73 protein-coding genes and 1 tRNA gene (2 of these 74 only partly in view) are annotated in these 51,803 nt (G+C 65.5%); 49 read left to right on the top strand and 25 right to left on the bottom strand.

What is annotated here, in order from left to right; all coding sequences use genetic code 11:
* On the bottom strand, window positions 1–2,285 hold the 5' portion of the coding sequence (gene cphA / locus J5T34_RS03975; RefSeq protein ID WP_208578703.1) for a cyanophycin synthetase. 364 nt of this gene lie to the left of the window's left edge; only the first 2,285 of its 2,649 coding nucleotides appear in the window; it begins with the start codon at window positions 2,283–2,285; its stop codon lies beyond the left edge, outside the window.
* 396 nt (window positions 2,286–2,681) lie between these two features.
* On the opposite strand from cphA, the gene J5T34_RS03970 reads away from it, so the two are divergent.
* From J5T34_RS03970 to J5T34_RS03960, 3 genes are all read left to right on the top strand, one after another.
* The gene (locus tag J5T34_RS03970; protein WP_244258693.1) at window positions 2,682–4,931 is read left to right on the top strand and encodes an ABC transporter ATP-binding protein; all 2,250 of its coding nucleotides are present in this window, start codon (window positions 2,682–2,684) and stop codon (window positions 4,929–4,931) included.
* Window positions 4,932–4,943: 12 nt separating this feature from the next.
* Window positions 4,944–5,438, top strand: a complete 495-nt coding sequence (locus tag J5T34_RS03965; RefSeq protein ID WP_208578701.1) for a DUF1854 domain-containing protein — start codon at window positions 4,944–4,946, stop codon at window positions 5,436–5,438.
* A 143-nt stretch (window positions 5,439–5,581) separates the two neighbouring features.
* Entirely contained in the window at window positions 5,582–6,109 is a 528-nt protein-coding gene (locus J5T34_RS03960; RefSeq protein WP_244258685.1) for an RcnB family protein, read from the top strand.
* Between the two features lie 173 nt (window positions 6,110–6,282).
* Here the strand turns inward: J5T34_RS03960 and J5T34_RS03955 are convergent, their stop codons facing one another.
* Window positions 6,283–8,097 carry a DEAD/DEAH box helicase gene (locus tag J5T34_RS03955; protein WP_208578732.1) on the bottom strand — a complete coding sequence of 605 codons (1,815 nt, stop codon included), beginning with the start codon at window positions 8,095–8,097 and terminating at the stop codon, window positions 6,283–6,285.
* A 978-nt stretch (window positions 8,098–9,075) separates the two neighbouring features.
* On the opposite strand from J5T34_RS03955, the gene J5T34_RS03950 reads away from it, so the two are divergent.
* The 3 genes from J5T34_RS03950 (at window position 9,076) to J5T34_RS03940 (ending at window position 10,916) form a co-directional block, all read left to right on the top strand.
* Window positions 9,076–9,150 (top strand) — tRNA-Arg (locus J5T34_RS03950).
* A gap of 219 nt (window positions 9,151–9,369) precedes the next feature.
* On the top strand, window positions 9,370–10,323 hold the full coding sequence (locus J5T34_RS03945; RefSeq protein WP_244258684.1) for a tyrosine-type recombinase/integrase: 954 nt from the start codon (window positions 9,370–9,372) through the stop codon (window positions 10,321–10,323).
* Between the two features lie 17 nt (window positions 10,324–10,340).
* On the top strand, window positions 10,341–10,916 hold the full coding sequence (locus J5T34_RS03940; RefSeq protein WP_208578700.1) for a hypothetical protein: 576 nt from the start codon (window positions 10,341–10,343) through the stop codon (window positions 10,914–10,916).
* Between the two features lie 24 nt (window positions 10,917–10,940).
* On the opposite strand, the gene J5T34_RS03935 is transcribed toward J5T34_RS03940, so the two are convergent.
* The 20 genes from J5T34_RS03935 to J5T34_RS03840 all read right to left on the bottom strand — a co-directional run bounded on the left by J5T34_RS03935 (window position 10,941) and on the right by J5T34_RS03840 (window position 21,977).
* A complete protein-coding gene (locus tag J5T34_RS03935) occupies window positions 10,941–11,234 on the bottom strand; it encodes a hypothetical protein (protein WP_208578699.1) in 294 nt (97 codons plus the stop codon).
* Between the two features lie 57 nt (window positions 11,235–11,291).
* Window positions 11,292–12,341, bottom strand: a complete 1,050-nt coding sequence (locus tag J5T34_RS03930) for a DNA-methyltransferase (RefSeq protein WP_208578698.1) — start codon at window positions 12,339–12,341, stop codon at window positions 11,292–11,294.
* Entirely contained in the window at window positions 12,334–13,278 is a 945-nt protein-coding gene (locus J5T34_RS03925) for a phage Gp37/Gp68 family protein (protein ID WP_208578697.1), read from the bottom strand. Before J5T34_RS03925 ends, J5T34_RS03930 begins: the two co-directional genes overlap by 8 nt.
* Window positions 13,271–13,552, bottom strand: a complete 282-nt coding sequence (locus J5T34_RS03920) for a hypothetical protein (protein ID WP_208578696.1) — start codon at window positions 13,550–13,552, stop codon at window positions 13,271–13,273. Before J5T34_RS03920 ends, J5T34_RS03925 begins: the two co-directional genes overlap by 8 nt.
* Window positions 13,552–14,811, bottom strand: a complete 1,260-nt coding sequence (locus J5T34_RS03915; RefSeq protein ID WP_208578695.1) for a hypothetical protein — start codon at window positions 14,809–14,811, stop codon at window positions 13,552–13,554. Before J5T34_RS03915 ends, J5T34_RS03920 begins: the two co-directional genes overlap by 1 nt.
* A 1-nt stretch (window position 14,812) precedes the next feature.
* Window positions 14,813–15,124 carry a hypothetical protein gene (locus tag J5T34_RS03910; RefSeq protein WP_208578694.1) on the bottom strand — a complete coding sequence of 104 codons (312 nt, stop codon included), beginning with the start codon at window positions 15,122–15,124 and terminating at the stop codon, window positions 14,813–14,815.
* A gap of 8 nt (window positions 15,125–15,132) precedes the next feature.
* Window positions 15,133–15,543: a hypothetical protein gene (locus J5T34_RS03905; protein WP_208578693.1), complete on the bottom strand. Its 411-nt coding sequence runs from the start codon at window positions 15,541–15,543 to the stop codon at window positions 15,133–15,135.
* A gap of 195 nt (window positions 15,544–15,738) precedes the next feature.
* A complete protein-coding gene (locus J5T34_RS03900; protein WP_208578692.1) occupies window positions 15,739–16,242 on the bottom strand; it encodes a hypothetical protein in 504 nt (167 codons plus the stop codon).
* Between the two features lie 58 nt (window positions 16,243–16,300).
* The gene (locus J5T34_RS03895; protein ID WP_208578691.1) at window positions 16,301–17,119 is read right to left on the bottom strand and encodes a hypothetical protein; all 819 of its coding nucleotides are present in this window, start codon (window positions 17,117–17,119) and stop codon (window positions 16,301–16,303) included.
* 22 nt (window positions 17,120–17,141) lie between these two features.
* Window positions 17,142–17,726: a PD-(D/E)XK nuclease family protein gene (locus tag J5T34_RS03890; protein ID WP_208578690.1), complete on the bottom strand. Its 585-nt coding sequence runs from the start codon at window positions 17,724–17,726 to the stop codon at window positions 17,142–17,144.
* Entirely contained in the window at window positions 17,726–18,694 is a 969-nt protein-coding gene (gene bet / locus J5T34_RS03885; protein WP_208578689.1) for a phage recombination protein Bet, read from the bottom strand. Before bet ends, J5T34_RS03890 begins: the two co-directional genes overlap by 1 nt.
* A gap of 35 nt (window positions 18,695–18,729) precedes the next feature.
* Window positions 18,730–18,993 (bottom strand): KTSC domain-containing protein, encoded by a 264-nt coding sequence (locus J5T34_RS03880; protein ID WP_208578688.1) that lies wholly within the window; start codon window positions 18,991–18,993, stop codon window positions 18,730–18,732.
* 21 nt (window positions 18,994–19,014) lie between these two features.
* On the bottom strand, window positions 19,015–19,197 hold the full coding sequence (locus J5T34_RS03875; RefSeq protein ID WP_208578687.1) for a hypothetical protein: 183 nt from the start codon (window positions 19,195–19,197) through the stop codon (window positions 19,015–19,017).
* Window positions 19,194–19,343 carry a hypothetical protein gene (locus tag J5T34_RS03870; protein ID WP_208578686.1) on the bottom strand — a complete coding sequence of 50 codons (150 nt, stop codon included), beginning with the start codon at window positions 19,341–19,343 and terminating at the stop codon, window positions 19,194–19,196. Before J5T34_RS03870 ends, J5T34_RS03875 begins: the two co-directional genes overlap by 4 nt.
* A 112-nt stretch (window positions 19,344–19,455) precedes the next feature.
* The gene (locus tag J5T34_RS03865; RefSeq protein ID WP_208578685.1) at window positions 19,456–19,674 is read right to left on the bottom strand and encodes a hypothetical protein; all 219 of its coding nucleotides are present in this window, start codon (window positions 19,672–19,674) and stop codon (window positions 19,456–19,458) included.
* Between the two features lie 24 nt (window positions 19,675–19,698).
* Window positions 19,699–20,034: a hypothetical protein gene (locus J5T34_RS03860; RefSeq protein ID WP_208578684.1), complete on the bottom strand. Its 336-nt coding sequence runs from the start codon at window positions 20,032–20,034 to the stop codon at window positions 19,699–19,701.
* 177 nt (window positions 20,035–20,211) lie between these two features.
* Window positions 20,212–20,391 (bottom strand): hypothetical protein, encoded by a 180-nt coding sequence (locus J5T34_RS03855; protein WP_208578683.1) that lies wholly within the window; start codon window positions 20,389–20,391, stop codon window positions 20,212–20,214.
* Window positions 20,392–20,567: 176 nt separating this feature from the next.
* The gene (locus tag J5T34_RS03850; RefSeq protein ID WP_208578682.1) at window positions 20,568–20,771 is read right to left on the bottom strand and encodes a hypothetical protein; all 204 of its coding nucleotides are present in this window, start codon (window positions 20,769–20,771) and stop codon (window positions 20,568–20,570) included.
* Window positions 20,768–21,136: a hypothetical protein gene (locus J5T34_RS03845; RefSeq protein ID WP_208578681.1), complete on the bottom strand. Its 369-nt coding sequence runs from the start codon at window positions 21,134–21,136 to the stop codon at window positions 20,768–20,770. The genes J5T34_RS03850 and J5T34_RS03845 overlap by 4 nt, the downstream gene beginning before the upstream one ends.
* A gap of 64 nt (window positions 21,137–21,200) precedes the next feature.
* On the bottom strand, window positions 21,201–21,977 hold the full coding sequence (locus tag J5T34_RS03840) for a S24 family peptidase (RefSeq protein WP_208578680.1): 777 nt from the start codon (window positions 21,975–21,977) through the stop codon (window positions 21,201–21,203).
* A 60-nt stretch (window positions 21,978–22,037) separates the two neighbouring features.
* Here J5T34_RS03840 and J5T34_RS03835 point away from each other — a divergent pair, with 60 nt between their 5' ends.
* Window positions 22,038–22,241, top strand: a complete 204-nt coding sequence (locus tag J5T34_RS03835; RefSeq protein WP_208578679.1) for a hypothetical protein — start codon at window positions 22,038–22,040, stop codon at window positions 22,239–22,241.
* Between the two features lie 11 nt (window positions 22,242–22,252).
* On the top strand, window positions 22,253–22,525 hold the full coding sequence (locus tag J5T34_RS03830) for a YdaS family helix-turn-helix protein (protein ID WP_208578678.1): 273 nt from the start codon (window positions 22,253–22,255) through the stop codon (window positions 22,523–22,525).
* A gap of 149 nt (window positions 22,526–22,674) precedes the next feature.
* Here the strand turns inward: J5T34_RS03830 and J5T34_RS03825 are convergent, their stop codons facing one another.
* Window positions 22,675–22,932 carry a hypothetical protein gene (locus tag J5T34_RS03825; protein WP_208578677.1) on the bottom strand — a complete coding sequence of 86 codons (258 nt, stop codon included), beginning with the start codon at window positions 22,930–22,932 and terminating at the stop codon, window positions 22,675–22,677.
* Between the two features lie 175 nt (window positions 22,933–23,107).
* Here J5T34_RS03825 and J5T34_RS03820 point away from each other — a divergent pair, with 175 nt between their 5' ends.
* From J5T34_RS03820 to J5T34_RS03770, 11 genes are all read left to right on the top strand, one after another.
* The gene (locus J5T34_RS03820; RefSeq protein ID WP_208578676.1) at window positions 23,108–23,494 is read left to right on the top strand and encodes an XRE family transcriptional regulator; all 387 of its coding nucleotides are present in this window, start codon (window positions 23,108–23,110) and stop codon (window positions 23,492–23,494) included.
* Window positions 23,491–23,676, top strand: a complete 186-nt coding sequence (locus J5T34_RS03815; protein WP_208578675.1) for a hypothetical protein — start codon at window positions 23,491–23,493, stop codon at window positions 23,674–23,676. Before J5T34_RS03820 ends, J5T34_RS03815 begins: the two co-directional genes overlap by 4 nt.
* The gene (locus J5T34_RS03810) at window positions 23,676–23,849 is read left to right on the top strand and encodes a hypothetical protein (protein ID WP_208578674.1); all 174 of its coding nucleotides are present in this window, start codon (window positions 23,676–23,678) and stop codon (window positions 23,847–23,849) included. Before J5T34_RS03815 ends, J5T34_RS03810 begins: the two co-directional genes overlap by 1 nt.
* 120 nt (window positions 23,850–23,969) lie before the next feature.
* Window positions 23,970–24,209, top strand: coding sequence for a hypothetical protein (locus J5T34_RS03805; protein WP_208578673.1), 240 nt, complete (start codon window positions 23,970–23,972; stop codon window positions 24,207–24,209).
* A 48-nt stretch (window positions 24,210–24,257) separates the two neighbouring features.
* Window positions 24,258–25,286, top strand: coding sequence for a hypothetical protein (locus J5T34_RS23885; RefSeq protein ID WP_244258683.1), 1,029 nt, complete (start codon window positions 24,258–24,260; stop codon window positions 25,284–25,286).
* The gene (dnaB, locus tag J5T34_RS03795; RefSeq protein WP_208578672.1) at window positions 25,283–26,653 is read left to right on the top strand and encodes a replicative DNA helicase; all 1,371 of its coding nucleotides are present in this window, start codon (window positions 25,283–25,285) and stop codon (window positions 26,651–26,653) included. The genes J5T34_RS23885 and dnaB overlap by 4 nt, the downstream gene beginning before the upstream one ends.
* Before the next feature lie 8 nt (window positions 26,654–26,661).
* On the top strand, window positions 26,662–27,126 hold the full coding sequence (locus tag J5T34_RS03790) for a RusA family crossover junction endodeoxyribonuclease (protein ID WP_208578671.1): 465 nt from the start codon (window positions 26,662–26,664) through the stop codon (window positions 27,124–27,126).
* A complete protein-coding gene (locus J5T34_RS03785) occupies window positions 27,126–27,596 on the top strand; it encodes a hypothetical protein (protein WP_208578670.1) in 471 nt (156 codons plus the stop codon). Before J5T34_RS03790 ends, J5T34_RS03785 begins: the two co-directional genes overlap by 1 nt.
* On the top strand, window positions 27,596–28,126 hold the full coding sequence (locus J5T34_RS03780) for an HNH endonuclease signature motif containing protein (protein ID WP_208578669.1): 531 nt from the start codon (window positions 27,596–27,598) through the stop codon (window positions 28,124–28,126). The genes J5T34_RS03785 and J5T34_RS03780 overlap by 1 nt, the downstream gene beginning before the upstream one ends.
* A gap of 3 nt (window positions 28,127–28,129) precedes the next feature.
* On the top strand, window positions 28,130–28,552 hold the full coding sequence (locus J5T34_RS03775) for a recombination protein NinB (RefSeq protein WP_208578668.1): 423 nt from the start codon (window positions 28,130–28,132) through the stop codon (window positions 28,550–28,552).
* The gene (locus tag J5T34_RS03770; RefSeq protein ID WP_208578667.1) at window positions 28,549–29,538 is read left to right on the top strand and encodes a phosphoadenosine phosphosulfate reductase family protein; all 990 of its coding nucleotides are present in this window, start codon (window positions 28,549–28,551) and stop codon (window positions 29,536–29,538) included. Before J5T34_RS03775 ends, J5T34_RS03770 begins: the two co-directional genes overlap by 4 nt.
* 83 nt (window positions 29,539–29,621) lie before the next feature.
* Here J5T34_RS03770 and J5T34_RS03765 read toward each other — a convergent pair whose 3' ends face one another.
* Complete coding sequence (locus tag J5T34_RS03765; protein WP_208578666.1) at window positions 29,622–29,876, bottom strand: hypothetical protein; 255 nt, start codon at window positions 29,874–29,876, stop codon at window positions 29,622–29,624.
* Between the two features lie 123 nt (window positions 29,877–29,999).
* Here J5T34_RS03765 and J5T34_RS03760 point away from each other — a divergent pair, with 123 nt between their 5' ends.
* The 30 genes from J5T34_RS03760 (at window position 30,000) to J5T34_RS03615 (ending at window position 51,689) form a co-directional block, all read left to right on the top strand.
* Complete coding sequence (locus tag J5T34_RS03760) at window positions 30,000–30,206, top strand: hypothetical protein (RefSeq protein ID WP_208578665.1); 207 nt, start codon at window positions 30,000–30,002, stop codon at window positions 30,204–30,206.
* Entirely contained in the window at window positions 30,203–30,832 is a 630-nt protein-coding gene (locus tag J5T34_RS03755; protein ID WP_208578664.1) for a hypothetical protein, read from the top strand. Before J5T34_RS03760 ends, J5T34_RS03755 begins: the two co-directional genes overlap by 4 nt.
* A gap of 157 nt (window positions 30,833–30,989) precedes the next feature.
* On the top strand, window positions 30,990–31,301 hold the full coding sequence (locus J5T34_RS03750; RefSeq protein WP_208578663.1) for a hypothetical protein: 312 nt from the start codon (window positions 30,990–30,992) through the stop codon (window positions 31,299–31,301).
* A 312-nt stretch (window positions 31,302–31,613) separates the two neighbouring features.
* A complete protein-coding gene (locus J5T34_RS03745) occupies window positions 31,614–32,033 on the top strand; it encodes a PH domain-containing protein (protein WP_208578662.1) in 420 nt (139 codons plus the stop codon).
* 139 nt (window positions 32,034–32,172) lie between these two features.
* Window positions 32,173–32,706 (top strand): hypothetical protein, encoded by a 534-nt coding sequence (locus J5T34_RS03740; protein WP_208578661.1) that lies wholly within the window; start codon window positions 32,173–32,175, stop codon window positions 32,704–32,706.
* Window positions 32,636–34,177, top strand: coding sequence for a terminase (locus J5T34_RS03735; protein ID WP_244258682.1), 1,542 nt, complete (start codon window positions 32,636–32,638; stop codon window positions 34,175–34,177). The genes J5T34_RS03740 and J5T34_RS03735 overlap by 71 nt, the downstream gene beginning before the upstream one ends.
* 5 nt (window positions 34,178–34,182) lie before the next feature.
* On the top strand, window positions 34,183–35,457 hold the full coding sequence (locus J5T34_RS03730) for a phage portal protein (RefSeq protein ID WP_208578660.1): 1,275 nt from the start codon (window positions 34,183–34,185) through the stop codon (window positions 35,455–35,457).
* A complete protein-coding gene (locus tag J5T34_RS03725; protein ID WP_208578659.1) occupies window positions 35,396–36,232 on the top strand; it encodes a phage minor head protein in 837 nt (278 codons plus the stop codon). The genes J5T34_RS03730 and J5T34_RS03725 overlap by 62 nt, the downstream gene beginning before the upstream one ends.
* A 12-nt stretch (window positions 36,233–36,244) precedes the next feature.
* Window positions 36,245–37,306: a DUF2213 domain-containing protein gene (locus J5T34_RS03720; RefSeq protein ID WP_208578658.1), complete on the top strand. Its 1,062-nt coding sequence runs from the start codon at window positions 36,245–36,247 to the stop codon at window positions 37,304–37,306.
* 2 nt (window positions 37,307–37,308) lie between these two features.
* A complete protein-coding gene (locus J5T34_RS03715) occupies window positions 37,309–37,752 on the top strand; it encodes a structural cement protein Gp24 (protein ID WP_208578657.1) in 444 nt (147 codons plus the stop codon).
* A 64-nt stretch (window positions 37,753–37,816) separates the two neighbouring features.
* Entirely contained in the window at window positions 37,817–38,776 is a 960-nt protein-coding gene (locus J5T34_RS03710) for a DUF2184 domain-containing protein (protein ID WP_208578656.1), read from the top strand.
* Between the two features lies 1 nt (window position 38,777).
* Entirely contained in the window at window positions 38,778–39,095 is a 318-nt protein-coding gene (locus J5T34_RS03705; protein WP_208578655.1) for a hypothetical protein, read from the top strand.
* Window positions 39,096–39,097: 2 nt separating this feature from the next.
* A complete protein-coding gene (locus J5T34_RS03700) occupies window positions 39,098–39,490 on the top strand; it encodes a DUF4054 domain-containing protein (protein ID WP_208578654.1) in 393 nt (130 codons plus the stop codon).
* Complete coding sequence (locus tag J5T34_RS03695; RefSeq protein WP_208578653.1) at window positions 39,465–39,920, top strand: hypothetical protein; 456 nt, start codon at window positions 39,465–39,467, stop codon at window positions 39,918–39,920. Before J5T34_RS03700 ends, J5T34_RS03695 begins: the two co-directional genes overlap by 26 nt.
* A 98-nt stretch (window positions 39,921–40,018) precedes the next feature.
* The gene (locus tag J5T34_RS03690) at window positions 40,019–40,279 is read left to right on the top strand and encodes a hypothetical protein (RefSeq protein ID WP_244258681.1); all 261 of its coding nucleotides are present in this window, start codon (window positions 40,019–40,021) and stop codon (window positions 40,277–40,279) included.
* Window positions 40,276–40,788 carry a phage neck terminator protein gene (locus J5T34_RS03685; RefSeq protein WP_208578651.1) on the top strand — a complete coding sequence of 171 codons (513 nt, stop codon included), beginning with the start codon at window positions 40,276–40,278 and terminating at the stop codon, window positions 40,786–40,788. The genes J5T34_RS03690 and J5T34_RS03685 overlap by 4 nt, the downstream gene beginning before the upstream one ends.
* Window positions 40,789–40,833: 45 nt before the next feature.
* Window positions 40,834–42,195 carry a DUF3383 family protein gene (locus J5T34_RS03680; RefSeq protein WP_208578650.1) on the top strand — a complete coding sequence of 454 codons (1,362 nt, stop codon included), beginning with the start codon at window positions 40,834–40,836 and terminating at the stop codon, window positions 42,193–42,195.
* Window positions 42,196–42,207: 12 nt separating this feature from the next.
* Entirely contained in the window at window positions 42,208–42,636 is a 429-nt protein-coding gene (locus tag J5T34_RS03675; protein WP_208578649.1) for a phage structural protein, read from the top strand.
* Window positions 42,636–43,139 (top strand): phage tail assembly chaperone, encoded by a 504-nt coding sequence (locus tag J5T34_RS03670; RefSeq protein ID WP_208578648.1) that lies wholly within the window; start codon window positions 42,636–42,638, stop codon window positions 43,137–43,139. The genes J5T34_RS03675 and J5T34_RS03670 overlap by 1 nt, the downstream gene beginning before the upstream one ends.
* Before the next feature lie 14 nt (window positions 43,140–43,153).
* Entirely contained in the window at window positions 43,154–43,291 is a 138-nt protein-coding gene (locus J5T34_RS03665; protein WP_208578647.1) for a hypothetical protein, read from the top strand.
* Window positions 43,288–45,390, top strand: coding sequence for a tape measure protein (locus J5T34_RS03660; RefSeq protein ID WP_208578646.1), 2,103 nt, complete (start codon window positions 43,288–43,290; stop codon window positions 45,388–45,390). The genes J5T34_RS03665 and J5T34_RS03660 overlap by 4 nt, the downstream gene beginning before the upstream one ends.
* Window positions 45,387–45,968, top strand: coding sequence for a phage baseplate protein (locus J5T34_RS03655; RefSeq protein ID WP_208578645.1), 582 nt, complete (start codon window positions 45,387–45,389; stop codon window positions 45,966–45,968). The genes J5T34_RS03660 and J5T34_RS03655 overlap by 4 nt, the downstream gene beginning before the upstream one ends.
* Window positions 45,968–46,303: a phage baseplate plug family protein gene (locus tag J5T34_RS03650; protein WP_208578644.1), complete on the top strand. Its 336-nt coding sequence runs from the start codon at window positions 45,968–45,970 to the stop codon at window positions 46,301–46,303. The genes J5T34_RS03655 and J5T34_RS03650 overlap by 1 nt, the downstream gene beginning before the upstream one ends.
* Window positions 46,287–47,201 carry a phage protein gene (locus J5T34_RS03645; RefSeq protein WP_208578643.1) on the top strand — a complete coding sequence of 305 codons (915 nt, stop codon included), beginning with the start codon at window positions 46,287–46,289 and terminating at the stop codon, window positions 47,199–47,201. The genes J5T34_RS03650 and J5T34_RS03645 overlap by 17 nt, the downstream gene beginning before the upstream one ends.
* Window positions 47,201–47,887, top strand: coding sequence for a Gp138 family membrane-puncturing spike protein (locus J5T34_RS03640; protein ID WP_244258680.1), 687 nt, complete (start codon window positions 47,201–47,203; stop codon window positions 47,885–47,887). The genes J5T34_RS03645 and J5T34_RS03640 overlap by 1 nt, the downstream gene beginning before the upstream one ends.
* The gene (locus tag J5T34_RS03635; RefSeq protein WP_208578641.1) at window positions 47,887–48,246 is read left to right on the top strand and encodes a hypothetical protein; all 360 of its coding nucleotides are present in this window, start codon (window positions 47,887–47,889) and stop codon (window positions 48,244–48,246) included. Before J5T34_RS03640 ends, J5T34_RS03635 begins: the two co-directional genes overlap by 1 nt.
* Before the next feature lie 48 nt (window positions 48,247–48,294).
* On the top strand, window positions 48,295–49,716 hold the full coding sequence (locus tag J5T34_RS03630; protein ID WP_347880632.1) for a baseplate J/gp47 family protein: 1,422 nt from the start codon (window positions 48,295–48,297) through the stop codon (window positions 49,714–49,716).
* Window positions 49,716–50,378, top strand: a complete 663-nt coding sequence (locus J5T34_RS03625; RefSeq protein WP_208578639.1) for a DUF2612 domain-containing protein — start codon at window positions 49,716–49,718, stop codon at window positions 50,376–50,378. The genes J5T34_RS03630 and J5T34_RS03625 overlap by 1 nt, the downstream gene beginning before the upstream one ends.
* The gene (locus tag J5T34_RS03620) at window positions 50,378–51,280 is read left to right on the top strand and encodes a gp53-like domain-containing protein (protein WP_208578638.1); all 903 of its coding nucleotides are present in this window, start codon (window positions 50,378–50,380) and stop codon (window positions 51,278–51,280) included. The genes J5T34_RS03625 and J5T34_RS03620 overlap by 1 nt, the downstream gene beginning before the upstream one ends.
* A gap of 16 nt (window positions 51,281–51,296) precedes the next feature.
* Entirely contained in the window at window positions 51,297–51,689 is a 393-nt protein-coding gene (locus J5T34_RS03615) for a tail fiber assembly protein (RefSeq protein WP_208578637.1), read from the top strand.
* Between the two features lie 4 nt (window positions 51,690–51,693).
* Here J5T34_RS03615 and J5T34_RS03610 read toward each other — a convergent pair whose 3' ends face one another.
* On the bottom strand, window positions 51,694–51,803 hold the 3' portion of the coding sequence (locus tag J5T34_RS03610) for an acyltransferase family protein (protein ID WP_208578636.1). It continues 1,006 nt past the right edge of the window; 110 of the gene's 1,116 nt are visible here — the last part of the coding sequence; its start codon lies off the right edge, out of view — the gene reads right to left on this strand; its stop codon occupies window positions 51,694–51,696.

The raw sequence follows: 51,803 nt of genomic DNA, 5'->3' as shown, positions 1-51,803 counted from the left end.
TCCAGCGCCTTTGCCAGTGCCTCCAGCGCCGGCGCGTTGTGCGCGTCGTCGACGATCACGGTGGCGCCGTTGCGCTCGAACAAGGTGAAGCGGCCCGGCACGTCGAGCTGGCCGACATCGAAGGTCATCACGCCGGCGCGGATCAGCTCGTGCGAGATGCCGAGCGCCCACGCCGTGGCGACCGCCGCCAGCACGTTTTCGATCTGAAAGCCGACGCGGCCGGCATAGGTCAGCGGGATCGCCGTGACGTCGGCCAGCGGCATCTCGCTGTTGCCGGTGGCCAGCACGATGCGGCCGTCGCGTACGTAGACCGCGCGCTTGCCGGCGGCACGGTGCTGCGCGATCGCCGGCAGCTCGGCGTTGCCGCCGAAGAAGATCACGTCGCCGTCGCACAGCTCGGCCATTTCGACCACCAGCGGGTCGCGGGCGTTGAGCACCGCGGCGCCGTGCTTGAGCACGACGTCGACCTGGGTGCGCAACACGCTGTACATCTTGTCGGCGTCTTCGATGTAGTACTGGCCGAGGTGGTCGGGGGTATCGATATTCGTGACCACGCCGACCAGGCAGCGGTCGTAGGCCAGGCCCTCGGACAGCATCGTGCCGCTGTCGTTCTCGAACACGGCGGCCTCGACCGCACGGTTCTTCAGGACGCGAGTGGCGGCCTCCCAGTTGGCGCAGTCGCCGCCTTCCACCAGCCGCCGATCCAGATAGAGGCCGTCGCTGCAGGCAAGGCCCGTATGGCGTCCGGACAGCTGCAGCAGGCGCGCGACCAGCTTGGCCACCACGGTCTTGCCGTTGGTGCCGGTGATGCCGACCACGGGAATGCGGCCGTCGTCGGCCGGTGCGTCGCCGTCCGCCGCGGGCGGGAACAGATGATCGACGATGGCGCGGCCCACCGGACGCGGTTTGCCGGCGGCCGGCTTCAGGTGCATCAGCAGGCCGGGACCGGCATTGACCTCGACGATCGCGCCGCCTTGTTCGGCCAGTGGGCGCGAGATGTCTTCGGCCACGAGGTCGATGCCGGCGATATCGAGCCCGACCACGCGCGCCGCCAGCGCGGCATGCGCGGCGACGCTCGGATGGACGCGATCGGTGACGTCGAACGCCACGTTGCCGTTGCGCTGGATCAGCACATGGCGGCCCTCGGGCGGCACCGACTCCGCGGTGAAACCCTGGCGCTTCAGTTCGAGGCGGGCGGCCGAGTCCAGCCGCACCTTGTTCAGCGGATGGTCCTCGGTGTTGCCGCGGCGTGGGTCGCAGTTGATCTGCAGGTCGATCAGTTCGTCGATGGTCGACTTGCCGTCGCCCACCACGCTCGCCGATTCGCCCATCGCCGCCGCCACCAGCCGGCCGCCGACCACCAGCAGGCGGTGCTCGTTGCCGGGCACGAAGCGCTCGACGATCACGCCGCTGCCTTCCTCGATCGCAACGCCATAGGCGGTCTGCACTTCCTCGCGGCTGATCAGGTTGGTAAAGACGCCACGGCCGTGGTTGCCGTCGTAGGGCTTGACCACCACCGGCACGCCGATTTCCTCGGCGGCCTCCCAGGCGTCGTCGGCGCTGGTCACCAGCCGGCCCTCGGGCACCGGCACGCCGCACGATTCGAGCAGCGACTTGGTCAGGTCCTTGTCGCGCGAAATGCTTTCGGCGATGGCGCTGGTGCGGTCGGTCTCGGCGGTCCAGATGCGGCGCTGACGGGCGCCGTGGCCCAGCTGCACCAGATTGCTGTCGGACAGACGCAGCGCCGGAATGCGGCGGTCGTCGGCGGCATAGACGATGCACGCCGTGCTCGGGCCGAGCCAGTGGCGATCGATCAGACGGCGCAGTTCGTCGACCGCCTCGTCGACGTCGAACGGGCGGTCCTCGATCGCGGCCATCACCAGATCGCGCGCCAGGAACAGCGCGGCACGCGCCACCCGTTCATCCCAGGCGGTGACCACCACCTTGTAGACGCCCCGCACCGGCGTCTCGCGCGCCTTGCCGAAGCCGCCGGGCAGGCCGGCCAGGCTTTGCAGCTCCAGCGTCACGTGCTCCATGATGTGCGCGGGCCAGGTGCCTTCCTTCAGCCGCTGCAGGAAGCCGCCGCGCTCGCCGATGCTGCACCGGTGCTCGATCAGCGACGGCAGCCAGGCCGAGAGGCGCTCATAGAAGCCCGGAATCTTGTTGGAGGGGTATTCCTCCAGTTCTCCGATATCGACCCACGCCTCCAGCACCGGCCCATATGTCCACATATTGGGGCCGCGCAGCGACATGACATCGAATATCTCAATGTCCTTTTTCTTCATTGAATTAGCTTGAGGCATGGGCGATGCGCCCGTGGGGCGGAAGTCTAACCTTTCAGTAACGTTACAGCGTAGACCTGGTTGACTTCCCGACGAAAAAGCGTTTGTGCGCCGCGACAGACGCGTTGGCTTCGATGTGGCTTATGTATACTTGCGCCGCGCTTGCGCCGATCCATCCTGTGACATATCGGCATCCCGGCAGCGCCCGCCATTTTTATTTGTATCAAGACATGTCGTTTCGACCGTCTGCCGACTGCTTGCGCCATGCTCGCGCAGCCCGACAAAACGACGCCCGCTGTGCCGACCATGACCCTAGCCGCTACCTCCGTATCATCGACCTCCACGCTGCCTGACCCCTGGCGCGTCTCGCTGGAGGCCGAACTCGGCCCCCGCCAGGGCATGCCCGGTGAAACGGTGCTGGCCTGGCTGGAGGTCGATCTCGACCGGCGGCTGCATTTTACAGAAGGCGTGGTGGTTGTCACCGACCGCCGCGTGCTGGCCAGAGAGGGCGGGCAGGACGGGCAGGGCGGCTGGCGGCAATGGCCGATCGGCGCCGACCTGACGCTGCACCATGGCGATCATGCCGGGGTCGGCACGCTGGAACTGCAGGACCGCAGCGGCCGGCTGGCGGCCTGGCACTACACGCTCGGCAACAATCCCGCCGCGCTGCGCCTGCTGGATACGTTCAACGCCCAGCGCGACCGGCTCGCCGCCGGCGGGGCCGCGCGAGAGGCGATCGAGGTGGAGGGCGTCTGCCCGACCTGCCGCGCGCCGCTGCCGCCGGGCGAGGACGAATGCCCGCAATGCAGCCGCGAACTGGAGACGCCGCCGTCGACCTGGGCGCTGCTGCGGCTGTGGCGCTTCGCGCGGCCGTACCGGCTTCAGCTGCTCGCCGGCTTCGTGCTGACGCTGCTGTCCACCGGCGCCACGCTGGTGCCGCCGTACCTGACGATGCCGCTGATGGACAAGGTGCTGATCCCCTACCAGAACGGCGTACCGATCGACTACGGCCTGGTGCGGCTCTATCTGGGCGGACTGCTGGGCGCGGCGCTGGTCGCATGGAGCCTGGGCTGGGCGCGCACCTATCTGCTGGCGCGGGTGTCCGAGCGGATCGGCGCGGACCTGCGCACGACCACCTATGAGCACCTGCTGAAGCTGTCGCTCGAGTATTTCGGCGGCAAGCGCACCGGCGACCTGATGGCGCGCATCGGCAACGAGAGCGACCGCATCTGCGTCTTCCTGTCGCTGCACCTGCTGGACTTCTTCACCGATGTGCTGATGATCGTGATGACCGCAGTCATCCTGATCTCGATCAACCCCTGGCTCGCGCTGGTCACGCTGGTGCCGCTGCCGTTCATTGCCTGGATGATCCATCAGGTCCGCGACCGGCTGCGTCATGGGTTCGAGAAGATCGACCGCAACTGGTCGGAGATCACCAACGTGCTGGCCGACACCATTCCGGGCATCCGCGTGGTCAAGGCCTTCGCGCAGGAGCGCCGCGAGGTCGAACGCTTCCGCGAGGCCAACCGCCACAATCTGGCGATCAACGATCGGGTCAATGCGGTGTGGTCGCTGTTTACGCCGACCGTGACGCTGCTGACCGAAGTGGGCCTGCTGGTGGTCTGGATCTTCGGCATCTGGCAGGTCTCGCGCAATGCCATCACGGTCGGCGTGCTGGTTGCCTTCCTGACCTACATCAGCCGCTTCTACACGCGGCTCGACTCGATGAGCCGGATCGTCTCGGTCACGCAGAAGGCCGCGGCCGGCGCCAAGCGGATCTTCGACATCCTCGACCACGTATCGAGCGTGCCGGAACCGGCGCGGCCGACGGCGCTGCCGCAGGTCAGCGGCGCCATCGAGCTGCGCGATATCGGCTTTCGCTACGGCAGCCGCGCGGTGATCCGCGGCCTGGACCTGCAGATCCGTCCCGGCGAGATGATCGGCCTGGTCGGCCATAGCGGCTCGGGCAAGAGCACGCTGGTCAATCTGATCTGCCGCTTCTATGACGTGTCGGAAGGCGCGATCCGCGTCGACGGCGTCGATATCCGTTCGCTGGCGGTGGCCGACTACCGCCGCCACATCGGCCTGGTGCTGCAGGAACCGTTCCTGTTCTTCGGCACCATCGCCGAGAACATCGCCTATGGGCGCCCCAATGCGACCCGCGCCGAGATCATCGCCGCGGCGCGCGCCGCGCATGCGCACGAGTTCATCCTGCGGCTGCCGCACGGCTACGACTCGCTGGTCGGCGAACGCGGCCAGGCACTGTCGGGCGGCGAGCGCCAGCGCATCTCGATCGCGCGGGCGCTGCTGATCGATCCGCGCATCCTGATCCTCGACGAAGCGACCTCGTCGGTCGATACCGCCACCGAGAAGGAAATCCAGAAGGCGCTCGACAACCTGGTGCAGGGCCGCACCACGATCGCGATCGCGCACCGGCTGTCGACGCTGCGCAAGGCCGACCGTCTGGTGGTGATGGACCGCGGCCGCATCGTCGAGGTGGGCCCGCACGACGAGCTGATGGCACGCGAAGGCGCCTACTACAGGCTGTACCAGGCGCAGGCGCGCAATGTCGATACGGATCCGGACGATCCGGTCGAGGTCACCACCGTCGCTCCCCATGTCACGGCCAGCGCCGTCGTCGCGCAATAAGGAAGTCCGATCATGCAAGCAAGCGAATCGACGACTGCAGTCACCTTTCCGTTCACGCTGTCGCGCAATCCATTCGGCCGTCTCGTGATGACGACCGCGGACGGCGGCGTGCATGAAGGCGTGGTGGCCGTGCGCGCGTTCCCGATCACCGCGCCGGACGATGGCATCGCACTGGTCAGCGCCGATGGCCACGAGCTGGCCTGGATCGAACGGCTGGAGGATCTGCCGGCCGACACCCGCGCGATCGTCGAGGAAGAGCTGGCCGGGCGCGAGTTCATGCCCGAGATCCGCCGCATCGTCAGCGTGTCGACCTTTGCCACGCCGAGCACCTGGGAGGTCGAGACCGATCGCGGCCCGACGCGCCTCGTGCTGCGCGGCGAGGAGGATATCCGCCGGCTCGCGGGCAGCACGCTGCTGATCTCCGACAGTCACGGCATCCACTATCTGATCCGCAGCCTGCAGTCGCTCGACAAGGCCAGCCGCAAGCTGATCGACCGCTTCCTGTAGCGGCGCGGGCGATGTCGGCGTCGCCTTGCACCGCTGCGGCTCTTGCGCCGCACAAGCGAAATATCCAGATACAAAGCTGCGTTGCCGCCTCGCGCCGCCGGGTGTAACTTGCCATCGCTGTCCCAACCAACAAGGAGATCTCGATGAAGAGGAACCACATGTTGATGGGTTTGCTGGTGGCCGCAGGCGTGCTCGGTTCATCGGTCGGCCTGGCGCAATCCAGCTCCGGCGGCGGCTCGGCCGGTGCCGGCGGGTACGGCGCAGGAGCGGGGGACCAGCCCGGGTCCCAGCGGGGCGGCTCCCAGATGGGTGGGCCGCAGACGGGCGGCCCGGACACGGGTAGCTCGCAGATGGGCGGCTCGCAGCGGGGTGGCTCGCAGATGGGCGGTCCATCGGGACGGACCGCTCAACCGGGCGAGCGCGCCACGCCGTCGGCTATGCCCGGCGGTCCGGGGCCTTCGGCTTCGCCGTATGCCTATGCACCGGGGCAATGGAAAAAGGGCGATCGCTTGCCGACTGCCTATCGCGACCGTCAGTACGTGATCGACGACTGGCGCTCGTTCCAGCTGGAACGCCCGCCGAAGGGGCACCAATGGGTCGGTATCGGCAATGAGTTCCTGCTGGTTTCGACTCGCAACGGCACCATCGCCCGCGTCGTGACGGGGCAATAACGCGCAATCGGCGCGACACGCCTCCGTTGCAATACACGACCCGCGCAGCGTGAGGACGCTGACGCGGGTTTTTGTCTGGGTCTTGGCCAACGAAAAAAAGGACGTCCGAAGACGTCCTTTCTTTTTTGGTCCGGGGCTCAGCCCCGGACCGGCTTATACCGGCTTACACCGGCTTAACGCGAGAAGCGCGACCGAGCCTGGCCCGGGCGCTGGCCGCCGTAGCCGCCGCCACCGTTGCCGCCATGGCGATTGCCGAAGCCGCCGCGGTTGCCGTCGCCGAAGCTGCGGGCACCGTCGCGATTGCCGCCACGATTGCCATCGCGATCGCCGAAGCTGCGCTCGGCAGGCTTGCGGTCGCCGAAGGGGCGGTCGCCATATTGACGGTCGCCGAAGCTGCGCTCGCCGAACGGGCGATTGCCGTTGCCGCCGCCGTTACCGCCGGCGTTGCCGTAGCTGCGGGTTTCGCCGCCGAAGCTGCGCGGGGCCTGCTCGCGGTCGCCGCGATAGCCGCCGCTGTTGCCGCCGCCGTTGCCGTAGCCACGCGATTCGCCGCCGCCGAACTTGCGCTCGCCGCCGCGATAGCCGCCGCCGCTACCCGGGCGACCGCCGCCGCCCGGCTTGCCGCCGAAACCGGCGCGCGGCTTGGGCGTACGGCGCGGTTCCAGACCCTCGATCACCGACGCGGTGATGCGATTGTTGGTGAAGCGCTCGATCCGCTTCCACTGGAAGGCATCGTTGTGGTTGACCAGGTTGATCGCCACGCCCGAGCGGCCCGCGCGGCCGGTACGGCCGATACGGTGCACATAGTCCTCGGCCTGCTTGGGCAGATCGAAGTTCACCACGTGGGTGATATCGGGCACGTCGATGCCGCGGGCCGCCACGTCGGTGGCCACCAGCACGCGCAGATTGCCGCGGCGCAGGGCCGTCAGCGTGCGATTGCGCGCGCCCTGGGTCATGTCGCCGTGCAGTGCGCCGGCGGCAAAACCGGTGTCGGACAGGCGCTCGGCCAGCGAATCGGCATCGCGCTTGGTCGCGGTGAACACGATCGCCTGCTTGAGCGACGCGTCGCGCAGCAGATGGTCGAGCAGACGCTCCTTGTGCGACATGTCGTCGGTGAAGTGCAGGCGCTGCTCGATATTGCTCTGATCGGCGCGCGCGGCGGCGATCTCGATGCGCTGCGGGTCACGCAGCTGGCGCGCGGCCAGTTGCGCGATGCGGCCGTCCACCGTGGCCGAGAACATCAGCGTCTGGCGGGTGGCCGGCGTCGCCGCGACGATCGCGTCGATGTCGTCGGAGAAGCCCATGTCCAGCATGCGGTCGGCTTCGTCGAACACCAGCATGTCCAGCTGCGACAGGTCGATGCGGCCGGCGTCGATATGGTCGAGCAGACGGCCCGGCGTTGCCACCAGGATGTCCGGCATCTTCGACAGCATCGCCAGCTGCTTCGGATAGGGCATGCCGCCCAGAATGCTCGCGCAGATGATGCGGCGCAGATGGCGGCCGTACTTGGCGGCGGCCTCGGTCACCTGCAGCGCCAGTTCGCGGGTCGGCGTCAGCACCAGCAGCGACGGCTGGGCCGCTGCCGGGCGGGGACGCTTGCCCTTCATGCGCTTGACGGGCTCGTCGGCGCGCGGGCGGTTCGGCGCCGGACGCTCGGAAATGCGCTGGATCGCCGGCAGCATGAAGGCTGCGGTCTTGCCCGAGCCGGTCTGGCTGGATACCAGCAGGTCGCGGCCGGCCAGGAAGGCCGGGATCGCTTGTGCCTGCACCGGCGTCGGCACGGTGTAGTTCGCTTCGGCGAGGGCGCGCAGGATCGCGGCGTCCAGGCCGAGCGCGGCGAAGCCGTCGGCTGCCGAGGGGGCGGCTTCCGGGGCTTCCCGCGGGTCGAGGATCGCCTGCAGGCGGTCCAGCGGGCTCGCTACGTTGGTGTTGGAAATATCGTTGGCGGAGGCAATAGGCTGCTCCGCACGGAATTCGTGCTGGGTCATGTCGTAAGGGTCTTGATGCATGGCACCCCCGCCGTCAGGCAGAAGGGTGGGCGCAGTGCAAAGTCTTAAAAAGGCTTCGGCGCCAATCGGAAGGCCGTGACGACAGACTCAGCTGGCAGTACGGCGGCAGGCAGGGGGCAACCGGTGCAAGACCGGAAGCCGGGTCCCTGGCAGGCAAACAGCGACGAGGCTGTTCAACAGGATCGGAGACGAGGCGGCGTCAAGTGAGATGGCGTTCTGGCAAGCGGCGGGTGGTCGAAACCTTGATACGAACGACCGGAAAACCGAGCGACAGAGCTTGGGAGCGGAAGCGGCATCGCCTCTGGCCCATGGGGCTGGTCGGCGCATGACACTCGCATTGCGAACTCACGGGGCGCATTCTAGCAGAACCCGCAAAATCTTGCTGCACTGCGAAAACATGATCCGCAAGCGCCTTCGGCCGGACATCGGCAGCGGCGCCCGCGGCGCCCGGGCGGTCGTGTCTTGCATCCCGAAACCCCCGCCCTATACTCGCAGTGTCGACACCACGTGCCGGCACGGATGCGGACAACCTCCCACCCGATGGCCGTCTTCAGCGAGTGCCTCGCTGTTCGCCCTCGGCATCTCCGCAATGCACGCCAGCGCCTTCTTCCTCCGACTGTCCGGGTGGTCCGGATGGGCGGCCGCGACATCGGCGGAACCATGAGGAAGAGGACCTGTACCGTGGCTTGTGGCGATGCCGTCAGCGTCGACCCAGACTGCCCGGCCCGTCCGCAGCCAGCCCGCCAGGACATTGGCGGGCTTTTCATTTGGGCGGCGGCTGGCGCCGCGACACGGCCGCTCGCGCGAAATCGCACATTTGCGGATGCCGCCGCGATGCTCGGCGCCAAGTGACTTTGCTATACTCCGCCCCTGCCTCGGCCGCTGGCCGGGCGCGCGGTTTCACCGGCTCAGCGGTGGCCGCATCCCAGGGCGTCCCGAGCGATGCCCGGCTATCCGCTCGCCGTAGTTCAATGGATAGAACGAGCGCCTCCTAAGCGCTAGATACAGGTTCGATTCCTGTCGGCGGGACCACCCCTACCTTTAGCATCCCCGAGCCTAGCCGGACTTTCCCCTGCAAGCCTTGTAGAATCACGCTCTGCGGGCGATTCGTGCGTGAGCGTTCCTGAACCTTTCCGGGCATGTTTTAACGCGCCGTCACGCCAGAATCACGCCATTGGCGTGAAGCCAAGAAACGGGGATGGGATGGCAAGTTATCGGAAGCGCGGCGCTAGTTGGCGCGCTGAGATTATGATGAGGGGCGTCAGGGCGTCGGAAACCTTCAAGACGAAGGCCGAGGCGGTGGCCTGGGCGACCGCTGAAGAGGCGAAGATCATGGCCGGCAAGGTGACCGCGGATCATACAGTGGCCGACCTGCTGCGCCGGTACGTCACCTTGGTCTCGCCGAAAAAGTCCCCTCGCGCCGCACGCTGGGAGCACAACCGCGTCGAGGCGCTGATCCGGGACGAGCCGAAGCTGGCTGAAAAGAAGCTGATCGACGTGCGCACTGCCGACTGGGCAGCGTGGCGCGACAAGCGGCTCAAGGAGGTGGCCGGGAGCACCGTCGCGCGCGACCTTAATCTGTTCTCGGCCTGCTTCATGACGGCGAAGCGGGAATGGGGCTGGATTCACGAGAGCCCAATCAGCGGCGTCTCGCGGCCGAAGGAAGAGCAGCCACGCTCGCGTCGGCCCGAGCAGGCAGAGATCGATCGCATCTGCCACGCGCTGGGTTACGACGAGAACGAGACGCCGGCGACGGCCACGGCGCGCTGCGGAGCTGCATACCTGTTCGCCATCGAGACCGCCATGCGCGCCGGCGAGATCGTCGGCATGCGGCCCGAGCACGTGTACAGGGACAAGCGCTATGTCCACTTGCCTAAGACGAAGAACGGCACGGCGAGGTCGGTGCCGCTGTCATCGCGCGCGCTGCGCATCATCGATCAGCTGCAACCGCTGTGGGATCAGTTCGAGGGGACGGTGTTCGGGCTAACGAGCGCGCAGCTCGACGCGCTGTTCCGGAAGGCGAGGGACAAGGCGGGGGTGGTGGGCCTGACTTTCCACGACTCGCGGCGGGAGGGCCTGACCCGGCTGGCCAAGAAGTTCAACGTGATGGAGCTCGCGAAGATCAGCGGCCACCGCGATCTCCGCATTCTGCAGAACGTGTACTACGCGCCAACGGCCGAGGATCTGGCCGCCAAGCTGGATTAGGCGCGGGGGGAATGCAAATGAAGGTTCTCTGGACGTCGTGTGTGTTGTTGTTCTTGGTCGCGCTGCTCCGATACCCGCCGGGAAGCAGCGAGGCCATGGCGGCTTGGGCTCAAGCAGTGGCTTCCGTGGCCGCGATCTACTGGGCGGGACGATTGGCGCGCGAGGAAATGGCGAAGCAGGAGGCGGCGCAACGCGAAGCCGAGCGCAGCGCGCGCGTGCAGCGAACTAGATCGTTCATCGCGCTTGCTGAAGTCGCTCTTGAGGAGTTGGGGAACGCGAGGAAATCGACGATGACCTCAGAGGACTATTTCGCCGAATACGCGGCAGACATATACGAGCCTCGCGTTTTCCGCAGCCTGGCCAATGCATTGGAAGCCTATCCCGCTCACGAGCTACCCGACCCAAAATCCGTCGGCACTGCGCAGAGATTGCGTGACGCGTTCATGCAGGCGGAGAAGACCGTACAGCTGTGGGTCGACAGTGTCTTGAAGAACCACCCCGAGGAAGATCGGTATCGATACCTGATCCAAGAACTTCATGAGTACATCGAGAAGCAGGTAAAAGCCCTTAGGAAGCAAGCTGACGCGCTTTGACCGCGCAGCACATTGGCATGCCAGTCAAGCAGCAGCACGGCGCCGGCGTGGCGCGGCTTCCTTGTGCGACTCGACCCATTCGATGACCTCGCATGCCTTCCACATCGGCTTGCCAACGCCAGTCTCACCGGCCGGCAGTCGGATCGCCGGCGGGAAGCTCGGCAGGCTCACCACGCGCTGGCGCACCACGTCGGGATTGCGGTTCAGGTACGTGGCAATCATCTCAATATTCCACAGTCTGATAGACAGCGGTACGGCAGGCTGCATGCGCTCCTTGAGGGCATCGGCGAGTTGGTCGATCAATTCAGCGGTTTCCATGGTCTTCGAATTTCCAATGCTTGCGGGTCAATTTGATGTTGTGTGCTGCGGCGTTTGTTATGCCGCTGTCAGTTCAAGCCCGGGCTGGCGCGTGCGCTCCGTCTGCAGGGCGATGTAGTCGGGATTGAGTTCGGCACCAATCCAGCGACGGCCGAGGCGCTGCGCAACGCTGGCCACCGTGCCCGAACCCATGAACGGATCGAACACGATGTCGCCTGGTCGACTGCCGGCCAGGATGCAGGGCTCGACCAGCGCTTCGGGAAAGGTGGCGAAGTGAGCAGCAGCGTAGGCCTGCGTTGAAATCGTCCACACCGATCGACGATTGGCACCTGCCTTCGGCTCGTAGTCACCGGAAGCAGCCTTTCCCTTCTCGCGGCCAGCAGGATGGAAGGGGCCGTGCGCACCTGGCCCGGTGTTCCAGCCGTCGGGAGCCTTGTATCGGTCCCGGCGCTTGTACTCCATCGTGTCGAAGCTCTGCGCCTTGGTCTCGGCGCTGTACGGCGTCCGGATCGCGTCCTGGTCGAAGAAGTACCGCTCGCTCTTCGTCATGAGAAACAGGTACTCGTGCGCCTTCGTGCACCGATCGCGTACGCTCTCCGGCATCGGATTGGGCTTGTGCCAGATGATGTCCTGGCGCAGCCACCAGCCGGCGTCCTGAAGCGCGAAGGCCAGGCGCCAAGGTTGGCCGACCAGGTCCTTAGGCTTGAGTCCTTCGACACGCACGTCGCTGCGTGGGATCGGTGCGTCGTCACGGCGACGGCTGGCCGTCATTGCTTTGGAGGCCTCTGCCTGATTGTGCCGCGTGCCGCGGAGCGAGCCCGTCTCGGGGCCGGCGCGGCTACCCGCATAGCTGTCCCCCATGTTCAGCCAAAGTGTGCCGTCGTCGGCCAGCAGCTTGCGGCACAGGTCGAAGACCTCCACCATGTTGTCGAGGAATTCCCGCAAGGTGCCCTCTAGGCCGAGCTGACCGTCGACGCCATAGTCGCGTAGCCCCCAGTATGGCGGGCTGGTGACGATGCACTGGACGCGCACGCCGGCCGCGATTAGGGCGCGCATGACGGAGCGGCAGTCGCCCTGATAGCAGTGGTCGACGTTCGCATTAGCCATGGTGCTCAACCTCCGGGAATCCGTCGTGCTGCGTACCGTCGAGTCGTCGGCCGCTGGCTTTCTTGCCGAAGCGCTCCATAAGCTGCGACGATGGGCCACGTTGCGCGGCGACCCACGCTTCGTGGCCGAAGACCGTTCGGCTGGCGACTAACGTGCCAACAGGCCAATCCGGAACCGTCTCGCGCGTAGCTCCAGGCGCCCATTCACCCCATTGCTTGAACAGGAACGGCACGCCGGCGGCCGCGCATTGATCGCGCAGCGACCGGGCCCAATCGGGGTGCATCGGTCGCGCGCCCGGGCCGCTCTCGCCGCCGACGATTACCCAGTCGATGAAACGCCGGCCGTGTTGCGACGTGCCTTCGATGGGCTCTACCAGACGCTGGTCGAGCGTCACTGGCCCAAGCAGCGGCTCCATGCTCAGGAAGCGCACCCGCGCCGGCACGGCCAGCAGCTTGGGTATGTCCCGGTCGGCTTCTTCCTGGTTGACGATGGTGGCGCCCAGCCAGACGTTGGTCGGCAGGCCTCCGCCCGTGACGTGTTCAGGCAGCAGGGCGCGCACGTTGCCAATTCGCTTCGTAAGCAGCAGCCAGTCCAGGGCCGGTGTGGCTTGGATCAACGAGAACAGGTCCGCGCGCCACTGCGGATCTACCGCGTTGTCGAACACGTCAGCCAGGCTGGCGCAGAACACACGCTGACGGCGGCCGTGCTCGGCCATAAAAGCGCCTGCGTTGTCGTTCCAGGCCAGCGGCTTGCGCCAGTTGCTGGGGCTGGTGCGGCGCCGTGGTGCGCCCGGTCCCCAGTTGATGGCCGTGCCGCCGGCGAAGCGCGCGTTGCGCGTCTCCGCGTAGCAGTGGTCGCAGCCCGGCCCGACCTTCTGGCAGCCTTCCCAGGGATTAAAGGTGTGGTCGGTCCATTCGATCGAGCTGTTCTCAGCCATGGTTGCGCTCCCCCTCTGCCGCTTGCGAGGCGACACGTCTGGCGCGGTATTGCGGCACCGATTCACCGGTCACCGTGAACGTCTGCTCTTGGCCGTCCTCGCCGCGCACGATGACGGTTTTTTCGCCCCCGCCGACGATGGTGTATTCCGCGCTCCATGCATCCTCCCCAGCGGCCCATTCCTCCGCAGCCATTTCGGCATCGACGGCCTCAAACTGCCGCCCGTCCTCGAAGCTACTGCCGTGTTCCGGGCACCAGACTGTGAACTTTTCCATCACTCCCCCTCCTTCGACGCGGCGAGGGCGGCATCAATTCGTTGCAACAGGTCGTGGTCCGCTGCCGTGTTGCTTTCCTCCCATCGCTGCTCCACGGCGTCGCGGGCTTCACGCAGCAGCGCGATCAGCCCCTGCGCCCCGGTAGCGGCTTGCGGCGGCTCTACACCACCGCTTGCCGCCAGCCCTTCCATTTCTGCGAACCGATCTTCGTCCAGTAGGTCAGTGAGGCGCGCCATCATCTTCTGGATTGTGCGGCGCAGACGGTGGTTCTCCACGTCAAGACATTCGACCTGCTCACGGGCATCCTGCCCCGTCCCTGCGGCGGGCGCGGCGAGTAGGGTGCGGATGTCCATGAGGAACCGCTTGGACACTTCGACATGGTTCGACCACATTGGGTCGGCGATCATGTCTTCGAGGCGGCCCAGAACGTGGGCACGATCCACCCCGCGCGCTTCCTCGGAGGGCTGCTCGGCCAGTTGCTTGCCGATCTGCCAGTACTCGGTCAGCCAATGCCCTTGCGGCGGCTCCTTGATGCCCATGCGGCCGAATGCGATCGCACCGTCGATGGCGAAACGCGCATCCTGGTGCGCAACTTCATCCACCCCGCGCGCTTCCTCGGCGGGCTCCTCGAAACTGACATTGCCGGCCAATCCGCCGCCGTAGTGGATCATCGTTTCGGCCTGCTGCGCGCTCGGCTGCGGGGCAGCACCGACGGTCGTTTCGCAGAGAAGGCGATACACGCTGCCGCACTTCGGGCAGGCCGCGCGCATGGTCCCGGTTTGCGCGCACCCGGGGCAAACATCCTCCTTCGGAGCCGGACCAGTCCAGTCACAATTCGAGCAGCATTCGTCCTGCGAGTGCGCGTCGTTGATGCCGGTGTGACCGCAGCGACCACATTCGCGGCACTCGACATACGCCACCGGCTCCCCGCTCGGCGCGGCGCGGGATAGCAGGGCCTCGCGGGCCGCAATAGCGAAGTCACCGAGGCGAACGAGATTGGATTCGGTCAATGCGCCATTAGCGCCAGAGCCGACGATGCCGGCGAGGCTCGCCCACGCCTCTATCTGCTCCCGTGTGACCTCATCCGTCAGCCCCGCCGCCTGCGCTGGCGGCTGCTGCGCGAGGGCGGTGAGCAGATGGGCCCGGCCAGCCTCCCATCCGTCGAGGGCATCCTGATAGCCCATCGTCCGGTGCTGCGATTCTTCGTAGAACCACCTCCGGAACGCTTCACGCTCGGCTTGCTGCTGCTGTTCTTCCATGTCACTCATCCTTGATCGAGGCGAGAAAGGCCGCCATCGGCCCGAACTTCACCCACCGCGAAATCGGCCAGTGCGGGTTCTTCACCGCGGCGCGCTTCACCTCGCGTGCCAGCTTCTCAAGCTGCGCGAGCTGCAGCGCCTGGACGGCGTGCGCCTGGTTCGCGATCTCGGCGCGTTCCTCTGCCGCCTGCAGCCGCTGGCGTAGCTCCGCGTTCTCGCGCTTGAGCGCTGTCGAGTCGCGCGCGAGGTCGACGATATCGGCCTGCAGTCGCATCTGCGCGCGCGAGAGTGGGGTACCGATGGGCCAGTTCATGGTCCGGCCTACTTCGTCGTATCGATGTGAATCTGGACGGACCAGCTCGACTTCAGGCTGCCGATCAGACCGTCAACCACGGCCTGGGCGAGCTTGCCGTGCTGGTTCTTCAGCTGCTTCTCGATCTGCTCGCGGATCTTCGGCCGCATCTGCTCCGCCATCTCGGCAATGGTCTCGCGCGCGATTTTCTGGATAGCGTTCCGCGACACCACTTCGGCGAGCAGATGGGTGTTCTCGTAGCTGCTGTTGCTTGTGAAGCCGCTCGCATTCACCTTCGCGGTGAGGGCTTGGTGCACTGCCTTCTCTACCAACGCCGTACCGTCGCCCAACGACGCGGTGATGGCCGTTGCGACTGCTGCTTTGATGTACGGCTCGAGGATCGAGTTGGGAATGGGGAACTGCATGTTCTCGTTGGACATGGTGGTCTCGCTCTGTCGGGTGGGCCGCCTGCGACTTCCTGCCAATCAGTTGGAGTCGTCGCACGCTGTTTTTCGGGACTCGGCGTTGTCCCGCCGCAGGTGGCCCGTTGAAGGGTGGGGTACTCGCTGCGTCCGCGTCCCTGATACTCGCCGGTGCGTGCGCGCTACGCGGCATCCGCTTTCCCCCGTTGATCGTTACGCTGCCTCCTGCAGAGGCTCGGGCTCGTCGTGCCGCAGGCTCATGTGCACTTCCTGGCCGAGCAGGGACAGCAGCTTCGCAGCGGTCTTCTCGTCGGGATGGACCTGTGCGCGGAAGTTGACGAACACGGTGCCGCCTTCCTGGAAGTCGAACTGCAGCTTGTTGATGCGCGCTTCGTCGAGCACGATGTCGTCGGCCGCGCGCACGCCGTTGTGAACGGTCAGCACGTGGTGCTCCCAGTCGCCGGCCCACTTCACGGGGCCGATGCTCGGGTGCTTGAGGTTCGGCAGGTAGCCGGGGTCGGTCACCAGGTCGCCCTGCACGGACTCGTCCTTGTGGTAGAAGCTCGCCTTCAACATGGGCGAGAACAGCGACAGGACGTCGTTGGACAGCCGCGCTTGCAGCTTCAGGTCGACGGCCAGCACTGGCTCGTCGCCGTGCTTCTCGTTGCGCGTGTTGATGTGGGTGATCTTCACCAGTTCTTGTTCGAGTTCGAGCATGGGCGGCTCCTGTGGAATAGAAAGGGCCGGGGTGCTGCGCCGGCCAAGGGGGATTCGGTCAGGCGGCGCGGGCGGACATCACCGCGTCGGGGTAGGCCTCGACGCCCGGGATGCGCATGGCTTCCTTCTGCGCCTTGGCGAGCTGGTTCAGCGCCGACTGGTTGATGTCGACCAGGTGCTGGTGCTCCGGGTGCTCGGCGATGAAGCGGATCAGCGCCATCTTGTCGACACAGCGCGCCTTCCAGTTCTGGCGGGTCGACAGGCCGGTCACCTTCGGCGCCGCAGTGGCCACCGGTACCGGCGCAGCAGTCACGAGCTCAGCGGCGGTGGCGATCTGCTGCGCCTGCTCGGCGCCGGCGGCTGCGGTGCGCTCCGCTTCGGCCTTCAGTTCTTCGGCCTTCTGTTGGTCGCCCGCGGCGGCAGCCGCTGCTGCCTCGCGGGCAATGCGCTCGGCTTCCTCGCGCGCGGCGCGCTCGGCTTCCCGTGCTTCGGCCTCGATGCGCTCGCGTTCCTTCCGGGCGGCTTCGTCGGCGGCGCGCCTGGCCTCGTCAGCCTTGCGCTGCTGCTCGCGGTCGTAGGCGAGCAGGGCGCCCTTGAGCGTCGCCTCGGCCGACTCGAGGTATTCCTTCGGCGCGCGGAACAGGTCGTTCACGGCCCGCAGCGCCTGATTCAGCGGGCCGGTGATCGACGTGCGCTGATCTTCGACCTGCTTCATCAGCGCCTTGACGCCCTTCAGATCGTCGCTGGCGAGCTGGTACATGGTAGGGCTGTCGATGACGTAGCCCTGCGCGCTCTGCAGCGCCTTCTGCGCCTTGCCGGCCAGCACGACGGCGGCGCTGGCGTCATAGGCGATCGTGCCTTGGGTATTGGTGGTCATGGTGGTGTTCTCCAGGCCGCGATCAGGCGGCGTGCTTGTTGCGGTAGCGGTGCAGGGTCAGGCAGGACAGGAAGACGGCCCAGTCCTCGGAACCGGTCATCGGGTGCAGGCGGTAGGTGCCGTCGTCGCGCAGCTCGACCGCATAGCGGCCCTGCACGCGCCGGCCGGTCCCGTGCTCGACGGCGTTTTTGTAGGCGGCCAGCTGCGGGCCGTAGCTCGGGTACATCGCGCCGGTCTTGATGTCGAGCACGCAGAGCTTGCCGTCCATCACCACCAGGCGGTCGTAGGTGCCGGCGTAACGGTGCACCGGGTGAAAGACGCGGTGCTCGAGGCCAACGATCTCGAACGGCTTCTCCGCGCGCAGGCGAATCCACGCGTCGAGGTAGGGCTGCACCACCGCGGCCACGGTCGATTCGTCGAGTTCGCCGCGGTCGTGCAGCTCGGTCGCAGCGTGGACGGCGGTGCCGAGGTCGCGCTTGTACTGCAGAGTCGCCGGCGGGATCATCGACAGGTCGTTCAGCGGCGCCAGGATCTGCGTCACGCTCGGGATGACCGTGCCGCCGACGGTGTAGGTGTGCGACGCCGCATCGAATTGCAGGTCGGACATCAGCAGTTCTCCCGGATGTAGTCCTGGAAGGCGGTGAAGCCGTCGCGCGTCAGGCCATCGAGCGATGCCGGCACAGACAGGCACAGCGTGGCGATCGCATCTTCGATCGCGATTTCGGCGCCGGCCAGCTTGTTTCGGATCCACTGCTTCTCGCCATCGGTGACGGCGTCATCGAGCTCCGCGGCTGTCGCGGCAGCCGGCGCCTGCGCCGGAACGGGGGCGGCCTGGCGCTGCACTGGCTCGCCTTGGGCGACGCGCTGCGCAGGCATGTCGATGGGGCGAGCCTCCTGCTGCTGGATCTGCCGTGGCCGCGCCTGTGGCATCTGGACCGCCGGCGCGGCATTGCCGACCACCTCGGCGGTGCCCATGTCGCGTTCTACGATGCGGGCCGCTTCGTCCTCGTCGTAGATGCCGGCGAAGCCGAAGGCGATACGCGAGCCTTGAATGAGCGCCTTGTGGCGGAGCATCCGTTTCGTGTGGCTCTGCCATGGGCCGGGAATTCGCTTCTCGCCGCGGGGCTCTTGGTAGGTCTCGTCGAGGTATTCCCGGATGATGGTCGGCTTCTCGCGGTCCTTGCGATGGATGATCACCTCGCACCATGTCGGGCACGGCTTGGCGCCGGCGTTGGTGACGAACTCATCGGCATAGCGGAACTCGATGCCGTTCAGCGCCGGATGCTCGTTGATGATCCGTGCCCAGCCGTCGACCGAGACCACAGGGACGATCGCGCCCTTGTCGTTGTAGGCGTAGATCTCCTTCGTGAAGGGGTTCAGCTTGTACTGGTCGGCGACGATCAGCAGCGCGGCCATCTGCTCGTCCGTGATCGGCGCATCGTTGCGCTGACGGAAGGCGGTGGCCTTGAGCGTGTTCATTAGCTTGTTTGGCTCGATGCTGTATCGCTCGGCAAACTTGGTGACGAGCGATTGCCGCTGTGGGGCAGTGGGGCGCTCGGCGACGGCGGTGGTCATGTAGGTCTCCAGGCAGGAAAGTTGAGCGGGATGGTTCAGGCGGCCGGCGCCGACTCGACCTTCACGTACGGGTACTTGTCGGCGAACGGCTTGATATGCTTGTAGAAGTGCGAGCCGATCGACTCGGCGTCGCGGAACGCCGCGAAGTCGTCGGCGCTCACGTTGCGGTAGTGGTAGAGCGAAGTCGGCGCGCCGTCCTTGCTCTTGAAGCGGATGGCCAGCGTCGAGCTGGCGGGGTCGTGGCCGATGCTGTGGATCTGCGACGAGTCGACAGCGTCCATTGCGATGGTGGTGGTCATGGTTCTCTCTAGGTGGTGAAATCAGGCGCCGGCGCGCAAGGCGACAGCGAGGTACCAGAGCAAGCCGATGCCAACGCCGTACACCGCGACCAAGAGCCAGTCGGTGAGGTCGTATTCGGGCTCGACCTGCAGCTCAGCCTTGGAGCCACACGCGTAGCGCAACGAGCGGTGGACCTGGTAGTCGGTGGTGGTGTCGTCGATCACAGGTAGGCCCTCACGATGTCGATGACGTTGGCCAGCAGCAGCGCGCCGATGACCAGCCACGTTGCCGCGCGCAGCCGGCGCAGGTTCTTGGCCTGGCGCTCGCGCATGGCTCTGAAGTCGTGGATGTCGATCACGGCCGGGCTCACGGCAGCACGTTGGCGATCTCATGCGCGGCGCAAACCACGGCGAAGATGGCCATCACGTAGCAAAGGATCAGGTTGTTGCGGCGCTGGACGGCGCGCAGATCGTCGTCGGACATCACAGGGTCTCCAGGTAGTTGCGGCACAGGGATTCGATGGCGCCGCGGTCGTAGTTGCGGTCGCCGAGCTTTGCCAAGTCATTGCTTCCGGCGAAGCGGGCATAGACACCGCGCACGGCGATGTGCCCTTGGTCGAGCTCGAAGTCGACGGTCAGCTCGTAGTCGGGGCTGATGGCCGGACCGTCGTCGCACTCGCGGGTGAAGGCGTAGCGGCTCATGGCTGCTGCTCGTTGGACGCGTGATCAGGCGATCGCGCCGTTGCGCGACAGCAGGGAATCGGGCAGGGAACGGATGTGCATGGCGCGCAGAGCGAGCGCTTCGTGCTCGTCGGCGGCCGCGGCTTCGTCGATCAGGGCGACGTGGTGGCGGGTGTCACGCTCGTACTGCTGCAGTAGCTCGCGCGCCATGGAAAGCAGTGCCGCGTCGCTCAGGTCGCCGCGCAGCACCAGGCCGGCCACGGGTGCCATGTAGGCGCCGGCCTCGATGTCGTTCTCGTTGGCGAAGTTCAGCGGGTCACGCCGAACCTGCTCTGCGACTTCGATTTGGGCGTCGGTGAAATGGTTGTTGCGGGTTGGCATCGCTGACTCCATCAGGTGGTGCGTCGATGGAGTCATTAAACAACACGTTTAACATGATGTCAAACAAAATGTTTAATTGCGCTCTGGCGTGCGTGCGAGGGGTGGGAAGCAGAAGCGAGAAGCGCACACACAAACAAAAAAAGCCCGCCGGAGGCGGGCTTCTCGATGTTCTCTGGGCTACTGACCTGGCGCTAGGTTCCGGATCGCTCCGATGATGGCAGGGAGTGCCGGAAGCAGTTGGGCCAGAAAAACGGCACCAACCACCCACATGATGATGGCCGATTTTGCGTCCGCTATGTCGGCCTTTGTGGCGTAGTTGGACTTGACCACCGCGAGGTCTGTTTTGACCGCGGTCATAGACTCCTCGAGGGCTTTCAGCCGAGATTCCATAGGGCCATCATCACGCCGAGGGGCGCCGTTGTCAATTGGCGGTCGAGGAGGCGGGTCCCCGCCGGCGAGAGTTACGCCAACTAGACGGAGCGCATCTCTAGTCTCGTCAAGCTGGCGAAGATATGCATCTGCGGAGGGCGCGGTCATTTGGCGTCCTTCACTAGTCTCTGTATTGCTGAAACGCTCTCGTTAAGGTGTGTGAGAGCCTCATTCATCTTCTCATGCAAGGCCGCCTCATCGTCGAATTTCTGTTTCTTTGCGATGTAAACGACTTGGTACTGCAATGCGGTGACCATTTTTTGGAGAGCGATGACTGACCGTGTCAGTGCACTGATGTCGTCGGTCATTGCGTAGCTCGCGGCACGTAGGCGGTGGTTGGCGTCTGATCTGGCGCTCCGTACGAGCATCCCTTCTGCGCGGCTACCGCCTGAAGCTGGGCCGATCGATCCGTTGCGCTCTTCATGGCGCTGTCCTTTTCCATGAGATTCCCGATCCCGAAGTCACCTAGGAAGGACAGAACCGAGCGGCCGTCGAACTCGCTTTCCTTGTTGACGTGCTCGATAAAGCCCTGAACCTTGGCTTGCTCGAGCTGGATTTCCCGGCAGGACATGGTCCGTTTCTCGTAGTCGGTCAGGGTTCCCTGGCGACCGTAATTTTTCGTGGCGCACCCCGTGGCGGTCAATGCGGCGAGGGCTGCGGCGATGATCCGCATAGCTTCTCCCATTCGTTGTTCTTTGTGATGCAGTACGCGGCACTTGCGCTCGATAGCATGTGCGTCACAGGCGGATCTTGATTTTGCGCGCTGGGACGGGGTGAGCAATGTAGTACATCCAACTGATCTCTTCTCGCGCGTAGGTGAGAACGGCCGGATCGTTGTAACTCCCGAGTCGAACTCCATGGCGCCTTGATAAGAGTCGCTTGATCATCGTCTCACCCGTCGCCAGCCTCACAAGCACGTCGTCTTCGAGCTCCGGTTCAGTCCCTGGCTCCACCAGCGCGAACTCGCCAGGATTGAAGCGAGGCACCATCGACGTCCCGACGACCGGCACAAGAAACGCCTGGGGGTCGGCACTGGCAATTTCCGCGTATTGATCTGTTGCGCCCACTGGGTAATCACCATCCGTCCATATCCGGTCGGGAAGGCCGCCCTGCGCCTTGCCCACGACATAGACACAGCGGAACTTCATGGCGTCCGCCGGGTAGGTGAGAGGCGTCGGGCTAGCTGCCGACGATTCATTGTAAGCACCTGTTGAATTTTGCCGGTCCCCTCCATCCGTAGGGTGGGCAACAGGTGTGGCCGTCATGGGCAGCTCACCGGTTTGCAGCCAAGTCGCACTGCAGCCGATCTTTTCTTGGGCCTGGATCATCCCGGCTTTGGACATGCCGCGGCGCTCCCAGTTGTTGATCGTCTGGGGCGAAGCGTTGAGGCAGTTCGCTACCTCCGTAGGCGTCTTCAATCCGCGGAGCAATTCCGCTGCCTCGTAGAGGCGGACCATGGTCGCGTGCATGGCGCGGATGGTCTCACAGGTAAACGTTTCGTTGATAAACGTCATGTTTGCGTTTCGCATAAACATAGTGTTTAATGGCGACATGGAAACCAACCACTGTCGCTCATGACCACGGACCGCGAACTCATCGAACAGCTGGGCGGCGCCGCACGGGTGGCCGAGCTTCTGAACTTCAAGAAGCCAGGCGGCGTTCAGCGCGTTCACAACTGGAAGGAGCGCGGGATACCGGCCGCGGTCAAGCTGGCCCATCCCGAGCTCTTCCTTTCGAAGCCGACCGGCGCTGAAGAAGCGCCGGCCCACGCAGCCTGATGGAGCCGCCCATGTCCCGCCGTGCTGATAAGAGCAAACCTACCCACCACAGCGAAGGCTTGGAAAAGGCCATCGCTTGCTTCGGTTCGTTGTCCGCCATGGCGCGGGCTCTGGGCCTGTCTGGTTACCAAGTTATCCAGGAGTGGCGGCGGCAAGGACGTGTACCAGCCGAACACTGTCCGGTGGTTGAGCGACTTACCGCTGGGGCCGTGACCTGCGAAGAGCTGAACGAAAAGGTCGACTGGGCATTTGTCCGGCGCGGGACCGACCAACAAGCCGCCTGAGGACTGAACTGTGAAACGACTCACTTCGTTCTTGGCCGGATACCTCTGCACGATGGCGGTCATCTGCGTCCTGCTAGGAACCTCATGCGCGTTTTCCTGGCTGATCCACTGGCTGCCTTGGCCGCCGAGAGGTTGAACCATGAGACACGCTATTGGAGTGCGTTTGGCCTGGTGGGGCCTTCGGCTTGCTTTTCCAGAAGCGTTTCGAGCTGAGGGAGAGCGGCAAGTAGTTGTTTGCCGATGGCTGGCGTCAGAACGAACTCGTGCCGCATTTCCCATTCGCCTAAACCCTGACGGCCGTATTTCGCGACCACTGCCACATGCAGTAGCCCTGTCTGAGGGTCGAGATGTATCAGCGGAACTCTGTCGATGATGTGAATTTCGGTGCCGGTCTTTTGCGTTTCCATGCGTATCCCTTTCGTGGGCGGTTGAGAAGGTCAGAGGTCTCGATTGTTCCATGACTGTGGATACGCACCCTAGTAGTGGTGAAGGCGTCGCAGGTCGACGCCTTCATTTGGCCCTCGGGCCAACTGTGGAAGCAACTGTGGAACCGATTGTTTTTGCCAATCAGGAGAACAACAAATGCGGGTAGCTGAAGAGCCGGAAACCGGCGTCAGTACAGGGTCTCAAGCGTTTTTTCCCAGCGGCAAGGGCCGCTTTTTGCCCGATGCCGAGATCGCGACGTGCACAACGTACCGCGACGCCTGCGCGCTGGCCTGGGAACGCCGGACGCAGCCTGGTCTGACGCTCCAGGCCCTGGCCGCGCTGGCCGACCTCTACCCGTCTCACGTCAGCGACTACTTCCAGCGCGAAGCCCTGAATGCGAAGGGCAACCCGCGCCGCTCGCTGCCGGCCGACAAGATCGCCGACGTCGAGCGCGTGCTGGGCAACCGGATTCTGAGCCAGTACCTCATGCACCGCGGGGCCCTGACCATCATGGAAGCGGTGCTGGCGGCGAGGAATGCATGACGGACGTGGAAGCGATCGAAGTGGCCACCAAGGCCATGGAAGACGCGATGAAGCAGGGCGCTGGAGACGACGTGAGGATGACCAAGGCACTGGCCAAGGCCATGCGCGATCCGCGGGTCGCCCAAGCATTTGCCACCGTCGGATACCTCGACGTGCTGGCCGAGCAGAACACGAAGCATTGATGGACACCATGGACGCACAGCAGGCACAGCGCGCGCAGATCGCGTGGATCAACGAGCTGCTGCACCGGATGACGGTCGCCAGTACGGCCGACGTCCGCATGCAGCTGTGCGCCGAAACGAAACGCGCGATCGCCGAGCTGCTGGCCAGCGTGGCGGACCGCGGCAGGCAGTGAGGTAGGGACCAATGGCATACTCTTTTCCCCTTCGGGCAGCTGGTGGCCACCAGCGCGCGGCATACGCCTGCCATGTCGCGCACGCCCGACCCATCAACCAGGCAGGATGCGAGGCAAGCAATGGCAGAGAAGGAAGCGCACGACGATATGCCGGATCAGGGTCACCACACGTTCATTCTGGAGGCGCGGCCGGAAATCCAAGTGTTCATCGCCAAGAACGAGAAAATCTCGATCGTGGTTACCCAGATGCGCGACGAGCGGGATTCGGTGGACTCGGACGTGGTTCAGATACCGCTGGACTGTGCCGAGCAGGTAGGTATGGCACTGATCAACATCGCGAAGAAGTACACCGGGCTCTAAGCCACTGCCGGCCGTTCGCGCCGGCGACACTGCGGGTGGGGGTCTGACATGGCCCGCATCCGCTCCATTAAGCCCGAGTACTGGACCTCTGAGCAGGTCATGGAGGTGTCGCGCGACGCGCGCCTCCTTTTCATCGGCCTCTGGAACTTCTGCGACGACGGTGGCAACCATCCGGCGAGCGCGAAAACCCTGAAGGCTGAAGTATTTCCCGGTGACGACGATGTCACGGCGTCGACCGTGATGCAGTGGGTCGACGAACTTATTGAGCAAGGATTGCTCGTCGAATACGAGGTCGACGGCAAGGAATTCTGGCACGTCACGGGCTGGCATCATCAGCGCATCGATCAACCGACGTTGCGACACCCGCGCGGTGTCACAGGTGACTCAGGCGGTGACACAGGTGACGCGCGTCACCAAAAAAGGCTGGGCGGTAAGCAGCGCCAGCTTCTCCTTAAGAAACTCCGCGAATCCATTGGTGACGCATGTCACGTCTGCGGTGACGCGCTAGGTGTCACGCTAGCTCGCGTCACCCTAGCGTCACCGGAAGAGCCCGATCAATTCAAGGGTTACAGGCTTGTCTGCAGTTCCTGCAAGCGCAAGGTTCAAAGCGGTGACACGCTGGTGACGCAAGGTGACTCAAGGTGTCTCGCTGGTGACTCGCCTACGGAATGGAGAGGAGTAGATAGTAGAGGAGGTATAAGTACCCCCCATACCCCCCTTGGGGGCGAAACGTCCATAGGCCAGAAGGCGGACAAGCCTAAGCGTTCGGCCATCGGTCTGCCTGCCTACCTGAAGGCCTGCAAGCAGCAGGGCGTGAAGCCCATTGCCGAAGACGACACCGTCTTCGCCTACGCCGAGCAAGCGGGCATCCCGATGGAATTCCTCCGCCTGCACTGGCTCGAGTTCAAGGCCCGGTACAGCCTGCCCGACGCCAAGCGCTACAAGGACTGGCCGGCCGTGCATCGCAAGTCCGTGCGCGGCAACTGGTTCAAGCTCTGGTACATCGCCGGCGACGGCAACGTCGTGCTGACCACGGTCGGCGAGCAGGCGCGGCGCGTCCACGCGGAGGCAGCATGAACGCCCCCATGCCGACCCCGGGCCACGACGACCGCCTTACCGCGGTGGCTTCCGAGCAAGCGGTGCTCGGCGCGCTGCTGATCGACAGCGAGTGCTTCGACCGCATCGGGGACCTGCAGGCGGAGCACTTCACCGTCGGCGATCACCGCGCCATCTTTGCCGAGCTGTCGCGCCAGATCCAGGCCGGCAAGCCGACCGACTGCGTCACCGTCTTCGAGCGCTTGAAGGCCGCCGGCCAAGGCGCTGCCGACTTGGCGTACCTGACCCAACTCGCGCAGAACACGCCCGGTACAGCAAGCGTCGGCCGGCATGCCGCGATCGTCCGCGAGAGGGCGGTGCGCCGCGCGCTGCTGGTCCTCGGCAGTGAGCTTGTCCAGGAGGCGAAGGCTTCGCCAGACGAATCCCCGGCGTTGATCGACCGCGCCACCAGCCAACTGGAGGCGCTGGCCCAGGCTCGCGTGCGCAAGGAGCCGACGCACGTGTCGGCCAGCCTCGTGGAATACGCGCGGACGCTGCAATCCCGGGAGACCGATGGCGCTCGGGCGATCTCGACCGGCTTCCGCGACATCGACGCACTGCTCAACGGTGGCATCCGGCCGGGCGAGCTGATCGTGGTTGCGGCGCGTCCGAAGATGGGCAAGACCGCCTTCGCGCTCGGCTTGGCGCGCCATGCCGCCCGTGGCCGGCAGGTGCTCGTGCTGTCGATGGAGATGCCGCGCGCGCAGTTGGACGATCGGAATCTCGCCGCGATCGGTCACATCCCGCTGTCGAACCTGCTGACGCCGAGCCGCATGACGGACGACGAATGGAACCGGCTATCGCAGGCGATGGGCGTGCTCGAAAGCATGGGCCTGTGGCTCGACGACCAAGGCGGCCTGCGTCTCCTGGACGTCCGTATGAAAGCCAAGCAAGTCAAGCGCCGAGCTGGCCTCGACGTCCTCGTGATCGACTACCTGCAGCTGATGGAAGGCGAGGGCGACAACCGCAACGCGCAGATCGAGGGCATCACTCGCGGGCTCAAGGCGCTGGCGAAGGAACTCGACATTGCGATCGTGCTGCTGTCCCAACTCAACCGCGAGCTCGAGCGCCGGCCCAACAAGCGGCCGCAGCCGTCTGACCTCCGTGACTCCGGCGCGATCGAGCAGGATGCCGACGTCGTGATGTTCCTGTACCGCGACGAGGTCTACAACCCCGACACCAACGACAAGGGCATCTGCGAGGTCGATGTCGCGCTCAATCGGCAAGGCCAGCCCGGCCGCGTCGCCTTGGCCTACATCGGTGCCCAGACCCGATTCGAAACACTGGCGACCAATTGGCATCCGGCGCCGCCGAAGCGACCGCCCAGCGCATCGCGCGGCTTTGAATGAGGCATTCCATGACTGCAATCACGCTGACCCTTCCATACCCGGTAAGCGCGAACCGCTACTGGCGCACCTACATGCCGCGCGGCTTCAAGGCGCCGGTGACGACGCTGAGCGCCGAGGCCAAGGCCTACAAGCAGGAGGTGGGCTGGCTGGCGCGCGCTGCCGGCGTCCATGCGCCGATCGTCGGCCGCGTCGCTGTCTCGTACACGCTGTACCCGAACCGGCCGCAGGACTGGCAGAAGCGCATGCGGCGCGACGGCGCACGCTGGGATGACACGGTGCAGTGCATCGACCTGGACAACGCACAGAAGGTGCTGATGGACGCCCTCAAGGGAATCGTGTTCGAGGATGACCGCTGGGTGCGCCGGATCACCGCCGAGCGCGCCGAGCCGGATGGCGAAGCACGTCTCGTGGTGACGGTGAGCGCCCTGGAAGACGAGATCGTGCAGGCCGGCCTGTTCGGGGAGGCCGCGTGATGGCCAAGAGCAAGAAGCCGCGCAAGCCGTATCGCCCGAGCTGGAACGGCGCCGGCGTGAAGCTGCGCACCGAGCCGTGGAAGGTCGACGCCGTGTTCCGGCCGCTGGAAACCATCCTCGACGGGCTGGAGCGCGACGGCGCCGTGACGGCGACCGCCGCCGGCGTGCCGATCTTCCGCGACGCGAACGACGGCTGCTGGTACGAGACCGCGCCGGCGGTGGAGGGCGTCGCCTGCGCCTTCGAGATGCACGGCAAGCGGCAGGGCCGCGCGGTGCCGGTCGAGCCGCTGCTGGTGCTGGCCACGAAGCTGCGCTACGCCATGCCGCTGGAGCAGGCCGACGTCGTGGCCGCGCGTCAGGCGCTGGAGGCGCTGCGCGCCGAGGCCATGCAGATGACCGCGGCGTACGCGCGCGACCTGGTGCAGAACACCCGAATCCGAATCGAACTGGACGCGAAGGAGGCTGCTTGATGCCCATTAAACCGAAAGCGATTCGCCCATTGACGGCGGAGCGGGTACGCGACGCGTTGGTCTACTGCCCGGACACCGGAGAGTTCACCTGGAGGGCCAGCAGCCCGTTCAATCGGTTCGCGGGCAAGCCGGCTGGCTGCATCAACGGACACGGTTACCGGATCATCCTGCTGGACGGTCGCATTCACATGGCACACCGATTGGCATGGCTCTATGTGCACGGCGAGCTCCCGCCGGCGCAGATCGACCATGTCAATGGATGCCGCGGGGACAACAGGATCGCCAACCTGCGGCTTTGCAGCGGGGCCGAGAACTTGCGGAACCGCGCGATGCACGCGAAGAACAAGAGCGGCTACAAGGGCGTTTCCTTCAAGGACAAGAAGTGGCGCGCCTCCATCGGCCACGGCGGCCGGACGCGGCACCTCGGTCTGTTCGACACGCCGGCAGAAGCGGCACACGCCTATGACGCCGCCGCACGCGCGACGTTCGGCGAATTTGCCCGCGTCAATTTCCCCGAGAAGGAAGCCTGAGCCATGGCCACGCTCTACCGCGAGTTCACCCTCAAGAGCCCCGGCATCTGGCCGACAGTGCTGGCCTTCATCAAGTCCAACGCCGCCGCCTGCCTTGAGAAGGGCACGCCGCTGCGGCTGATCGTCACGGCCGAAGAACGCCGGCGCACCACCGAGGCGAACCGGTACTACTGGGGCGTCGTGCTGCGCGACATCGCCGAGCAGGCCTGGGTCGACGGCCAGCGGTTCAGCAAGGACACCTGGCACGAGTACTTCGCCGACGTGTACGGCGTGAAGGTCGAGATCCGGTTGCCGGACGGCCGCACGCGCGTCACGCGCAAGTCGACGGGCGATATGTCGGTCGGGGAGTTCAGCGAGTACCTGGCGAAGGTTCAGGCGGCCGCGGCCAACGAGTTCGGGGTCTCGTTCGACGGGGTGCATGCATGAGCGTTGTCCACGTGGTTTCCATGTCCGGCGGCAAGGACAGCACGGCCACCGCCATCCTAGCGCTGGAGAAGCATGGCAGCGCAGAGTGCCGCTTCGTCTTCGCGGACACCGGGAACGAGCACGAGCAGACGTATGAGTACGCGCTCGACTACCTGCCCGCGGCGCTGGGGATCAAGGTCGATGTGGTTCGCGCAGACTTCGCTGACGAGTTTGCGACCAAGCGCGCGAATCTGTCGCGTATCGCTGCGGGGGAGCCGGAGGGCGCTGTCTATGGCCGTCGCAAGTTCCAATACGCCTGGACGCCGGCCGCAGCGGCTCGCGCGCTGGAACTGCTGCATCCGACAGGCAACCCATACCTCGACATGTGCATGCTCAAGGGCGGCTTTCCTTCTCGGAAGCGGCAGTACTGCACGGATTACCTGAAGACCCAGCCGCTCACCGGCTATGCAGTGGACTTGCTCGATGCAGGTCACGCCGTCTGGTCGTGGCAGGGTGTCCGCATCGACGAAAGTTCGTCGCGCCGAGAGCGACTCCAAGGCACCGGCGCCTGCGTCAAGTCCTTCGAGGAAGTCGGCGGCGGCCTCTTCAACTACCGCCCCATCCTGCGCTGGACCGCTCGGGACGTGTTCCAGGCCCACGAGCTGGCTGGGGTCAAGCCTAACCCGCTGTACCTTCAGGGAATGGACCGCGTCGGCTGCATGCCGTGTATCAACTGCAGCAAAGCCGAACTTCGGCAGATCGCCCTTCGGTTTCCGGCCGAGATCGAGCGGATAGCCGAATGGGAGCGCTTGGTGTCGGCGGTCTGTCGCCCGCGCTCGCCGGTGTCGTTCTTTCACATGGGCACGCAGGGACATTCTGGACAGGACTCGACGATCCACGCCGTGGTGGAGTGGAGCAAGACCACGCGGGGCGGCCGGCAGTACAACCTTCTCGATCAACTGGAGGAGCCGACCGCTTGCTCCTCGGCATACGGGCTGTGTGAATGATCCTCAACGACATCAGCACCGTGCGGAATCCTGCGGGCTGTAATCCATTGACGATCACGTCGACGATGACCTCGATGCACCTCTTACCATTTCTCCAACGGAACGCGGCTAAGCAAGTAGTCGATCCTCTCTTTTGCGGCTTCGACGCAGGCTCGTATCGCTTGTTCTTCAGTAGTCAAGCCCATGCCGCCAACTCCACCGGGAAGAACGTTCCCATTCAGGTCCAGAAAATAGAAGGCATCAATTTCACCACTACTGCGGTAGCCGAATTTGCCGATTACCTTGGCGCCAAGGTATGTGCCAATCGTACCCATCTCCTGCATCTTGCTCTTGGTCATTTGGTAGCCCCGAAAATTTCGAATGCTACGCCTCATAAGGTGAGGTGTCACCGTGAAGCATAACCACCGCTGCCAGGGCGACTGCAGCGCGCGCCAGCCGGGCCTGGTGCTGGAGGTGGCCGCATGACGCTGCCCGCCCACATGTACCGCGACCCGGCCGAGGTCTACGAGCGCGCTGAGGCGCGAAGCTGCAAGGGCTGCGTCCATGAGCGGTCGGCCACGCTGTTCGGCACCACGGTCAGGGCCTGCATCAAGCTGTTACCGAACGGCAAGCGCCGACACCACGGCCGGCGCTGCCAGCACTACGACGATGGGGAAAACGAACAATGAGCGACGCGATCTTCAGGAGCACCGAGCAGGCGCTGCACGTTTCCTACCTGGTGCTGTCCATGCCGCCGCGGCAGGGCGCGCCGTTCCGGAACATGCTGATCCGGATGCTGGAGGATCTGGATCACCCGACCGACAAGCAGCAGGCCTGGCTCGACCAGCTCCGCGGCACGGCAGGCGGCGGCACGGTCAACTTCGGCGGCCTGTCGCCGGACGAAATCCGGGCCCAGTGCAGCATGGTCACGGCCGCCGTGCGCGACCGGCTGCCGAGCCAGGAGATGGCCGCCATCTGGGCGCGCTTCGCGGTGGGCGACGAGAAGGTCGGCGGCATGAAGCGGCTGGCGTTGTTCGCGCGCCGGTCGTGCGGGCTGACGGCCACCACGCTGCTGTTCGACCTGACGGCGCGGCACTACCTGCCGCGGGACCGGAAGGAGGGCTACACCTTTCGCGCGATCGCGGAAAAGCACCAAGTCAGCAAGGATCAGGTGTTCCGGGCCGCGAAGTGGATGGACGCCCATTACCGCGCGCTGGAGAACCTGGCGCTCGCGCGGCTGGAGCCGAAGTTCGTGGCGCACGGGCTCGTCGAGGACCGTACAGCGTGCGATGAGCCGGAAGCCCTTGCCGCATAAGGGATAGCGGCGAAAAAGGGCTTGCACTTTTGCGACAAGCGGTATAGATTTTCGCCAGACTCGCAGTAATTGCATCTAAAGCCCCCACCACTTGGGGGCTTTGTCGTTTCCGTGATCCTTGGCATGATGTGCTCGCCATAACCGCCAAGGAGATTTAATGGAAGCTGATGCAATCAAGGGCTACATGGAGCTTGGGAGGCAGATCGACAATGCTGCCGCTATGCTTATCGACTGCCTCCTGGAACGCGGCATATATAAGGCCGAGGGGGAAGGCCGCATATCCACCGTTTCGGCCGAAGGAGTCGAAGGTGAGCCGTATTCGTTGACCGTGCATGCCCATCACGTTCGCCTCGCCGGCAAGGTAGTGCATGCGTTCTGCAAGGATCAGTTCGGTTCGGCGCAATTGATTGGTGCTGTCGAGTTCCGTGTGGTTGGTTTGAGCGATCTCCCGGAAGAGCGCCCCTGCTGAGGGTCTACGTAGACGAGCAGGGCGGGTGCGGGTGGCGAAAGGTAGGTGAGATCCATCGCACAATTCCCACGAATCCGGCTGTCGCCGCCAGCCTGCGGGCTGCGATCTTTCAGGAGCTTGCTGGAAGGGTCCTAGATCGGTTGAAGCGGAAACCTCTCGCTGACGAGAGCGTTAGCTTTGTGGATATGGGCTGATATCGATCAAGGCATCCCCCTTCGGTGGGGTACAGGTGTCGGAGCCTCGTCCGTTATCGGATTTTGTGGTGTTGGTCGGCTATCATGCCAACCCCAATAATCGTTAGACGGAGAATTCATGGGGTCGTACGTAAATTCGAGTATTACATCGAACGAGCAAATCGTTTATGAGGCGAAAGTTTCTTGGTTTTCCCAGCTCCCGCTCGTGATCCTTGGTGTGATCACGCTGCCGATTTTCGTCGGCTTTCTGTTTCTCCTGGTCGCATTCATTCGGATCTGGACCACTGAACTGGCTATCACAAACAAGCGGATCATTGCCAAGTTCGGCTTGATTAGCCGGAGCACCATCGAACTGCGCCTTGATAAGGTGGAAACCGTTCGCGTCGAACAATCGATTCTTGGTCGCATCCTCAACTACGGATCGGTAGTCGTGTCTGGAGCTGGGGCACCTCAGGCGCCTATTCCAGGTATCGCGTCGCCGCTCAACTTCCGTGGCCGCTTGAACAGCATCGTGGAAGAACAGGCGGCAAAGGTGTAGTGAACTGGCAGTCGCCAGAAGAAGCCCGTGAGGTTCGTCCGAGCGGGCTTTTTTATTGGACGATTCGCGGAATGCGACGTGGCCAAGATGCGAGGCCGCTGGCTGCGCGGCTCGCCACAGTGCCACATGCAGAACTCCCATGGCAAAAACAAAGGACATCGACTGGGTCGCCGTCGAGGCGGCTTATCGCGCCGGTACTGAGCCCGTGACCGCGATTGCCTCGAAGCACGGCATCAGCCATACCGCGATCAACAAGAGGGCGAAGGCACAGGGCTGGATCCGGAATCCCGGCACCGCCAAGCGCGCTCTCGTGGAGGCGCATTTCAGTGGCGCGGCCGCTCCCGCCGATGGCGGAGTTTCACCGGAAGTTTCAGGTTTAACCCGTGAAACCATCGCCGGCGCCGCCCGTCAGGACATCGACGACATGGAGCGCGGCCTGCGCATCCATCGGCTGTGCCTGGCGAACCTGGAGGCTTGCGCCGGCGAGGCGGATGACCCCAAGGAAATCAAGACCATCGTCGAAGCGGCCAGCGCGGCCGTGGCGGCGATCCGCAAGATTCGCGGCCTCGACGCACCGACGCCTGCCGACATGAAAGACATCGATGCAGCAATCGAGGCAGAACTGGCGCAACTGGAGCGCAGCCGACAAGCTGGCGCTGCTGCAGACACTTAAGGCGCGCAACCGGCTGAACTGGAAGCCGCTGCCCGGGCCGCAGTCCATGGCCTACGCCTGCCGGGCAGACGTGCTGCTCTACGGTGGCGCCGCCGGTGGTGGCAAGAGCGACCTGGCGCTTGGCAAGGCGCTGACCCAGCACCAGCGATCGCTGATCCTGCGGCGCGAGTTCCCGCAGCTCAAGGGCATTTTGCAGCGGGCGGAAGAGCTGTACAGCGAGTACGGCAAGTATGGCGACAAGGTCTGGCGCTGCGAATTCGCCGGCAAGCGCCGGATCATCGAATTCGGCTCCGTCCAGCACGAGGCCGACAAGAACAAGTTCCAGGGCCGGCCGCACGACCTGAAGGTCTTCGATGAGGCGGCCAATTTCTTGGAGTCTCAGGTCGAGTTCATCGCCGGCTGGAACCGCAGCGAGGACCCGGACCAGCACTGCCAGGTGCTGCTGTGCTCTAACCCGCCGACGGACGCAACGGGCGACTGGCTGAACAAGTGGTTCGCGCCGTGGCTCGATCCGGCGCACCCGAACCCGGCCGCACCCGGCGAGCTGCGCTGGTTCGCGTCCATCGACGGCGAACAGCACGAGTGCGAGACCGGAGATCCGTTCATCCTGGTGGATGGTCAACGGGTGTATGACTTCGACCCGCAGAAGGTCAAGAAGGTCGACATCATCCGGCCGCTGACGCGCACCTTCATCCCGGCGCGGGTTACGGACAACCCGTTCTATGCCGATTCCGGCTATGTGGCGAAGCTGCAGGCCCTGCCCGAGCCGCTGCGCAGCAAGATGCTGTACGGCGACTTCGGCGCGGGCCGACAGGATGACCGCTGGCAGATCATCCCGAGCGAATGGGTCCGGATGGCGCAGAGGCGCTGGATCCAGCGTCCGGAGTGCGACGCGCCAATGAACGCGCTGGGCGTGGACGTGGCGCGCGGCGGGCAGGACAAGACGATCCTGTCGCCGCGGCACGGCAACTGGTTCGCCCCCCAAGTCTCGATCCCCGGCAAAGAGACGCCAGACGGGGAGGCGGTCGCGGCGCAAGTCCTGCTGCTGCGCCAGGTACGCACGGCAGTCAACATCGACGTGATCGGCGTCGGCACAAGCCCGTACGACATCCTGAAGGGCAAGATCAAGCTCTACGCCGTCGCCATGAACGGGTCTGAGGGCTCGGATGCTAAGGATCGCACCGGTCATCTGGGCTTCGTGAATAAGCGCGCCGAGTGGTGGTGGCGGATGCGGGAAGCACTGGATCCGGTCCACGGCGACGACCTGGCGCTTCCACCTGACCCGCAATTGGCCGCCGACCTCTGCGCGCCGCGGTGGAAGATGACCGCGCGCGGAATCCAGGTCGAGTCGAAGGAAGAAATCAAGAAGCGGATCGGCCGCAGCCCGGACAAGGGCGACAGCGCGGTCTATGCGCTGGCCGACGGCGGCGCCATGGCAATGCTGGCCCGACACTTGGCACTTGCAAGCTGACAACTATGAGACTCGACGGATACGAATCGGCGCTGCTGGGCAGTCGCGCCCTAGCGCCGCAGCTCGTGCCGCAGTCGGCGATCGAGCTCTACGCCACGGGCGGCTTGTATGGCCGGGTCGTCGACATGCCTGCCGACGCCGCTGTTGCGCGCGGCGTGGCCATCGAGGGCGACACCGACAGCGTGGTGGCCAATGAGCTGGACCGCCTCAAGGCGCTGCCGGCCCTGGCCGACGGCATCCGGTGGGCGCGCCTGACCGGCGCTGCGGCGATCGTGCTGGTTGCCGACGATGGCGGCCTGCTGCGGGATCCCCTCAATGTCGCCAACCTTCGGAGCATCGAAGAGCTGAAAGTCTTCGACCTGGACGACATCAGCGCGACGGACGATCGGTACCTCGACCCGACAAAGTCCAACTTCGGCACGCCGGAGCGGTACCGCGTTCGGGTGAACGTCACGGGCGTCGCCGAAGGAGAGTTCACTGTCCACGAGACGCGCCTGATTCCCATCTCTGGCGACCCCCTGCCGCGGCGTATGGCGGCGATCAAAGGTATCCCGTGGGCCGGCCGTAGCGCCGTCACGCGCCCCTATGCCGTCATCAACCAATATCGGCAGTCGCTGCGCTGGGCCCTGAGCATCCTTGAGCGGAAGCAGCAGGCCATCTACGGGATGAAGGGCTTGGCCGAGCTGATCCAGGCTGACATGGAAGGTGTGGTGCAGAAGCGCATCGGCTTGGTCGACGCCGTGCGGAACGTGCGCAACACCGTGGCCGTCGACGGCGAGGACCAATACCGCATCGAGGACACCAACGTCAGTGGCGTCCGCGACGTGGTCGCCGAGTTCCAGATCGCCCTGTCCGCAGAGACCGGCATCCCGGTCACGCTGCTGTTCGGCCGCTCCCCGGCCGGCATGAATTCGACCGGCCAGGCGGACTTCGACGGCTTTTACGACATGGTCGAGAACTACCAGCGCAACCGCGGCACGCCGGCGCTGGAGCGGCTCGTGTCGTTGATCCTGGCTCAGAAGAACGTCGCCAAGAAGGTCGACCAGTGGACGATCACCTGGCCGGCGCTGCAAAGCCCGACCGACAAGGAAAAGGCCGAGGTGCGCAAGGCCAACGCGGAAGCCGAGAAGGCTGAAGCCGACGCGCTGGGCGGCCTGATTGACCGCGGCGTGATCAGCGAGGAAGAGGGCAAGGACCATCTGGTCGCGGAAGGCAGGTATGGACTTGAACGCGCTCAGGGCAGCCGGACGGCGGCCGCGCAGTACGCCGCGCAGACCTAAGAAATGGCTGCATCCGGCGGCGATCGAGCGGGAGTACGTGCGGGCCGTTCAGGGCTTTGCCGACCGGACGGTGCAGGCCGCGGAGCACTACATCATCCCGGCGCTGGCCGAGGTGCGAGGCGATGACCTGAACCGGCCGCCGGAGGATGACCGCTGGTACACGGCGCTCGAGGTGGCATTCGCCGAAGCGCTGGCCGCTGCTGCAGTCACCGACGAGGCGCTGCGCAACGTGATCGACCTGTTCGCCAGCCGCGTGGACGCCTTCAACAGCAACCAGTTCCACGCGCTGCTTCGTGGTGCGTACGGCGTCGACATCGTGACGGCCGAGCCCGGCATCGGCCCGCTGATGCGTGTCTGGGAGGCCGAGAACCTGCGCCTGATCAAGTCGATTCCGACCCAGTACCTCGACAACCTGCAGGGCCGGATCGTGGCCGCAGTCGCGCGCGGCGAGTCGCTGCGCAGCCTGACCGCCTTCGTGCGGGACACCTACCGGCTGCCGATGGAGCGCGCCGAGCTGATCGCCCGCGACCAGATCGGCAAGCTCAATGGCCGGCTGACCGGCTACCGCCAAACGAATGTCGGCGTCTCCGAATACCGGTGGCGCGGCACGCTGGACGCGCGCGAGCGCGATGCCCACGTCGCGCGGGAAGGCAAGGTGATCTCGTGGGACACGCCGCCGGACGATGGCCACCCCGGCGAGCCGATCCGCTGCCGCTGCTGGGCAGAGCCCGTGCTGCCCGATCTCGATGATTTGGACGCTTTGATCGTCCACTGAAGGTGACAAGCGATGGTGATGCGATTCGATACCGCGCCGCTCAAGGCAACGAGCACGCGCGAGGGGTTCATCACGGACACGCCGATCCTGACCCGGACCGGCATCTTTCCGTACAAGAACCCCGACGGCTCGACGCGGCTGGAATTCCGGCCGCCGGAGGAGGTTTTCCACGCCGACTCACTGGCCAGCCTCAAGGGCAAGCCGATCACCAACGGCCATCCTGGCCTGGTGACCGCGCGCAACGCCAAGCAGCACACCGTCGGCGCCGTGCTCACGGAGGGCCGGCAGGACGGCGACAACATGGTGGGCGAGGTTGTCATTTACGACACCGCGCCTATCGCCGAGGGCAAGAAGGAGCTGTCCCTCGGTTACACCCTCGACCTCGACGAAACGCCGGGGGAGTGGAACGGGCAGCGGTACGACGCGGTGCAGCGAAACATCCGCATCAACCATCTGGCCCTGGTGAAAGCTGGCCGGGCGGGAAATGCCCGCCTGAATCTGGACGCGGCGGATGCCGATTTGACCAACGATGAGGAAAGCGAACCCATGAACATGGTGAAAGTTCGCCTGGACTCGGGACTGTCGTACGACGCCGCGCCCGAGGTAGCCCAGGAACTGGAGGCCCTGCGGGCCAAGGTGAAGGCCGAGGCCACGCGCGCCGACAGCGCGGAAGCCCGCGCCGACACCGAGAAGGCTCGCGCCGACAAGGCCGAGAAGGATGTCGAACAGGCGCGCGCCGATGGGCTGGCGCAGGCGCTAGCCCGCACTCGGCTCGAGGCCGAAGCCCAGGCGCACGGCGTCGAAATCAAGCAGGACATGGCCGACAAGGACATCCGTGTCGCTGTGATCAAGGCGGTCCGCGGCGACGGCTTCGACATGGCGGGCAAGTCCGACGCCTACATCGAGGCGGCCTACGATCTGGCGGTGGCGGAGAAGGGCCAGCGCGCCGACGCACTGGCGAGCCAGCGCAAGGAGATGCAGGCCAAGACCAACATGGACGGCAAGGATGGCCAGCCGCAATCGGCCGCCTCGGCCCGCAGCAAGATGATCGCGCAACAGCGTGGGGGTGAATGACCATGTACGAGAACTATCAGGACGTCGCCTTCGCGGGCATGAAGGTGGATTCGGGCGATGACCGCGTCGAGTCGTTTCCCGTCGCGGGCAACCTGCCGATCGGTGTCGTGACCGGTACGGACGCGCAGGGCCGGCTCGTTCCCGGCCCCGGTACCAAGGTGCGCGGTATCACGCTGCAGTCGCACACGATCACGGCGCAGACCTACGTGCAGTACGACTGCGCCTCGGTCATGACGCGCGGTCTGGTGTGGGCGCGCGTGACGCCGGCCGCTGCGGTGACCAAGGACGGCCCGGTGAAATTCGCCGCCGACGGCACGGTTTCCGACGCTGGCGCCAATACGCTGCCGAACGCGGTGTTCCGCAGCGCCAAGGTGACGACCAGCGATGGCGTCGAGATCGTGGCCGTCGAGCTGCACAACCCGTTCTCGGTGCCCGCCGCGGCGTAACCCCAGATCCAGAACCACGAGAGCCCGCCGCGCGCGGGCTTTTTCATTTCCGCGAGGGAAAAACATGGAACACCTGCACTACGACGAAGCCGATCTGGCTGGCGTCCAGGCATTCGCCCCCCAGATGGGCGGCCTGCGCGAGGACGAGTCGATCTTCACGGCGCGCCAGCTCGACTACGTCAAGGCTCGCGTCTACAACAAGAAGCTGCCGCCGATGAAGGGCCTGCAGCTTGTGCCGATCGAGACGGACGTGCCGGAGTGGGCGGAGACCGTCACCTTCCGCATGTTCGACCAGGTCGGCATGGCCAAGATCGTGGCGAACTACGCCGACGACCTGCCGCGCGCGGACGTGAAGGGCACCGAGAAGACCATCCGCGTCAAGGACATCGGCAACAGCTACGGCTACAACATCAACGAACTGCGCGCCAGCGTGGCGCTGGGCCAGAACCTGCCGACCCGCAAGGCCGACGCGGCGCGTCGGGCCGTCGAGATCAAGCTGAACCAGATCGCTATGGTCGGAGACGCCGATTACGGTCTGTACGGCCTGGTCAACCACCCCAACATCGGCATTACCGCCGGCCTGAACGGCAACTGGGACGACCCGACTACCACTGCGGACCAGATCCTGGCCGACCTCGACGCCCTGTACAACACGGTGCGCGTGCAATCCAAGGGCGTCCACACGCCGAACCTGGCCGCGCTGCCCAGCGCCCAGCACGCTGCAATCACGTCGAAGCGTTTGCCGGACTCGGGTGGCCAGACGGTGGCCGAGTTCTTCATCAAGAAGCACCCGGGCTTCCGCTTCGAAGAAGCGCCGGAGCTGACCGGCGCGGGCGCTGGCGGCGCCGACATCATCATCATGTACGAGTTCAGCGCCGAGAACCTGAATCTGGACCTGGTGATGCCGTTCAACCAACTGCCGGCCCAGGCGCGCAATCTGGAACTGGTGGTGCCGTGCCTGGCCCGCACCGCGGGCGTCACCGTGCACTACCCGCTGGCGCTGACCAAGGGGGAGGGCATCTGACATGGCCAACGTCAAGAACGTCTCCACGCACGTCGTGTCGATCCGCGGCACGACCATCATCCCGCCGCTGGGCTCGGCCGACATCGACCTGAAGACACCCGGTGTTCCGGCGCTGATCAAGCGCGGCGTGCTCGAAGTCGTATCGACCCGCGAGGCCGACACCGCCGAGGGCGACGGTCCGCTCGACCCGAGCACCATGAAGGCCGCGCAGCTCAAGGCCGAACTGGACAAACTGAACGTCCAGTACGCCGGCAACGCCAGCACCGACGTCCTGCGCGAGCTGTACGTCGCCAAGCTGGCCGAGCAGGCGGAGCAATAGCCATGGCGGCCACCATCGAGTTGCTCGACTTCCTGGCGCCGGCTGTGGCGGACGCCGCCGAGGCGGACAAGAATCGGGCGCTCTCGATGGCGGCGGCCTACCGGCCTTCCTGTCTGCCCGAAGCCAAGCAGGACGAGGCGCAGGCTTGGTACGCGGCGTGGCTGCTCTATCAGCGCATGCAGCAGACCGCGCAGGCCGGGGCTGTCATCCGGCCCGGCATCGTCAGCGAAAAGGAGGGCGATCTCGCGCGGACGTTCGGCAGCACGACTGGCTCGGACGGCGTCGCCGATCCCCTCGGCTTCTACGGCCAGTACAAGCGGCTCGCCGATTTGTGCGGATACGGCGCCATCACCGTCGGGAGGCCTCTCCATGGCTGCTGCTGTGAAGGTTATTGACCGGGGGCTGGCGAAGTACGTGCGCGATACCTCGAAGCTGAACGGCCGCGGCGTCAAGGTCGGCATTCAGGCCGATGCCGGCAAGGATCCGAACTCCGGCACCGACCTGGTCGACATCGCCATCTTCAACGAGTACGGCACCGAGACCATCCCGGCCCGGCCATTCGTGCGCGACTTCTTCGAGAAGAACCGGACGGTGCTGGGCACGGCGATGGACCGGCAGGCTGATGCGGTCGCCGCCGGCGCCAGTCCGGCGCAGGCCATGGACACGCTCGGCCTCTGGGTCGAGAAGCACCAGAAGCGGCATGTCCAGCAGTCCCCGGCCTGGGCAGTCCCGAACGCGCCGCTGACGGTCAAGCTCAAGGGCAGCAGCACGCCGCTGATCGACCACGGCACGATGCTCAACGCCATTCGGTATCAGAAGCTATGAGCAGCTTTCGCAGACCCGTGCAGGTGATCCGGCGCGCCGCGGGGCAGTGGGTCGGCGGGCGGTGGTTCGAAGGGCCGGACGGACCAGCAGACACCATCATGGCATCCGTCCAACCGGCCGCGCTGTCCGACTACGACACGCTGCAGGCGCTGCCCGAAGGGCGGCGAGTGGAGGCGATGGTGCGCATTTACACCGACGCGGTGCTGACCGTCGCCGGCGCCAACGACACCAACGGCGATCACGTCGTCTGGCCGCACGGGCCGCGACCCGGCAACTACTTGGTGCGCGCCGTCAGCCCGTGGCAATCCGGCGTGATTTCGCACTACCGCTATCTCGCCGTGCTGGAGCTCGAACCATGACGCCGGAGCAGGCCATCTACGAGCTGATCACCACAGCGGCGACCGCGCCAGTGATCTTCGCCAACGAGAACGGGCCCCGGCCGGCCAAGCCGTACATCGCGCTGCGGGTGAACCCGGCCAGCCGACTGCCGGTTCATCGGGGCCCGGTCGACGACGCCGGCGTGCAACCGGTCTCGGCGCACCGCTCGGCTCAGGTGGAACTGCAGTGCTTCGGCACGGGCTGCATGGACGCGCTCGACGTGCTGGGCCAACGCCTGCACATGCAGGCGGCGCTGGACCGCGCCGAGCAGCTCAATCTGGCCGTGACGGCCGTCGGCCAGCTTCGACAGGTGCCGGTGCTGCGCGACGCCACGACGTACGAGCCGCGCGCGGTTATCGAGCTGACCATCGACTACACGACGACGCTTGCGGATGACGTGGGCGTCATCGAGACGGTGAACATCACCGGAACAACGGACGGCGGCGCGCTGCCGGGTCCAACGATCACCATCCACGCCAGCGTGGGATAGAAGACCGACGCCGCCTCCGGGCGGCGATTTCATTTGGAGCCGCGAATGGCCAACCTCGACCGTATCGTCAACGTCCAGATCAGCCTGAGCACCACGGCGATCAAGGAACAGTCCTTTTCCGACCTGCTGGTGATCGGGCCGCATGCCCTGTCGCTGGCGCGTGTCATCGCCGTGACCGAGGCTGACGAGCTGCTGGACATGGGCTTGCCCAGCACGTCGCCGATCTACGCTGCGGTGCGGGACGTCTTCAAGCAGATTCCGACCCTGAATCGCTGCTTCGTCGGCCGCCAGGCCGTCGATGATATCGACGTGGCAGTCACCCGCGCGTCGCAGTCGCAATATGCCGTCACGCTCAGCTGGTACGACGCGAACGGCGCGGCGCAGACCGCGACGGCAACCTATACCGGCCTGGCGGCCGACACCGACGCCCTGATCGCGCAAGGCTTGGCCGCGGCGATCGAGGCGACCGCAGCGCCCGTGGCCACGACGACCACCGGCGCGGTCGTGACCATCACGCCGGAGGTGGACGGCGCGGCCATCGCGATCAGCCTGGCCGGCAACCTCGAAATGCAGACGCCGACCAGCACAGAGCCGCTGAGCGAAGCGCTGGCCGCGTGCCGGCGTCAGAACGACGACTGGTACGGCGTAGTGCTCTACAGCCACGCGGAAGCCGACATCCTGGCGGCCGCTGAATGGGTCGAGACCAACGAGAAGCTGCTCGGCGTGTCGTCGAGCCAGGCCAGCATCCTCGATCCGGGCTCCAACACCGACATCGCCAGCAAGCTGCGCGACAAGCAGTACTTCCGCACCCACCTCTGGTATCACGCGGCCGCGGCCACCGAATGGCTGGAAGCCGCGATCTCGGGCAACCGCTTCACCATCTATCCGGGCGGCGAGACCTGGGCCAACGTGCGGCTGGCCGGCATTACCGTCGACAACCTGCAGGAAGGGGCGTCGATCGCCGCGCGCGCGAAGAACGCCAACACTTTCGAACCCTTCCGCAACTTCGCGATCACGCAGGGCGGGAAGGTCGCGGCCGGCGAGTGGATCGACGTGATCCGCTTCCGGGACTGGCTGGCCGAGCAGATCAAGATCAACGTCGTCTCGGCGTTGGTCAACGCATCGGCCAACGGCAAGGTGCCTTACACCGATGGCGGGATCTCGATCGTGACCACCGCCATGCGCAAGGCGCTCGATCTGGGGGTGACGCGAAACGGCATCGCGCCGGAAGAACTAGACGAGGACGGCCGCAAGATCCCGTCGTACACGATTAGCGCGCCGCTGTCGGCCAACGTGCCATTCAACGACAAGGCCAACCGGGTGCTGAACGACGTCTCGTTCACCGCGCGCCTGGCCGGCGCTATCCATGCGGTGACCATCCGCGGCAACCTGACCTACTCGCTCTAATCGGAGTCGCTTATGACCGTCCACACCTACGACCCTGCGCGGGTCATCGTCACCGTCGCGGCGGCCACGCTGAGCGGCCTTGCCGAGGACACCTTCATCAACATCGAGGAGATCGGCGACGGCGTCACCTCGACTGTCGGAGCCGACGGCGAAGTCGCGCGTGCGATGTCGAGCGATCGGCGCTGCCGGGTCACCATCACGCTGCAGCAGACCAGCGCCGGCAACGACGTGCTGTCCGCGCTGTTGGCCGCCGATCGCCTGAGCGGGGGCGGCGGCATCTTCCCGATCGCCATCGCCGATCTGCGCGGCCGCACGGTGTTCAACTCGTCCGAAGCCTGGGTCGTGAAGAGCCCGAACGCGGAATTCGGCGCCGAAGTGGGCGAGCGCGAATGGACCATCGAGACTGGCAGCGGTACCTACTTCGTTGGGGGTAACAGCTGATGAGCCGCGTTCTGAACGTGACGATCGGCGACGCCGAATTCATCATCCGCAAGATGGATCCATTCGTCGCTCTCCAGATCTTCGGCGACTTGCAGCGAGACATCCTGCCGGCTGTCGGGCATCTGCTCGAAGGGGTATTCGCCGAGGACAAAGGCGGCGATGGCAAGGCGAAGGCGGACGCGAAAGCAGACGCCGCGGTGGCTGAAGCCGTCCGCGAGCTGTCCGGCAAACTGGATGGCGCCTCCTTGACGGCCTGGGCAAACCGCTTGTTCGACCCCGAGTTCGTCGTGGTATCGATCAACGGCCGGGAGTCGAAGCTGACGAAGGAAATGCGCGCGATGGCGTTCCGCGACGCCGGCGACATCCTCGAGCTGATGTTCCACATCATCCGACACAACTTCGCAGATTTTTTTCTGCGCTGGGCCGGCCGTATTGGACCGGTCCAAGGTCTCGCGGCGAAGCTGTCGGGCGGTTCCGCGCCGACCTCGAACGCGAACTCGTGATCTGGCGCCCCGTCATGGCGGGGCACGTCAGACTGGGCGAGATCCGGGCCGGCGCGGTCGACCTGGCCGACCTCCTGAAGCTGAACGCGCTGATGGACGCGCAGGAAGCCGCGCAAGAGCGAGCGACAAAGAAGACGAAAGGTAAGCCATGAGCGCGATTCGTGAACTGGTGACAGTGCTTCGGTACCAAGTAGACAACTCCGGTCTTCGCAGGTACCAGGAGGCGTATCGCGATGCCTTGAGTCGGATTCGAACTGGTGGCCGCACGGCACGAGAGTTCGGCGCTGGCTTCGTGGAGGGGGCACGGGAGGGCTTCCGGGACGTCCTTGGAGCGCAGAAGACGGTCGGCCGCAAACAGGAGGAGCTTGTCGCCGGTATGACCGTGGCCCAAGCGAAAGCCAGCAATGCGGTGTCGCGCCAAATCAGAGCGGAAGCAAATTTAACTGCGGCGAAGACGGCCCAGCTACGCGCCCAGCGAAAACTCACCGAAGAGCAGGAACACGGCGCCCGGCAGGCGACAAGCCAAGGGCGAGAACTGGGCGGGATTTACGGCCGGCTTCGAGGCATGGTCAGTGGCATTGTGGCTGGCGTCTCGGTCATCTCTGCGGCTCGCATTGCGGATGAATGGGCGAGCGTGGAAGGCCGCGTTGGACTGGCCACCAGCAGCGTCCAGGAGCAGAAGACCGCGCTGGAGGAGATCTACGCCATCGCGCAGCGCGCGCGGCAGGAATACACCGCCACCGGTGATCTGTTCCAGAAGGTGCAGCGCAACGCCAAGGATCTCGGTCTGGAGCTGCGCCAGTCGTTGGGCCTGACCGAGATCATCGCCAAGACGATGACCATCGGCGGCGGCGACACCGGCTCGCAGCAGGCCGCGTTGATGCAGCTTGGCCAGGCACTGGGGTCGGGTTCGCTGCGCGGCGACGAATTGAACTCGATCATCGAGCAGGCCCCGCGGCTCGCTGAAGCCATCGCCGAGGCGTTCGGCGTGCGTGTCGGTGAGCTCCGCGACCTCGGCAAGGCCGGCAAGCTGACCAGCAAGCAACTGGCCGAAGGGCTGCTCAAGCAGGCCGACAAGATCAACGCCGAATTCGAGCGTATGCCGAAGACCTTCGGCGGTGCGATGGTCGTGCTCAAGAATGCCCTCGGCCGCGAGATCGCCAGCTTCAACAAGGCCACCGGTGCGGCGGAGACCTTCGCCGGCGCCGTTGCGCTCGTCGCGCGCAATCTCCGCTCGGTGCTCGTCGTCATCGGCCTGATTGGCGCGTCGTGGGGCCTCGTGCGCCTGCGCGCGGCCCTGGTCGGCGCTACGGGATCCGCGACGCTGCTGCAGGCTGCCATGGTCCGGTTGCGCGCGCTGTCGATCGCGGCGCTCTGGCCGTACCTGCGGATGGCGGCGTTGCTGACAAGCCTCTACCTGATCGGCGAAGACATCTTGGTCTGGCTGCGCGGCGGCGTGTCGGTCACCGGTGGCCTGATCGGGCGCGTCGAGGAATGGCAGGAGTGGATCGACCGGATCCGCGATGGTCTGGCGTGGATCAAGGACCAGCTCGGCGGCCTCAATGACGAGCTGGGGCCATGGCTGCGTAAATGGGGCACGATCGGCGTGCTGATCCTGGGCCTCAGCGGGCCGCTGTTCCGGGTACTGCAACTGGTGTTCACGCTGGGGAAAGGCCTGCTCTTCCTCGGCCGCGGCTTCGGCCTCGTGCTGCGCCTGGCGTGGATGCTGGTGGCCGGCTTGGCCGCGATCGTGGGCTGGCCGGCGCTGCTGGTGGCGGCCGTCGTCGCCGCGGTGGCCGCTGCCGGCGTCGCCATCTACAAGCACTGGGACAATATCAAGAAGTGGGGCGCTGACGCGTGGGCCAGCATCACGGCCAGCGCCGGCGCTGCCTACGACTCCATCGTCGCCTGGATCAAGGGCATCGGCGAGTCCATCTCCACCTGGATCACCGGCAAGCTGGAAGAGGCGAAGTCCATGTTCAGCAACCTGGCGCCGGACTGGCTGAAGACTGGAGCCTCGTGGGTCGGCCGGAACGTGCTCGGTGTCGGCGCGGCCGACGTGCAACGCGCCGGCGCCACGACGGCGTCCGTCACGGTGCAGAACAACGTCGGCGGTGTGACGGTCAACGCGCCGAACGCCAACCCTGCGACCGTGGCCGCGGCGACTCAGCGCGGCGTTTCTGGCGCCCTGGCCGGCGCCCGCGCCAGTACTGCCGGCGTCGCGGTACCGATGGTGGAGGCCATGCCATGAGCTTTGTGTCCCTCGTGTTCTCGCTTGGCACCGCCAGGAGCAGCATCGGCGCGATCACCCTCGACGCGCTGCTCGACGAAAGCACGGAGCTCAACAGCCGCGCCACCGAGTACGCCGTCGAAGATGGCGCGCCGATCTCCGACCACATCGTCCAGGAGTCGGAGCGCCTGTCCCTGTCGGGGTGGGTCACGGCCGCCGATACGGAGCTGTTTGGGGCCGGCGGCCGCAGCAAGCTGATCACGGCGAAGGATGCGCTGCGCGCCATGCACGCGGAGCGGGTCGCCACAACGGTTGTGACTGGCCTGGACACCTATCCCGACATGGTGATGGAGTCCTGCAAGGTCAGCCGGGACGGCAAGGGCGAGTTCCTGCATCTTGCCTGCGAGTTCAAGCGCATTCGCAAGGCGACGCTGCGCACGGCTGAGATCCCGCCTGACAAGGTCTCCGCCTCGGCCTCGGGGGGGCGCGCGAAGGGCAAGGCCGGCGCAACCAAGACGAAGGCCGGCAAGGTGAGCGGCACCCAGCCGACCGCGCAGGAACGCTCCCGGCTGTCGACCAACGTGAACTGGGGCCGCTGATGATCAAGATTCCGGTGCTCGACGCCAACGACAGCCTTACCGAGGTGGTGCTGGACGGTGAAACCTTCTTCCTGCACCTGTCCTGGAACAGCGAGGCCGAGCTGTGGACGCTGGCGATCGAGAACGCCTACAACGAGGTGATCGTCAGCGGAATCGCCGTGGTGCCCGACACCCCATTGCTGGACCGCTACCGGCATCTGCTGGTGCCGGCTGGAGAGCTGGTCGCGCTGGCGCCGGATCGGCGGGACAACATAAGCCGCGAGGCCTTACCGTCGGGCGACGTGGCTCTGATCTACGTCGAGGCGGAGGAATTGGCCAATGGCACGCTTCAATAGGGTCTACCGCGCACTGATCGGCCATGCCGGTCGGCCCGGTATCGAGATCCGGCCGCCGATCCGCATCACCTTCGACGTCGAAAAGGACGCCAGCGAGCAGCCGAACCCGCACAAGATCCGCTTCTTCAACCTGGCGCCGGCCACGCGCAAGGGCATCGAGGAGCCAGACCTGCGGTGCGTGCTGTATGCCGGCTACGGCGAAGAGGACGGTCCGATCCTGCTGGCCGCCGGCGCCATCACCTTCGCTTACAGCTACTTCGACGGGCCGGACGTGGTGACCGAGCTCGAGGTGCGCGACGGCTACGTCGAGATCCGCGACACCGCTGTATCGCTCGGCTGCGGGCCCGGCGCCACGGCGCGGACCATCATCACCGACATCGCGAAGCAGATGGGCCTGCCGCTGGTAATGGCGAGGGACGTGCCGGACCGCGCCTGGCAGAACGGCTTCTCGTTCTACGGGCCTGCGCGCCAGGCGCTGCACAAGGTGGTGCAGGGCACAGGCCTGGAATGGTCGATCCAGAACCAAACGCTGCAGGTGGTGCCCAAGCGCGGCACGACCCTGCGGCAGGCGGTGGTGCTGGCCGCGGACTCGGGCCTGATCGGCTACCCGGAGCGCACGCGCGAAGGCGCGCGTGAAAAGGCAAGGGTCAAGGACGAGCGGACCGGAAATCGCGCCAATTTGGTCAGCGCCGAGCAGCAGCGCGACGGCTGGCGCGTGCGATCGCTGCTGTTGCCGCAGGTCAACCCCGGCGACCTGGTGAAGCTGGAGAGCCGGTCGGCCGAGGGCTTCTACCGGGCCGAGAACGTCAAGCACACCGGTGATTCCGAAGGCGGCGACTGGCAGACCGAGCTGCATCTGGTCGACCGCAAGGCGCCTGTCAAACCGAAGAAGAAATGATGGACATCACCGAACTGCGCCGCCTGATCGCGACGGAGCTATCCGAGGTTCATACGACCTTGCCGGGCGTGATCGTGATCTACGACGGCCGGACGGCGGTGGTGCGACCGGCGCTGCCGAAGCAGCTGGCCAGCGGCCAGGTGCTGGACGCCCCGCAGATCGTGCAGGTGCCGGTCTGCTGGCCAGTGGGCGACGTGGGCGGCGCGCTGGCGCTCATCTCGGTGCCGCTCAAGCCGGGCGACCCGGTGAAGCTGTCCTTTTCCGAGCGCGCGTTGGAGAACTGGCTCTCGGGCTCGGATGGGCCGCCGGATGATCCGCGGCAGTTCGACCTGTCCGACGCCTTCGCGACGCCGGTCATGCGGCCAGGTGCCGCGACGGCCGACACGGTCAACGTGAGCGTGCAGTACGGCGCCTGCTCCCTGAAGCTGTCGCCGTCTGGCGATGCCACGCTGGTCGGGCCCGGAACCTTCACGGTCGACATGGTGACCATCTTCAAGCAGGAGGTGACCATGGAGAAGCTGCTGACCTACATGCAGGGTCTTGCTGGCGCTGGCGGTTCTGGGCGGACGGTCATCGAGGGCGATATCGACCACACCGGCGGCACGATCCGCTCTACCAGCATCGTCGAGGATGGCCACCGCCATACCGACAGCATCGGCGGCAAGACGTCGACACCGGAGCAGTGATGGCCCTCGATCTCGCACTGACTTCCGGCCATGACCTCGATCTGTCTCCGGCTGGCGATACCTCGCTGATCGATGGCGCCGAGCGCATCGCCCAGCAGATCAAGGTCACGCTGCTGACGTTCCTCGGCGAATGGTTCCTCGACATCACGGTCGGCGTGCCGTACCTCGAGCAGGTCCTGATCAAGGCGCCCGACCGCGCGGCGCTGGAGGCCATCTTCCGATCGCGTATTGCCGCAGTGCCGGGCGTCCGCCTGGTGCGCCGCATCGACCTGCAGATCGACCACCAAGGCCGCGCGCTGGCGGTCGACTTCGAAGTGGACAGCGACGAAGGGCTAATTGCTCGCCGCTACCTTCTGTAAGCACAAGGAATTCCCGACATGGCCTACGGTGTAACCCCCGAGGGGTTCGTGCGCCCGCGCCTGCCCGAAATCCGTCAGGAGATCGTGCAGGATCTGAACGATCGGCTGCGCAATGCCGGCTTCACCGGCGAGGTCGAGACCCGTCCCAACTCTATCACCGGGCTACTGATCGACACGTTCGCCGAGCGCGAGGCAGCGCTGTGGGAGCAGGCCGAGGGCGTGTACCTTGCCATGTATCCCGGCTCGGCGATTGGCACATCGCTCGACAACGCCGTCTCGTTCACGGGCGTCAAGCGGCTGGGGGCCGAGAAGTCCCGCTGCTACGTAGTCTGCTACGGCGCTGTGGGCACCGTGGTGCCGGCCGGTGCGCAGATCCGGCATCGGTCGACGCAGACCATCTGGGCGACGGCGGCCGACGTGACCATCACCCCGGGCGCGGCCGCAGACGTGGTCGTCGCGCCGACCGTCGTATCTGGGCAGCTATACCGCATCACTCTGGACGGCACCGACTACACCTACACGTCGGACGCCACGGCGACGATCGCCGAGATTCTGGCCGGCTTGGTGGCCGCTCTCAGCAGCTCGCCGTATTCGATCAGCAGCGACGGCGCGGCGCTGCGCATCGTGTCCGATGGTCGGGTCGCGTTCTCCGTGGCGCTGGGCGGGCCGCTGACGCTTTCGAACGTCGGCTCGCCGGTGCTAGCCGAAACCATCGAGCCGATGGCAGAGGCGGCCGCGCCAGGGGATCTGAACGGCATCGTCACGACGGTCACCGGCTGGGATGCGGTCAACAACCTGCAGGGCGCAGTGGTGGGCCGGCTGGCGGAGAACAACGCGGAGCTGCGCGCGCGGTATCCGAGCGGCCTGTTCCGCTTGGGCGCCGCGACCAAGCCCAGCATCGCGCCGAACATCCGGGACCGGGTGGCCGGCATCACGGCGATCAAGGACTTCCAGAACGACACTGACTTCACGGACCCGGTCGGCCGGCCGCCGCACAGCATCCACGTGGTGATCGACGGCGGTCTGGACAACGAGATCGGCGACGCGATCTATCGGGTGAAGGCGGCCGGCATCGATACGCACGGCGCGATCGCGGTCGAGGTCACGGCCGACGACGGTGACAAGCACATCGTGCGCTTCGACCGGCCAGCGCCGGTCTACGTGTGGGTGAGGGCAGTGCTGACGCTGCTGCCGGCGACCGAGCAGGCCTTCCCGCCCGACGGCTTTACGCAGGTCGCGCAGGCGATCGCGGCCGCGGGCAACGCGCTGGGCATCGGTCAGGACGTCGTCCAGCAGCGCTTCTACTGCGCGGTCTATGGCACGCCCGGCATCGCCCATGTCGATCTGACGTTCGCGCATTCCACCGATCCAGCGTTCGATCCGCAGCCGGGCGACTACTCGCCGGCGAACATCACGATCGCCGACTTCGAGGTGGCGAAGTTCGATCTCTCGCGCATCGAGGTGTCCTGATGGATCTGACACAGGATCACGCCGGCACGGCGTGGGGGCACTGGCTGAGCCAGTTCGACGGCAAGCCGCGGCTCGAAGCACTGGTAAAGGCGTTGCTCAAGCCGGCCGACGGCATCCAGGGCGCGCTCAAGGCGCTGTACGAAGAGCGCTGGCTGGACACCGCGGTCGGTAAGCAGCTCGACGGCATCGGCGAGATCGTCGGACTCTCACGCGTCATCGACGAGGCGCTGTTCACGGCGTTCTTTGGCTTTGTCGGCCAGCCGGCCATCGGCGGCTTCGGCCAGGCTCGCATCCGGCGCGCGTACGAGAACGCGCTGGTCGGCTCCACCACGCTGCAGGACCCGGAGTACCGGAAGCTCCTGTACTGGAAGATCGCGCTGAACAACGGCCACGGCACCGCGCCCGAAATCGTCACCGCGCTCAAGCCGATCTTCGATGTCGATCGCGTGATCGTCGAGGACGCCGGCAACGCCAAGATCCGCATCTGGGTGAGCAAGATTCCCGGCCCGTCCGACGTGCTCATGAACAACCCGTATCGCTGGGTGCCGAAGGCGGCCGGCGTGGGCGTGAAGATCATCACCGGCTCGACGCCGAAACCGTTCGGGTTCCTGAATCAGGGCTTCTACGGCTTCGGCGTGGGCGTATTGACAAGGGGTATTTGATGGCAGCGATGGATTTCTTCACCCAGTTCGAGACGCTGTGGGCGCAGACCGGCCAGGTCGAGGCGATCGAGGACAACCAGTACAAGGCTGGCTGGGCCTACATCGGCGCCACGCCGCCGTCGGTCGAGCAGTTCAACAAGGTGCAGCAGCTCAGCGACCAGAAGGCGGCGTGGCTGTTCGCGCAGATCAAGGAGCTGGCAGAGCAGGGCGGTTTTGAGCTGACGGCCGATATGGTCGACGCGTTGACCAAGGGCATCGCGACCAGCATGCAGTCTGGCTCGGGTGTGATCGGCATCGACACGGGTGCAGCAAATGCCTACGTCGTCAATTACACGCCGGCCGTAGCCGAGTTGAAAGACGGCATGGCCCTGTGGTTCAAGGTGAAGACTGCGAACACCGGCGTCTCGACGCTAAATGTCAACGGCCTCGGAGCGCGCCCCATCATCGGCATGGCGCATACCCCGTTGCAGGGCGGCGAGATGGTCGCTAGCGGCAAGGCTCTGATGGTGTGGAAGGCCGAGTCAAATTCATGGGTGCTTGTCGGCTGTTCAGGCGGTGCGCAGCAAGTCGCTGTTGGCACACAAAGCGGTCACGCAATTCAGCTCGGCCAGTTCACCGGCACAAACCAAAGCCTAGGCGCAAGTGGCTATCAAAAGCTGCCCGGAGGACTGATTTTGCAATGGGGTGGTGTGAGCGCGGCAAACGGGCTGGGCAACGTGACGTTCCCGATCGCTTTCCCGACCGCACTCGTAGGAGTGTTCATCGGCGAGACATCCGGTGCAGGAAATCCCAACGTCTGGGGTATCCGAAGCCAAACGAGGACAGGATTCATTGGCGTTGTATGCGACTTGGCTGGCACGGCCATTGCCGATGGGTCGTATTACTGCGCGCTCGGGTATTGATTAGAGGGAGATCGACATGTTCGCACTATGGGTCGAGGAAGACGGCCGCTTCGCGTTCGCAGAACAAGACAATGGCGGCGTCAGTATCGACGACGATGTCTATCGTGAATTGTTTGCCGGCCAGGAGCGAGGGCTTCAGATCGTTAAGGGGGCAGATGGCCTCCCAACCTTGGGCGAGCAATCTCACCCACCGGAACACATCCGGTTGGAGTTACTTCTGCGCCAGAAGGCGGCGAAGGTGGAGACCGCCACAAGCCGTATTGTGCCGCTTCAGGATGCGGTCGATCTCGGCATCGCGTCCGCTGCAGAAACGGCCGCGCTCACCGAGTGGAAGCGGTATCGGGTCGAGCTGAATGGGCTCGATGTCACGACCGAGCCTGTTGAATGGCCGGAAGAGCCTGGGCAGTGACCCGTCAACGTGCCCCTTGCGGGCCCAGCGGCTGACTATGCCGCCGACGTGCGGCGCGTTGTTGAAACGGCAACTCGATCCAGCGGTATGAGAGGTCAGCCGCCAGTGCAATCA

Source organism: Cupriavidus gilardii, from assembly GCF_017598945.1.
Taxonomy (GTDB): Bacteria; Pseudomonadota; Gammaproteobacteria; order Burkholderiales; family Burkholderiaceae; genus Cupriavidus; species Cupriavidus gilardii_E.
The sequence above is the reverse complement of the archived record's forward strand: the minus strand, read 5'-3'. Positions and strand labels throughout refer to the sequence as shown.

Bases quoted from the DNA above. Each gene is read 5' to 3' on its own strand.
- J5T34_RS03970 (WP_244258693.1), top strand. From the start codon at position 2,682: ATGCCCGGTGAAACGGTGCTGGCCTGGCTGGAGGTCGATCTCGACCGG.
- J5T34_RS03965 (WP_208578701.1), top strand. From the start codon at position 4,944: ATGCAAGCAAGCGAATCGACGACTGCAGTCACCTTTCCGTTCACGCTG.
- J5T34_RS03960 (WP_244258685.1), top strand. From the start codon at position 5,582: ATGAAGAGGAACCACATGTTGATGGGTTTGCTGGTGGCCGCAGGCGTG.
- J5T34_RS03955 (WP_208578732.1), bottom strand. From the start codon at position 8,097: ATGACCCAGCACGAATTCCGTGCGGAGCAGCCTATTGCCTCCGCCAAC.
- J5T34_RS03945 (WP_244258684.1), top strand. From the start codon at position 9,370: ATGAGGGGCGTCAGGGCGTCGGAAACCTTCAAGACGAAGGCCGAGGCG.
- J5T34_RS03940 (WP_208578700.1), top strand. From the start codon at position 10,341: ATGAAGGTTCTCTGGACGTCGTGTGTGTTGTTGTTCTTGGTCGCGCTG.
- J5T34_RS03935 (WP_208578699.1), bottom strand. From the start codon at position 11,234: ATGGAAACCGCTGAATTGATCGACCAACTCGCCGATGCCCTCAAGGAG.
- J5T34_RS03930 (WP_208578698.1), bottom strand. From the start codon at position 12,341: ATGGCTAATGCGAACGTCGACCACTGCTATCAGGGCGACTGCCGCTCC.
- J5T34_RS03925 (WP_208578697.1), bottom strand. From the start codon at position 13,278: ATGGCTGAGAACAGCTCGATCGAATGGACCGACCACACCTTTAATCCC.
- J5T34_RS03920 (WP_208578696.1), bottom strand. From the start codon at position 13,552: ATGGAAAAGTTCACAGTCTGGTGCCCGGAACACGGCAGTAGCTTCGAG.
- J5T34_RS03915 (WP_208578695.1), bottom strand. From the start codon at position 14,811: ATGGAAGAACAGCAGCAGCAAGCCGAGCGTGAAGCGTTCCGGAGGTGG.
- J5T34_RS03910 (WP_208578694.1), bottom strand. From the start codon at position 15,124: ATGAACTGGCCCATCGGTACCCCACTCTCGCGCGCGCAGATGCGACTG.
- J5T34_RS03905 (WP_208578693.1), bottom strand. From the start codon at position 15,543: ATGTCCAACGAGAACATGCAGTTCCCCATTCCCAACTCGATCCTCGAG.
- J5T34_RS03900 (WP_208578692.1), bottom strand. From the start codon at position 16,242: ATGCTCGAACTCGAACAAGAACTGGTGAAGATCACCCACATCAACACG.
- J5T34_RS03895 (WP_208578691.1), bottom strand. From the start codon at position 17,119: ATGACCACCAATACCCAAGGCACGATCGCCTATGACGCCAGCGCCGCC.
- J5T34_RS03890 (WP_208578690.1), bottom strand. From the start codon at position 17,726: ATGTCCGACCTGCAATTCGATGCGGCGTCGCACACCTACACCGTCGGC.
- bet (WP_208578689.1), bottom strand. From the start codon at position 18,694: ATGACCACCGCCGTCGCCGAGCGCCCCACTGCCCCACAGCGGCAATCG.
- J5T34_RS03880 (WP_208578688.1), bottom strand. From the start codon at position 18,993: ATGACCACCACCATCGCAATGGACGCTGTCGACTCGTCGCAGATCCAC.
- J5T34_RS03865 (WP_208578685.1), bottom strand. From the start codon at position 19,674: ATGAGCCGCTACGCCTTCACCCGCGAGTGCGACGACGGTCCGGCCATC.
- J5T34_RS03860 (WP_208578684.1), bottom strand. From the start codon at position 20,034: ATGCCAACCCGCAACAACCATTTCACCGACGCCCAAATCGAAGTCGCA.
- J5T34_RS03855 (WP_208578683.1), bottom strand. From the start codon at position 20,391: ATGACCGCGGTCAAAACAGACCTCGCGGTGGTCAAGTCCAACTACGCC.
- J5T34_RS03850 (WP_208578682.1), bottom strand. From the start codon at position 20,771: ATGACCGACGACATCAGTGCACTGACACGGTCAGTCATCGCTCTCCAA.
- J5T34_RS03845 (WP_208578681.1), bottom strand. From the start codon at position 21,136: ATGCGGATCATCGCCGCAGCCCTCGCCGCATTGACCGCCACGGGGTGC.
- J5T34_RS03840 (WP_208578680.1), bottom strand. From the start codon at position 21,977: ATGACGTTTATCAACGAAACGTTTACCTGTGAGACCATCCGCGCCATG.
- J5T34_RS03835 (WP_208578679.1), top strand. From the start codon at position 22,038: ATGACCACGGACCGCGAACTCATCGAACAGCTGGGCGGCGCCGCACGG.
- J5T34_RS03830 (WP_208578678.1), top strand. From the start codon at position 22,253: ATGTCCCGCCGTGCTGATAAGAGCAAACCTACCCACCACAGCGAAGGC.
- J5T34_RS03825 (WP_208578677.1), bottom strand. From the start codon at position 22,932: ATGGAAACGCAAAAGACCGGCACCGAAATTCACATCATCGACAGAGTT.
- J5T34_RS03820 (WP_208578676.1), top strand. From the start codon at position 23,108: ATGCGGGTAGCTGAAGAGCCGGAAACCGGCGTCAGTACAGGGTCTCAA.
- J5T34_RS03815 (WP_208578675.1), top strand. From the start codon at position 23,491: ATGACGGACGTGGAAGCGATCGAAGTGGCCACCAAGGCCATGGAAGAC.
- J5T34_RS03810 (WP_208578674.1), top strand. From the start codon at position 23,676: ATGGACACCATGGACGCACAGCAGGCACAGCGCGCGCAGATCGCGTGG.
- J5T34_RS03805 (WP_208578673.1), top strand. From the start codon at position 23,970: ATGGCAGAGAAGGAAGCGCACGACGATATGCCGGATCAGGGTCACCAC.
- J5T34_RS23885 (WP_244258683.1), top strand. From the start codon at position 24,258: ATGGCCCGCATCCGCTCCATTAAGCCCGAGTACTGGACCTCTGAGCAG.
- dnaB (WP_208578672.1), top strand. From the start codon at position 25,283: ATGAACGCCCCCATGCCGACCCCGGGCCACGACGACCGCCTTACCGCG.
- J5T34_RS03790 (WP_208578671.1), top strand. From the start codon at position 26,662: ATGACTGCAATCACGCTGACCCTTCCATACCCGGTAAGCGCGAACCGC.
- J5T34_RS03785 (WP_208578670.1), top strand. From the start codon at position 27,126: ATGGCCAAGAGCAAGAAGCCGCGCAAGCCGTATCGCCCGAGCTGGAAC.
- J5T34_RS03780 (WP_208578669.1), top strand. From the start codon at position 27,596: ATGCCCATTAAACCGAAAGCGATTCGCCCATTGACGGCGGAGCGGGTA.
- J5T34_RS03775 (WP_208578668.1), top strand. From the start codon at position 28,130: ATGGCCACGCTCTACCGCGAGTTCACCCTCAAGAGCCCCGGCATCTGG.
- J5T34_RS03770 (WP_208578667.1), top strand. From the start codon at position 28,549: ATGAGCGTTGTCCACGTGGTTTCCATGTCCGGCGGCAAGGACAGCACG.
- J5T34_RS03765 (WP_208578666.1), bottom strand. From the start codon at position 29,876: ATGACCAAGAGCAAGATGCAGGAGATGGGTACGATTGGCACATACCTT.
- J5T34_RS03760 (WP_208578665.1), top strand. From the start codon at position 30,000: ATGACGCTGCCCGCCCACATGTACCGCGACCCGGCCGAGGTCTACGAG.
- J5T34_RS03755 (WP_208578664.1), top strand. From the start codon at position 30,203: ATGAGCGACGCGATCTTCAGGAGCACCGAGCAGGCGCTGCACGTTTCC.
- J5T34_RS03750 (WP_208578663.1), top strand. From the start codon at position 30,990: ATGGAAGCTGATGCAATCAAGGGCTACATGGAGCTTGGGAGGCAGATC.
- J5T34_RS03745 (WP_208578662.1), top strand. From the start codon at position 31,614: ATGGGGTCGTACGTAAATTCGAGTATTACATCGAACGAGCAAATCGTT.
- J5T34_RS03740 (WP_208578661.1), top strand. From the start codon at position 32,173: ATGGCAAAAACAAAGGACATCGACTGGGTCGCCGTCGAGGCGGCTTAT.
- J5T34_RS03735 (WP_244258682.1), top strand. From the start codon at position 32,636: ATGCAGCAATCGAGGCAGAACTGGCGCAACTGGAGCGCAGCCGACAAG.
- J5T34_RS03730 (WP_208578660.1), top strand. From the start codon at position 34,183: ATGAGACTCGACGGATACGAATCGGCGCTGCTGGGCAGTCGCGCCCTA.
- J5T34_RS03725 (WP_208578659.1), top strand. From the start codon at position 35,396: ATGGACTTGAACGCGCTCAGGGCAGCCGGACGGCGGCCGCGCAGTACG.
- J5T34_RS03720 (WP_208578658.1), top strand. From the start codon at position 36,245: ATGGTGATGCGATTCGATACCGCGCCGCTCAAGGCAACGAGCACGCGC.
- J5T34_RS03715 (WP_208578657.1), top strand. From the start codon at position 37,309: ATGTACGAGAACTATCAGGACGTCGCCTTCGCGGGCATGAAGGTGGAT.
- J5T34_RS03710 (WP_208578656.1), top strand. From the start codon at position 37,817: ATGGAACACCTGCACTACGACGAAGCCGATCTGGCTGGCGTCCAGGCA.
- J5T34_RS03705 (WP_208578655.1), top strand. From the start codon at position 38,778: ATGGCCAACGTCAAGAACGTCTCCACGCACGTCGTGTCGATCCGCGGC.
- J5T34_RS03700 (WP_208578654.1), top strand. From the start codon at position 39,098: ATGGCGGCCACCATCGAGTTGCTCGACTTCCTGGCGCCGGCTGTGGCG.
- J5T34_RS03695 (WP_208578653.1), top strand. From the start codon at position 39,465: ATGGCTGCTGCTGTGAAGGTTATTGACCGGGGGCTGGCGAAGTACGTG.
- J5T34_RS03690 (WP_244258681.1), top strand. From the start codon at position 40,019: ATGGCATCCGTCCAACCGGCCGCGCTGTCCGACTACGACACGCTGCAG.
- J5T34_RS03685 (WP_208578651.1), top strand. From the start codon at position 40,276: ATGACGCCGGAGCAGGCCATCTACGAGCTGATCACCACAGCGGCGACC.
- J5T34_RS03680 (WP_208578650.1), top strand. From the start codon at position 40,834: ATGGCCAACCTCGACCGTATCGTCAACGTCCAGATCAGCCTGAGCACC.
- J5T34_RS03675 (WP_208578649.1), top strand. From the start codon at position 42,208: ATGACCGTCCACACCTACGACCCTGCGCGGGTCATCGTCACCGTCGCG.
- J5T34_RS03670 (WP_208578648.1), top strand. From the start codon at position 42,636: ATGAGCCGCGTTCTGAACGTGACGATCGGCGACGCCGAATTCATCATC.
- J5T34_RS03665 (WP_208578647.1), top strand. From the start codon at position 43,154: ATGGCGGGGCACGTCAGACTGGGCGAGATCCGGGCCGGCGCGGTCGAC.
- J5T34_RS03660 (WP_208578646.1), top strand. From the start codon at position 43,288: ATGAGCGCGATTCGTGAACTGGTGACAGTGCTTCGGTACCAAGTAGAC.
- J5T34_RS03655 (WP_208578645.1), top strand. From the start codon at position 45,387: ATGAGCTTTGTGTCCCTCGTGTTCTCGCTTGGCACCGCCAGGAGCAGC.
- J5T34_RS03650 (WP_208578644.1), top strand. From the start codon at position 45,968: ATGATCAAGATTCCGGTGCTCGACGCCAACGACAGCCTTACCGAGGTG.
- J5T34_RS03645 (WP_208578643.1), top strand. From the start codon at position 46,287: ATGGCACGCTTCAATAGGGTCTACCGCGCACTGATCGGCCATGCCGGT.
- J5T34_RS03640 (WP_244258680.1), top strand. From the start codon at position 47,201: ATGGACATCACCGAACTGCGCCGCCTGATCGCGACGGAGCTATCCGAG.
- J5T34_RS03635 (WP_208578641.1), top strand. From the start codon at position 47,887: ATGGCCCTCGATCTCGCACTGACTTCCGGCCATGACCTCGATCTGTCT.
- J5T34_RS03625 (WP_208578639.1), top strand. From the start codon at position 49,716: ATGGATCTGACACAGGATCACGCCGGCACGGCGTGGGGGCACTGGCTG.
- J5T34_RS03620 (WP_208578638.1), top strand. From the start codon at position 50,378: ATGGCAGCGATGGATTTCTTCACCCAGTTCGAGACGCTGTGGGCGCAG.
- J5T34_RS03615 (WP_208578637.1), top strand. From the start codon at position 51,297: ATGTTCGCACTATGGGTCGAGGAAGACGGCCGCTTCGCGTTCGCAGAA.